Here is a 57,671-nt window from a genome sequence, read left to right as displayed (position 1 = left end):
TGCAGCGCCATCAGCATAACTGATATTTCCTTGAAACGAATCTGCAGCCAATCTACCAGCTTGAGGTTTGGCGATCGCCACATCTCCTACAACACTAAACTGCTCCAAGTTTACCGCTAAATCTCCAGATATCTCCCCAGATAAAGGTTTTAAAGCTAAATTATTTGCGGGTACAAAACCTTCCAAAAGAGCAACGGGAAAACTTTGGACATTGACGAGGAGATTGTCTCCCTCCGTTTTCCCAGTAGCCACAGCGTTATTCAGACGAACCAGAAATGACGTTGGGCGATAATTGGAATTCAAGTTAACCGCAATTCGGTCTTGCGTCCCCTTAAGTTGTAGTTCTCCACCTTGTCCTCCCCTAACATTGACTCTTCCAGTTAATAGGGGGTCAAACGCCACACGATTCACCTTCAAACCACGTAACCTAATATTTCCTCCAGCATTGGGAGTCTGTGGAGTTCCCCTCACCTGTCCTCGAAAATCCACTAACCCTGCTAGCGCCACATTACCGGGAAGTTGTACGGGAATTTGTCCTAAGTTATAACCCCGCGCCAGCACATCCAGATTAAACCCAGAGACTTGAGGCGTTCCGTTTTCCGGTAATTGGAGAGCAATTATACCAGCAGCACTCAATCCGGGAGCCGTTGCTCGTTCGATCGCAATTTGCTGTCCGTTCCATTGAACTTGCGCTACCAGTGGTTGTGCGAGAACTGCTAATTGAGAAAATCTTACTTGACCGGCGGCGCGAATATCTGCGAGTTGAAAAGACTGAGTTGTTCCTGCAACTCTTATATCGGAACCGAGCCGTCCTTTTAGCTGTTGGGAAAATTGATTGAGTTGAACTCGAGCAACATTTGCCAATGCTTCCCAACGTCCGTTGTTGAGGCTAATGTTTCTCACATTAACCGTACCTCCTGCAACATTGCGTAAAGTTGCTTGTCCTGTTGCTTGAATGGTTTCGGGTTTGAAAGATGCAGTTGTTCCCGCCAAGTTCAACTGAGTGCTTAAGATTCCCCGTCGAATTTGCGGCGGTACTTGGGCAAAACGGCTCAATTGAATTCTAGCTGCATTAACAAATGCTTGCCAGCGACCTCGTGCAAGCCGACCTCTAGCTCTAACTGTATTCCCTGCTATGTTAGCTACAGCATCTTGAAGGAGAATATTTTCTCCCTGTTGGGAGATGACAGCTTGTCCGTTTGTGGGATAGGTTGCTGTAGGCGCTTGGACTTGGGCGAGGGCTTGTAAGTTACCTAGAGTCCCGGTCACTTTAGCATCTGCGGAAACATTGCCAATGGTAATCGCTGGTGAAGAGTTATATGCTTTAGCAATGGCATCTCCTGGAAGATTGTTAGCTTCCACATTCAACAAGACTCTACCTTGGGGTGCTAGTTGAACTTGACCGTTTGCTGAGATTCGTCCTCCCACTTCTGGTGTTGCTAAAACTCTAGAAACATTGACTGATAGGGGTTGACCGAGAGTACCCGTCACTGTTGCATTTGCTGAAATACCACCAACAGCGACGGGAAGCGATACACCGTAACCTTGTGCGATCGCATTTCCTGGTAAACCTTGTGCTTGAATATTTAACGCGACGTTTCCTTGAGGAACGAGTTGAATTTGACCACCAGCATTAATTTTTCCACCTGCGGCTGGAGTCGCTTGAATATTTGATAAATTGACAGCCAGGGGAGGTTGTTTGTTTAAGGAACCCGTAACTTGAGCATTTCCTGAAACATTACCTATAGTAACGGGAGTTGTAAAGCCGTAAGCCTTTGCGAGTCCATCTGCTGAAATCCCTTGTGCTTGTAGGTCAACTTTGACATCACTCGCCTTTCCGAGTTTCACTTCACCTTTCCCAACAATTTCTCCCCCAGTAGCTGGAACTATTCGCAAGTTAGAAATGTTAAGTTGAGAAGCTGCGTCCGAGATGCTGAGTTGGAAGCCAGTTGCGATCGCATTAAACAGCACGCGATCGACCGTTACTGGTTTTATAGCACTTGCTGTTCCACTCAGAGTTGGTTGTTTGATAGGTCCAGTTAACTGAATATTAGCTTGAAAATCTCCAGTAACAGGAACTGGTAGACTCGTATTGAGAGTTTCTAAAGCATTTTTAGCACTAACTGACTTAACTTGTGCTGCAATATTAAATCCTTTTTGGAGATCGACGCTTCCATTTGCTACTAAAGGCGCTTTCCCATAGTTTGCTATCAGATTCTCCAAAGAAATTTGTTGTCCTTGGAATGTCAATCTTCCAGTCGCATTAGTAAACTTTTGAGGAACGTTTTGAATTTGGGACGTGACTTGATAGGCGTTAGCCGTTCCCGTGACAGCCAGTTCTGGACTGGACTTTTGTAGCTGAACTGTCAAATCGCCATCAACACGACCTGCTTGTAAAACAGTTGGTAACTCAATTAATCTGCTCAAGTCAGTTGCTTGAAAGTTTTGTGCTTTTACCTTCAGGTTCGTTTGTAGCGATTTTATTTGAGTTGTTCCATCGAGTTGAACCGTACCTCCCCTGGTTGGTTGAGCGCTCACTTCATAATTAACAAGTTGATTCTGAGATTGAATGCGAGCTATACCATTAACCCGGTCTAGCGTCACAGAACCTTTAGGTTTACCCGGTCTTGGTGTTGGATCTAAGACGACATCACCATCTTGAACCCGAAGCGATTCTAAGTCAGTTTGAATAAAACCCCTTCCTTCCCCGGCTTTTAGTTGAGTCGTTACCCAATTTGCCTGCTTATCCTGTTGGATGTAAACATCAGGTTGGATTAGAGTAACATTAAGGCTCAGCGTTCGAGTAAATAGCAGCCGTAGGGGAGAAAATTCCACTTCTACAGCTTTTGCAGCAACTCTATCGGGATCTGTCGCTGTTGCGGGTACTGATAGCGCACCAAATCTTAAACTAGTCAGTGAAAACCGCTCTACTTTCCCTATTTGTATGGGTCTTCCTAACAATTGTTCGAGATTAGTCTGAACTAGCGGTGCTAAATCTTTATAGACAAAATTCCTCGCCCACCAAGCACCTGCTGCAATTCCAATCAGCAAAACGACACCCAGTGCGAGACCAGTACGTCCTAACAAAAGGAGCCATAAACGAGGATTGCGAGGGCTAGAAGGCTCCTGTTCATTTTCTGAATTGGGAGGACGTGTCATAAGCCTTGACCAGAATCGCTTACTGAATTTATTGACTATTCTCTATAATTTCATACAAATACAAACTTTGGGCGAATCGTTTTGAAAATAGGGACTGGCGATTGAGGAATGAGAACTTGGAAACATCATCCTATCTTATAAAAAAACAAGAGAAAATATGACTATTGAAGTAGTTGATATCTGTCTTTGGGATTAAATCTTTTTATTTTTACAATAATTGGGCTACTCAAGCATTTGCACAATCCTTGATAAAAGCAACAATCTATTTCTCAACGCGATCGCGCACGCAATTTAGAGGTTGTTTGAAACGTAGTTGGCTGTAATTTTAAGCACTTATCGATCCCCCCTAGCCCCCCTTAAAAAGGGGGGAAATAGAAGCAAAGCTCCCCTTTTGAATCCCACACATCTCGTAAGACTATTACTCCCTTTCCGTGCTAAAATTCCCGCTCTTTGTAGGGTGGGCACTGCCCACTCTTTGTAGGTAGGGCTATGCCACACAATAGTAAATGATAGGCAGTAGGCAATCTACTTAATTACTGAAGATCCCAAAGAATCTTCAAACTTAATAAAATACCTCTTTTGATAGATGCTAATTTTATTAATATTTAATACGACTTCATGTGTTGCTTGTAATCGAGCATTTTAAGTAAAAGGGTGTGGAATAAAGGTATTAAAATTTATCCTTTTAAATAAAATACGGTAGGTGTGAGATGAAAAAACTTGGATTACCTATGTGGCTGCCTTACCCTAGTTCATGGTTAAACGCTTTGATAATATCAGTTTTTATGGCTGGGTTAGGGGCTTTTATTAGACGTAGCAGTTTGTTAGACCACTATCTAAGTAAGTGGTCTCAACAACCAGAACTGTCTTCTGTCATGTTGATATTGTTACTCATCTCTCCAATACCTACGATCGCCTTTTTCCATCACTTTTTTCTGAGCCGTTTTATTCCTGTTGTTCCAGGGGAAAGTGTGAAAACACCTCAAGGATTAGTCCCTGGGATTATTAGTTGGCGGGAGAGTTTGTATAGTTGGTTAGTGTTTGTTCTATCCACCCTAATAGCTACTTTAATTTGTATTCCCTTCCTGTCTCTATTTAAAGTTAACTCCGAAAATATCATCTCCACTTACAATCAACCTCATCGAACTTTACAAACTCTCTTTGCTATTGTCTGGATTATTAGTGCTGCTTTCCTTTATCAAGTTGAATATCTTTTTAAGGATCGCTTGCTTTTTATAGATGATTATATTGGTGAAGAAACTAGTGTAGACCAGGGGCAAATAATAGAAATTCAACCAGAAAACCAACAAAGTGAAATGATTCCTACTCAAATACCTGTCACTAAGGAATCGCCACAAACGAAAACTAGCCTAGCTGACTTAATTACCAAATATCGTAAACTCCTACAAAGATTTTTCATAATTGCGTTAATAGCTGTAGCAGGGTTATGGATGTATTTCTTTGCGAATTTGCCAAAAGTGAAAAAAACTGTATCAGCAAACTTATCTTATATTGAAAAACAACTAGCTACTCCCTCAGAAACTCCGGTTGCAGAAGACAGTACTTACCAAAGAGGTTTAAACAAAGCTAAGTCAGCAACCAAGCTAACAAAGTCAGCCCAAACTGAAACTGAATGGCGAGTGGTTTCTCGTCGTTGGGAAGAAGCTATTAAACTTATGGAAAGTGTACCAACTTCTAGCCCTAACTATGGATTGGCACAACAAAAGATTTTGCAGTACCAATTGCATCGGGAATTTGCTAGGCAAATGCTTTCCAGTGACCAGTGACCACCTGACCAGTGACCAGTGACCACCTGACCAGTGACCAGTCACCTTGGTCACTGTAATTTATAAAATTTCCAGAATCTATTTTTATGATGATTCGTCTCTCCTATTAAAGTTTATTTCAGTAAACTTTTTATTTGCTTTCCAACTTAGCAACAAGATTACACGTGAGTTACTACGATTTTAATAATCATTTCTGGTCTTCCCAGATGGTTTGCTGTCAATCAGAACAGGCAAAACCAAAGCAAAAAAATGCGAGGTCTAGCAGATTATTGGGGATACTGAGTTTGATGTGCGTTGCTGTTTGGACTCCTTTAATAGTCCAAATATTACTTCCAACTAACAGTCAAAATCGAGAAAATCTTTCTCTAAATAATCATGAATTTGGTAGCGATCGCGTTTTGCAGCGAGAACACTACTACTTTTTCTATCGGTCGGTACAAAATCAATAGTTGATAAAGCCACAATTCCGTTAAGATGCTATGGGGTGCAGTTACTAACCTATGCACACTTACATATCAAAAAATAGTTCTTCATGAATCAAGAAACACAGACGCCATCTCCAAAACTACAACGCGATCGCAACTCTCAACCAAAAATTCAAGTAGAACAGCACGTTAGACTTTTAGATGTTGATAAACCGCAAGGACGTGTTATTTGCGAGTGCTGGAATTGTAAACAGGGGCTACTGATTCAGCATGAAAGAGAACCACAACAGGACACTAAAGTGACTTGTCCGAATTGCGGTAGGATAGCTATAAAATTGCAAGTCGCAAAAGTTTTATCAGTTATTGCTATTCCTTCACCTTGGGAAACTTAGATTTTCAGTTTTTAAACCCGCGCCTTGCGGGTTTTGCTTGTACATCCGGCGAATAGAATTCACTTCTACACAAACAAAGTCCACCTGCGTGGACTAATCCACTTTTCCTTCAATCAATTGCTTGTTTCTAGTTGATAGATTTGACGCAACTCCTCAACTGTATTCGCCGTTTTGGCGTTGCTGATTAATACTATGAAAATCGCACGCACTCGTCACACTCGGCGCAGAAAAACCTTATCATCTTTGCGACGCCAGGTGCTTCAACGGGGGGAACCCCCGCAACGCACTGGCTCGTCTTCGCGTGAGTCTAAAAAATCATTCATATTTTATAGCAATTTTCACTTGAATGAAGTACAGATTTATCTACTACGGGCTGCTACAGGCTGCGGTTCCATAATTTTTTTATGTATTGCACCCAATTGAAAACCGCTATAATTCAGCAACGCCGCCGTTTTTATACCTTCTTTAATCGCTCTCAACTGTTCAATGCCATAAATCTGAGAAATTTCTGACCTGATTGCTAATACCAATTCTCTGGATCGGTATAACCAAAACGTATTATTCAAAATTTTTATATTGTTCTAAATCTGCTTGAGAAACTTCGTTTGCAAGGACTAATTTGTAATGTTTTTCTTGTACTACCTTTACTTCCCCTTCATTTAATGTCAATTCAAACAGTGCAATTAAATTGTTATTCATAAATTGAGCTGATATAGTCCGACAAACCAACTCCGGATATTTTGCCGTGCAATATGCTATGTCTTGTTTGGTTTGAACAATACTTATCTGGTCATTACCACTCTTGGCTTGAATAGGTATAATAAACTGAGAACCATTACGATTTAAACCAACATAAAGTTCATCAATTTCAATTTGACCAACTCCTTCAACAGTAGTTCTTAAATGATTTTGTAATGAATACGCAGTAATTCCTAAAAATATGTCTATCAACCTATTGTAACGTATTTTGGTTAATAGAGCCTGTTCATCCCCTGACGAATACCTTGCAATAATTTCTGGAGTTGAGTCTGGAATTTTAATTTGTAACAAGTTATTAGATGGAACAATTCTGTTAATACGTTCAAGACGAAACCTGTAAATTGCACGTCCTGCTAACTCTACGATCCACTGTAAACCTTGAGGCTCTGTATCTGTTATGTCTTTAGGCAATGGTTTCCTAAATCTAAAAGAATAAATAACATCACCCAAATTCTTTGGCTCTAATCCTAATCTATCACCAATTGCTTCTAACTCAGCACGGGTAAACTCGAATTCTGTTACTCCTAATTTATACTTTTGTTTAAAAATTTCATTAATAACAGTATTGTACTTTTTTTCTTTTCCTTCTTTAACCATAAAAAATCTTACTAAATTATTATTGTTTCTTTATCTTGGGTATTTGTTCTTCTTACTCTTGGTTCTATTATGCGTGCATCTACTCCAAAATCTTGAGCAGCTTGAGACATATCAAACATCAATAACTCCTGTTTTCCCAAATCATATATGACTTTAGGTTTAATTGAAGATATATTCAGAGCTTTGATTATTTCCAAAGCTACTGCTTTGGCTAATAATGGTGGAACAGAATTTCCTATTTGTCTAAATCCGTGCCATTTAGTAACGTGAAATCTAAACCAGTCTGGGTACGAATGCAAACGTGCTGCTTCACGTACAGTAATACATCTTGGAGTAAAAGGGTGAATTGGTCGAGCAGACGTAAAAGCTCCTCTATTACTGGGAGTACCTGCTCTGAGAGTATTACAAAGTCCTTCAGGATCGAGTTTATAAAAGCGACTTATTGGTTCAGTCTTACCGTGTTGAGTCGCTTCAAACCTGCATATAGATACTGAAGTATGCTCTGTTCTTAAACTTGAAGTTAGAATTCGAGAGTCATATTTTCGCTCATAAGAAAAGTCGTCGTCTACAGACAAAAGACCACGCAGCTTTCTACCATAATCGCTAGGTTTACCAAAATCTGCTAATACCCAGTCTCTTTCAATTAGTTCTACATAATGATTAACTTCTGGTAAGTCTTGTAGAGCGTCCAAAACTGTTGGACTGGGTGGAAGCTCACTGATAATCTTAGCTTTTTTTTGTTTTGCAGGCTTTACGATTTTCTGCGGATACATTGGTAACTCAAGATCGGAACGACAACCTAACAAAAATAATCTCTCGCGATTTTGCGGTACTCCATATTCAGCAGCATTTAATACTTGATAAGTTTTCTGTATTTTGTAACCTTTTTTTTCAAATTCACTGATAATTTCTGCAAGAAATTTTTGATGATTTCCTACAGTTATTCCTTTGACATTCTCAAAAACAAAATATTTTGGTTGTAATTCAAAAACCAATCGAATAAAGTGGAAAACAAGTGAATTTCTAGGATCGTCAATCATTCGTTTACCAATCATTGAAAATCCTTGACATGGAGGACCACCGAAAACAACATCAATTTCTCTATTTCCTATAGACGAATTGCTTCTAATATCTTCGCCTGTAGTTTTAATAATGTCTTGACACAGAATAGACCAGAATGGGAAATTAAATTTATGTATTGCACAATGAACTGGATCGATTTCAACAGAAGCAAGCACATCAAATCCTGCTTGCTCAAATCCAAGAGTCATGCCACCTGCGCCAGCAAATAAATCAACAGCGATAGGTCTTTCTTTCGTATTACTGTGAATCATGTTTGCTATTTTTAGACTTTGAAGCATTAGATTAATTTAAGACAACAGAAGCAATAATATATACAATTTCAATAATCAGCTTTACGCTTTTTTTGGTCTTGTATAACTAGGAATATAATACAAATATACCAGTTTTGAAATATTTAGAACAGACGTAAATATACTCTTTTTACTCCTTTCCCGCCAGAAGATAACCTAAACATATAGTGAATGTGTGGCATAGCCCTACCTACAAAGTCCGGTAATTTTAGAGCGGAAAGAGAGTAGGATAGTAGGTGAATCTACGCTGTCTAAAATAATTCAGAACAATATAGCGATCCTATCTGATTTATGAAAAATCTAAGCATTGTTGGGTGGGCATTGCCTATCAAAAGCTTTATCTAGTGGGTAATGCCCCACCTAAGGTGTATTTCAAAAATCAAATAGGAACCCTATATTACATTAAGTAAGCTCTAATATAATAATTCAGTTTTATTTTTTAAATCCTCTCTTGCTTCTCTTAGCGCTCTCAGAACCTTTGCGGTTCATTAAGATTTTCATGATTTGTATAAGATCGCTGTGTGAAAGTCAAATAGATATTTACTCCACACGAAATACACCTCAGTCTAGTTTACCGCAAAGCTTAAAATTTAATTTTAAAAATTTTGTAACATATGTAGAATTTCTTTAGCGGCGCGATCGCAAACGCCAACTTCACCTAAAGATTGCTGCATAACCTGATAATCGGCTTGCATTTGCTGCTGGCGTTCTGGATTGAGCAACAATTCCAAGGCAGCTTCCGTCAAATTTTCTGGAGTTGCGGTTTCTTGAATAAACTCAGGCACAATTGACCGCATAACTACCAAGTTTACAGGTGAGGCAAAGGGAAAAGAAATTTTGAAGATGTTTCGAGCTACCCAGTAAGTAAACGAATTGAGACGGTATATCACAACTTGCGGTATGTTTAATAAAGCCAGTTCCAAGTTGACAGTACCGCACTTAGTAATCGCCAAGTCAGCTGCTGCGAGTACTTGTTGTTGTTTACCAGATACCACAGTTGCTTGCAATCCATACTGTTGTACCGCTTTTTCAATAGGTTTACGGTATCTTTCCAAAGACAAGGGAATCCAAAAATGAACTTGTGGCAATTTGGATTGAATCTTCTGTGCTGCTTGAAACATCACTGGTAAGAGATATTTCAATTCTTGGTAGCGAGAAGCAGGAATAAGAGCAACATTCATACTGTCGTCTCCAACTCCTAACTCAGTTCGCGCTACTTCACGACTAGGAAAATTTTTAATTCTATCTATGAGAGGATGACCTACCCAAGTTACATTTGCTCCTTTGTCTTGGAAGTAAAGCGCTTCCTGTGGAAAAATTGCCAGCACCTTGTCACTGACACCAATAATTCTTTCCGTATCGCGAGGTGTAATTGAAGCTACCCAAACTTGTGGTGCAATGTAATAAACGATAGGGACGTGTGGCAAATGACGGCGAATGTAGCCACCAATGCCCAAATTGGGTCCCATATAATCGATAAGCACCACTAAATCGGGTGGATGTTGCTTGAGGTAAGCAATTGCCCGCCGTTGAATTTGAAGTGTTGGAAGAACAAAGCGCAACGATTCTACAAGACCAAAGGAACCAATGTGGGTGGTATTTCCCAGTAAAGTCGCTCCTGCAGATGCCATTTTTTCACCACCCAGTGCCACTATTTCCAGTGACAACCCTGTGGCTGTAGCTTGTTGTTGAATTGCTGAGATCAGTAGCGACCCTTGTAGGTCGCCAGATACTTCGCCAGTACTGATAAATATACGCATATGGGATTGGGGATTGGGGATTGGGGGGCTGGGGATTGGGGAACTCGGGGCCCCCTCCTTGTTGAGGGGCAATGGGGCTGGGGATTGGGGAACTCGGGGTTCCCTCTGGGGATAAGGGGCGATGGGGATTGGGGACTGGGAATTAAGGAAAGAATTTTCACTGTAATGTATTAGAGATTATTTAGTTATGATTAACTCTTACTGAGTTACAGATTTCCCTTCGCCCAATCCCCAATCCTCAATCCCTAATCGCCTATCCCCAATCCCTAGTCCCTAATCGCCAACATCTGCTTTCCCCTTACCTGGAACTAAGCCACGTCTTCCTGGCATTTGAGAAAGGAGGAGGAAGCGGCGCAAATGTTGTAGCTGTGGGGTTTCTCCAAGTTCTTCAAGCTGTTCTATGGCTTCTTTAAATGTCAACTCCGAACGGTAGAGAATGCGAAATGCTTTCTTAAGGATTTGGAATTCATTGAGATCCATTCCAGAGCGTTTCAGCCCTACAAGGTTGAGAGTGCGTATCCGCGCTGGATTTCCCTCCACTAACATATATGGAGGTACATCTCTATCAATACGTGCCATACCTCCAACCATTGCTAGACTTCCAATATGCACAAATTGATGAACTCCTAACACTCCACTGAGTCTCGCACGTGACTCTATATGAACGTGTCCTGCTAAGGCAACGGAGTTGGCAATTATTACAGAATCTTCAATAACACAGTTATGACCGACATGGACATAAGCCATGAGCAGGTTACCGTTACCAATGCGAGTTTCTTCGCCCGCACCAGTTGCTTTGTTAATTGTGACGTATTCTCTTATTGAGTTATCATTTCCTATTTTGACCCAGCTGTATTCGCCGGCATATTTTAAATCTTGAGGTTCCATGCCAATAACGGCACCCGGAAAAATTTGATTTCGCGCCCCAATTTCTAATGGTCCTTCTAATACGGCATGAGCGCCGATTACAGTTTCGGGACCAACTTTGACATGCCCTCCAATCACAGCATACGCACCGACTTGCACCGTGGGATGCAGTTCTGAATTAGGATGAATGACAGCAGTAGGATGAATTAGCGTTTTCAAGGGTGCTCTCCAGAAAAAGTCTTGAGTGCTGTGTCCAGACACGCATTAGCGCGTCTGCACGTAAGATTAGGTAGTTCGAGTGGTAGCTAAGGTGTGAGATTAGCTAGAGGAGAGTGTGAGGGCGTCAAAAGTTGAGTAGGATGCTGTTGTAGCTTATTTGTTTTATCGATATCCTTAATCTGGATTGAAGAAAGGCACGTCACGGTCGTACCTTCCCACAAAAACAAGCTTTTAGCTCGATAGGGAAAACATAAGTTCGCCTTCAGCAGCAAGCTGACCGTCAACTTCAGCACGCGCTTGCATCTTACCGAAACGACGCTGTTTTACCCACAACAGTTCCACTGTCATGACGAGTTGGTCTCCCGGTACAACTTGGCGGCGGAAGCGTACTTTATCTATGCCAGCAAATAAAAAAAGCCCACCTTCCATTTCTGGAAGCTGAGTGAGAACAACACCACCCACTTGTGCCATGGCTTCTACGATAAGCACTCCTGGCATAATGGGCTGTCCTGGGAAATGCCCTTGAAACTGGGGTTCGTTAAACGTGACGTTTTTTATCCCTATAGCTCTTTTTCCTGGAAGATAGTCGATAATTCGATCGACAAGGGCAAACGGATATCTGTGGGGTAGAAGTTTATGGATGTCTTCTACTGTAAAAATGACTTTGGAGTCAGTTTTATTTGCAGTGGAATCATCCGCTTGGTTATTAGATGCTGGTGTGGAAACATCAATGGTATTGGCTTGTTGGGTGACGGTTGTCATTGCTCCTGCTGTTGATTTTATATTTTGGTTATGTTAGTAGGTGCTAGATCTGACCCTCCCTTAAAAGATTTTGGATTGCTAATGGTTAGTGGTTAGTGGTTATTGGTTGTGAAACTACTAACTACTAACCCCAGCTCCAAAATTCTCTGTGCCAGTTGAATATGTAAATTATGGCTGGCTTTGTACGCTAAGACATGAGCACAAGGGAAGGTTCCTAGCAAACTCAAATCTCCTACTAAATCCAAGATTTTATGACGTACTGGCTCATTTGCAAATCTTAATGGCGGATTTACCCAACCTTCGGCTCCGCAAACGAGAGCATTATCTAAGCTTCCACCTTTTATTAAACCCGATTGTTGTAACTGTTCGATTTGATGTAGCAACCCAAAAGTTCGAGCTGGGGCAATTTCGGTTAAAAAACTTTCGGCAGAATTTGTGCGCTCTGCACCGGGCGCAGTAGCGAAGCGATCGCTCCCTAGCGACCAACTGTACCATTGATTCCCAATTGCTTTTACGTCAAAATCAATACCGTAACTAAACCGTGTTTCTACAGATGGTAAGGCGCAAACAAAAGCATCGCCCTGACGAACCCAAATTGGTTCCTCCAAAACGGGAAGAACTTTGTCCTCACCTGAAGGTTGTGACATTAAGCCAACAGATGCGATCGCAGTTGCCCACTCCTTTGCCGAACCATCCAAAAGTGGCACCTCCGAACCGTCAATTTCAATTCTGGCATTATCTACTCCCATAGTAGCAAGAGATGCTAGCAAATGTTCTACTGTACGTACATGAGCTTCACCCTTACCTAATTGCGTCGAGAGCACAGTTTGATTCACTACAGCGACTTGTGCTGGAATTATCGGAGTATCCGGCAAATCTACTCTCACAAAGTAGCGTCCGCTACCTGCTTCGGATGGTCGGATGCGAACATGGGTTGAGATACCGCTGTGCAGCCCTATTCCGGTTTGGTTAATTTCGCCTGCTAAAGTATGTTGCATTTTGTCATTTGTCATTAGTCATTGGTTATTCATCTTTCACAAACGACACTCGTACAAATGACAAACAACAAAGGACACTCGTACAAATGACCAATGACGCTTTAAAATCTTTCCCCAATACCAAAGTTGATCCGGCTATCTCCATCACTGTTAACACCATAGTCAATACGAATGGGTCCCAAAGGAGATTGCACTCGCACCCCGATACCATAGCCGATACCGCTACCATCTTTGTTTAACAACTCTGCCGATCTAGTACTAGTTCCCAAATCGCTACCAAAATCAAAAAATAAAGCTCCACTTACCACAGAGAACACGGGGAAGCGATATTCAGCTGATGCTTGGATGAAACTGCGTCCGCTACCCAAACCTCCTTCTTCATAACCACGTACAGAGTTACTACCACCAAGAGAAAAGGCTTCATAAGGCGGTAGATCGCCTAGTATTGTTCCTGCTTGAACGTTAAAAGCAAGAGTTTCGGGACCTTTCGTAAAGTTCGTAAACTCTACGGGTACGTATTTACTATAGCTACCGCGCAATCTTGTCAGGAAAATATTTCCCAATCCTATGGGTACAGATTGGTCAACACCAAAGCGTAGGAAAGAACCACTTGTGGGTTGTAAGGGATTATTTCTCAAGTCGCGTGCGACTCCTAATTGCAACAAAAGTAAATCGTCTTTCCCTTTTCCAGATTCGCTCAGGTCAACGAATTCATTGGTATTTTCAAGGCGTCCCAGTCTTATAGTATTTCCATCACCATCTTTGATGGTCACTCTCTGGTATTGCAAACCAGCTGAGGCTGTCCATTCCGATCTTTCAAATGGATTTCTAGATAAAGGACGGGTGAAGTTAATACCACCCCCAAAGCGTACAACGCGGGGGTTATCACCGTCTTCGTTAGGGTCATTGATGTTTCTAACAGTTTCAATATCGTTATCGTCTCCTTCAAAGATCAATGAAATCGATCTCCGCCGGAAAATATTGGCTGTGTAAGAAGTGCGGTAAGGGTCACCAGCGATCCAAGGATCTGTAAAGCGGAGGTCAAATAACAATTCTCTCTGTCCTACCTGAACCTCAGCACCCAGTTTTTGATTTCGTCCGTTTAAGTTTTGTTGCTGATAGCTTACAGTACCGAATAATCCACTAGCAGAACTGATACCAGCACCTGCTGCAATAGAACCGCTATTGCGTTCAACAACGTTCACCACTACATCCACTTTACTGGGGTCGGTACCGGGGTCTAGGGAAACATTTACATCTTCAAATAGTCCTAGCCCAAATACCCGTTGCAAGTCTCTTTGAACTGTGTTGCGGTTGAAAACAGTTCCGGGCTTTAACTGCAGTTCTCGCGTCACAATATATGGCTGTGTTCGCCCGCGAATTGGTTCTCCTTTATCGTTTGTCGTTTGACCTTCCTTATTGCGGAACTGAACTCGAATATCTTCTACCACACCCTCTGCAACTTGCAGGGTAACAACTCCGTTTTCAGAAACTTGAGGCGCACCAATAATGTTTGCTAGTGCATAACCTTGGTCTTGATAGCGTTTGGTTAGTTGTTTGATACCTTCCTGTAAATCGCGCAGGTTAAGAATTCTACCATATTGTTCTTTAAATATCGTATCTACAGTATTAGCTGGTAGTACGGAGGCAACATTTGTGCCGGGATTGGCTTGCAGTTGCACTTTAGTGAGGACGGGATTGGGTTGTACCACAAAACTTACCCGTACACCTAATGGGGTATCTTCTGGCACTGCTTGAACATTGGAGAAGAAACCCGTAGCAAAGACGGCGTTAATATCTTCTTGCAATTGTGTACGAGTTGTGGTTCTTCCTGGTTGGGTACGAATTGCTCTATAGATTTGGTCTTCCAACTCAGGCGCGATCGCTTGTCCTGCTTCAGAGCGAATCAACACTTCCGATACTAGCACTCGCGGTTCTGTTGGGGCTGGAGATTGTTCTGAAGGTGTTTGTTGTTGAGTTGGTGGAGGTGTTTGTTCAAATGTAGGTGGATTTGTATTACCCGGAGTTTGTTGTTGAGTTTCTGGGGCGGGCGTTTGTTGTTGAGTTTCTGGGATTGGTGTTTGTTGTTGAGTTTCTGGGGTTGGTGTTTGTTGTTGGGTTTCTGGGGTTGGTGTTTGTTGTTGAGTTTCTGGGGTTGGTGTTTGTTGTTGAGTTTCTGGGATTGGTATTTGTTGTTGAGTACCCGATGGCCGATCGTTAAAATTGGGGAGTTTTTGGTTATTTTGTACTGGTTCCTCAGTAGGCTGGTTTGTCTCCTGTGGTGTATTTGTACTAGGAGAGGATGGGGCTTGTTGCTGAGTACCAGTTGGTTGATTCTCAGAATTTGGAGTTTGTTGAAGGTTTTGTGCAGTTTTTGACGTTATGCCAGTTGGCACTATCACTTCTGGCTTTGTTACCGATCCAGACACAACTGCTGGGAAGACCCCAACAACGACTTGCTCTGGATCTGTTGTAGGTGCTGTAATCGCCGCTGTCTTTGGTTCTGTTTTTAAATCTTTAGCGGTTTGTGCATTCACACTCAGCGAACTGCCCAATGGGGCAGCGATCGCTACAACTGTAAATATAAAGGGGGATAAGCGCATTTTATTTAGATTCCTCTTCACGTCCACACACCATCACAAGGCAGTTATGCTTATATGCGACCAGTAAAAGTAAAAACTATATTTTTACTTTTGCCTTTCTAATTTATATGCCAAATTGCAACCTACTCCGCTTTCAGCACTCGTTGTAAAACCTCCTGATATGCATTCTCTATATTGCCCAAATCTTGACGAAAACGGTCTTTATCAAGAACTCGACCATTGGGATCGTCTCCGACGGAATTATCCCATAATCGACACGTGTCTGGGCTGATTTCATCTGCCAACAGCAACTGCTGTTTTGAGTTCAAACCAAACTCTAGTTTAAAATCTACTAAAGTAATGTCACATCTTCTAAAAAAGTTGATGAGAAAATTGTTGATTTGCAATGCTAGATGAGTAATACCATCTACTTGTTCCGGTGTGGCTAATTCTAACAGCAGTAGGCGATCGCGTGTTAGCAAAGGGTCTCCCAACGGATCGTTTTTGTAATAGAACTCTACCAACGGCTGTTTAAGTACGGTTCCTAACAGTAATCCTGTTTGTTGACAAAGACTTCCGGCTGCAATGTTCCTGACAACGACTTCGATAGGCAAAATCTTGACTGCCCTTACCCGCATCTGAGTCGGAGTTGGGTTGTCAATGTAGTGGGTTTTTATACCGTTTGCTTCCAGTTTTTGAAATATTTTGCTGGAAATGCTACAGTTGATTGCTCCCTTTCCTTGTATACTCCCACGTTTTTGAGCATTGAAAGCAGTCGCATCATCTTTAAAATCAGCTAGTAGAATATCAGGCTCATCTGTTGTATATAGGATTTTTGCTTTACCTTCGTATAATTTTGTTAGAGCAGACATGGCGTAAAGTATAGTGATAGGCGATGGGCAACTTTAATGCTTGTAGGCTAAACCATTTTATATCTAAAGAGAGTAAGTAGTCGGGAGTATCAGCCAGAATCAAATGTTGCACTCTTGTGCTTATCAAAAGTCTAGTGTTTGTTCATACTAAAACTTGTAATATCTTTTAATGGAGCAAAATGATAAAATATATAAACTAAGGTATATAAAGATACATTTTTGTAGGCATTTTCTAGTCAAGTTGAATAAGATCGTACATCAAGCATGAAGATGCAAACTATAGCTCAGACTCCACCGGATCGAGAGATACTCCCAATGGACTAGCTATATCCTCAAAGAAGTTGCAGATTTGACAAAGGTTGATAAAATTTGAATTTTAACAATGGAGAAAACAATGGTTAGCGACAAAGATAATTTTATTTATCCACGAGGGCGTTACTACGGTCAGGTAAAGCCAGAAAATTTGGTTTTTAACTCTAACCTACAAGAATTTGCTCAAAAAGTTAGTTATATTTGTAACTTAGAAACTGCAGGAAAAATACCTCCTGAAAATGCTTACGAGCAGGTTAAAGAACTTTGGCAAAGTTTGAAACGGTCAAAAAAAGAACTAGGGATAGGTGAAGAGCCTTTTAGTAACAGTGACCAGTAGTCAGTGACCAGTGACCAGTTATGTAGTTAGGTGGAAATAAGCTGAACTACACGACAAAATGTAAATCTGTTTAAACTCCTTACCAATGACGAATGACAAATGACAAATGACGATCCTCACTTGGAAGTCATTGTCCAAACACCATCCCATACATAACTGGGTGGATTGTTAAGATATTTACAAGCACGTTCTAGATGGATATTAACAGCTTGGTCTCTAGGTCGGATGTTTTGAGCAGATTTAAAAAAGTCAATTGCTTTTTGAAAATTGCGTTCTGTGTAAGCAGTACGTCCTTGATGGTAGAAGAATAAAAATTCTTGCGTATCAGCATCTAGAGTCAGACTACGATCGCCAATCAATTCATAAATCTTAACAGCTTGATGTTTTCCTTTGACTCTAATCCTATCCAATTCCCTCACCCAAATGCGATCGCTACACAATTGATAAGTAAATTCGCTTAAAACTATGTCGCAACCGTATTCCTTAGTCACTCCTTCAAGACGAGAACTCAAATTGACACTATCTCCAATTACGGTATAGTCCATTCGTTTTCGAGACCCAATGTTTCCTGAAACAACTTCGCCAGAACTGATTCCAATACCAATATGAATGAGGGGCTGAGCTTGGATGATACGTCGGCGGTTGAATTCAGCCAGTCTTTGCCGCATTTCCAACGCTGATTGTACAGCCCTCCATGCATGATTTTCTGTTAGTGGGAGGGGCGCACCAAACACTGCCATTAAAGCATCACCAATAAATTTATCTAATGTTCCTTCGTGATTAAAAACCGCTTCAACCATTGTTTCAAAGTACTGGTTTAAAAGGGATACGACTTCAGCTGCTCCTAAATTTTCTGTCAGCGTGGTGTAACCTCTAATATCAGAAAATAAAATGGTCGCCTCTTTCCGTTCCCCCACCATTAAAGCATCTTCCCCCACTGCCATCACCTGTTCTGCAACGCCCGGTGTCAGGTAACGGTACATCGTCGTTTTCATCCGTTTTTCCTGACTAATATCTTCTAGTACCACCAAACCCCCTCGAACTCCCCCTTCTGGATTGGTTAGGGGGTTGACTGTAAGATTGATACTTCGGTCAATTTTTTGAATTGATGACTCGTGAAGTAGGGATGAATGAGGTGTAAGAGGTTGGTTCCAGGGAATAAAAATTTGTGGGTTATGGCGATCGCGTATTGCTAAAATACAATCACCTGTTTCTTGTATGCACATAGTTGAATCTTCTTGTGCGGGTGCGGCGTATAAAGTATCCACAAATAACCCAACTGATAAACTTTGTTCTGGTACGTAATGTCTTGCGCCAAATTTCAGACTATCTTGCAGTCTAAATTGTAAATTATCAATAGGTACGACTTCCCAAACCAAACGACCTATCAAATGTTGTTCCCATTCATATTTAAGATTTTTCCCGTTCAGTTCCAACAAAGGACAGCCCAATAACTGTAGCGCAGCATCATTAATAGTGACAATTTTTCCTTCCATATCCGTAGAGATTACGGCATCAGAAAGGCTTTGCAAAATATCTTTTTGATACTGTTTTTCTAGCAATACATTTTCAAACAAGCGTGCATTTTCCAAAGCAATTCCTGCTTGAATATTAAAAGCTCGCATAAATTCTTCGTCAGAAGCAGTAAAGCTACCTTGCTGCTTATTAATTAATTGAGTCACACCAATGAGTTCGTTGGCAGAATTAAACACTGGCAAACATAAAATATTGCGAGTGACATAACCTGTTTTTCTGTCTGTACTTGGATCGAAACGAGGGTCTTTATAGGCATCGGGAATATTTAGCGCTTCTCCTGTAGATGCCACATAACCAGCAATACCCTTACTGGCAGATATGCGAATTTCGATTGTGGTTTTGCCATCAGCAGCAGCCACCTTAGTCCACAGTTCCCCCATTTCTTTACGATGTAAAAACAGCGTGCTGCGGTCTGCCTGCATTAAAATTCGGGCTTGTTCCATCACGATTTGTAAAGTCGCTTCCAAATCTAAACTTTGCCCTAGGGTTTGAGTTGCTCGTAAAAGGGCTGTTGCACCTCGTTGATTGCGGGCAGCGACATAAAAAGATTGACAGCTTTCTAAGATAATACCAATTGATGCAGCAAAATCTCGAAAGCGTTCTTCATCCTCTGTATCAAAAGGAATATCTCCTGCTTTGTTTGCCAGTTGTACAACCGCTACAATTTGATTTTTGCTGCTGAAGACAGGCATACATAAAATACTATGCATTTTGTAGCCCATTTGCTTTTCCAATTCTGGGCTAAAAAGGGGATGCGAATAAATTTCTACAATATTTAGACATTCCCCCGTACTAGCAACATGACCGGGGATTCCAACATTAATAGGCGTGCGAATTTCTAAAGGTTTGTTGATATTTTCTTGAGGCACTTTTGACCATAATTGCCCTTTGTCGCGATCGACAAGGAAAATTGTGGTATGCTGAGCTTGAAGAATTTGACCAATTTTCAGTGTAATTGCCTCTAGCACCTTTTCTAACATGGTTTCTAGAGCTTCGTTATTAATAAGTTCGATCGCTCTAAGAAACTGCTGAAATTCAGCTGTTATAAAATCTAGCAAGCAAACAAACTCGTTAACAGATAGGTCTTTGACACGGCGCAATAAGGCGTTTGTACGGTTAACTTGTGTGAGTTCTGTTAATGTAGCCAGGACGCTACCAGTATTGAGGAGTGTCATGGAATGGTTTGTTGATAGTAAGTTTGTAACTGACGTGTTGCAGCTGCCCAACCCCAACGTTCTGCCTCTTTGCGGGCATTTTGACGGATAGTCTCTCGTTCTTGTTTCTGTTCTAGAAGACGGATAGTGGCTGTAACAGCGCTTTGAACATCAGCTTCTGGTTCAAAAAGATAGCCGTTGACCCCATCTGTTACAATGTCTGGAATGCCACCCGAACGTGCAGCTACAACCGGACACCCTGCTGCCATAGCTTCGAGAAGGACTAATCCTAATGTTTCTGTACGGGAAGGAAAAATAAAGGCGTCAGCGCTTGCAAAAGCAGAAGCTAATTCTCTGCCAACAAGATAACCAACAAAATTTGTATTGGTTCCGGCGAAATATTTTTCTAATGTTTGACGATGAGGACCGTCTCCTACCAATGCTAACCGTGCTTCGGGTATAGCTTCTAGTATGGGTTTAATTCGCTCGATTTCCTTTTCAGCCGAAAGACGACCCACGTATAGTAATAATGGGCTTTCTGGATGATTTTGCGATAATCGCGATCGCATTTGTTGACATACGTTATCTGGATTAAATGATTCTGTATCCACTCCTCTTTGCCATAAATAAACCCTTTCGATCCCATGTGACGCTAATTCCTCCATCATTGCCGTAGAAGTACACAAATTCAAAGACGCTTGATTGTGAGCTGTTTTTAGCAATTCCCACAATAGCCCTTCTAACATTCCCAAACCGTAATGCTGAAGGTACTGTGGTAAGTGTGTATGGTAAGACGCAACCAGAGGAATGTTTAAGTATTTGCTATGGAATATACCAGCTAACCCCAAAACCGCCGGATTAACCACGTGAATTATGTCTGGCTTGAACTCCTCTAGAGTATGACCGATTGCTGGGCGAGGCAGTGCCATTTTTAACTCTGGGTAAAGTGGTAAGGGGAAACCTGAGACTCCATATACTCTAGCTCCTTTGTATTCGGTTATGCCACCATCAGGGGCAATAACTAGCACTTGGTTTCCATTACGCTGAAGATGATCGACGGTATGACGCAAGCGGGTTACGATGCCGTCTACCTTAGGCAGAAAGGTTTCAGTGAATAGAGCGATTCGCATATAAGATTATCTCAGTACTGTCTGGAAAATAGGGCATGGGGCATGGGAAATGAATTATTTGTTGTGAGGTTTTTCCGTGAATAACTGTCAACAAAACCCATGTCTAAAAGGATGAAGTATAAAAAATGAACGATAAAAGATGAAAAAGAACACAATTTGATTTTACGTACCAATTGTGTTACGAATAAACGCATAGCAATCTTAAATCATTTGTAAAAAATTTTAAGTACTGCTACAAACATTTATTTTCTCTGTTTTTCAATCGCTATAAACGTCAAATTTTATACTTCATTTTTGAGACTACATCCTTTCAGATTGCTCTAACTTCTTCGCCAAGAGACTTTAGGCAAAATTTGGTATTTATTAACTCGATTTTGGTACTTAATGGAGAAATTCAACAGAGAATCGAGTAAAGAGTCAGAAAGATAATGAGGTTGCAACCCAAGATCCAACAGTTTGGTGTTTTTAGCGTTGAAGTAATGCTCTTCTTTCTCGACTCTGGGATTTTCTAAGTTGTTAATTTCTACACTCAGTCCGAGTGCGTTACCAGCTTTCTTCACCATCATTGCTAAATCGCCAACGCTGAATAGTTCGGTGAACTGGTTGAAGACGCGGAATTCTCCTGGTTGTGCTGGATTGGCTACGGCAATTTCGATACACCGCACTGTATCTCGAATATCCAAGAATCCTCTGGTTTGACCGCCTTTGCCGTAAACTGTCAGGGGATGCCCGATGGCTGCTTGGATACAGAAGCGATTCAGCGCCGTCCCAAATACACCATCGTAATCCAAACGGTTAATCAACAGTTCATCCATGCCTGTTTCTTCTGTCAAAACCCCATAAACAACACCCTGATTTAGGTCTGTAGCTCTCAGTCCCCAAACCCGACACGCAAAATGGATGTTGTGGCTGTCGTGAACTTTACTCAAATGATACATTGAACCGGGTTGTTTGGGGTAGGGTAGAGTATCCTTTCTCCCGTTATGCTCGATTGTGATGAACCCTTCTTCGATATCGATGTTGGGTGTTCCATATTCTCCCATTGTCCCTAATTTGACTAAGTGACAGTCTGGGAAGTCTTCCCGCATCGCATACAACAAGTTTAAAGTCCCAACTACGTTATTGACTTGGGTAAAAACAGCGTGTTCGCGGTCAATCATTGAATAAGGCGCGGATCTTTGTTCGCCAAAATGCACGATCGCTTCTGGCTGAAATTTGTGCAACGCTTTACTCAAAAACTCGTAGTTAGTGATATCGCCAATAATCAGGTCAATAGATTTCCCTGTCAAATCGTGCCAGCGTTGAATTCGATGTTGAATTGGTGCGATTGGAGTTAGAGTTTCTACTCCCAGCTCGTTATCCCAATGCCGTCGCACTAAACTATCTAAAATACCAACTTCATAACCTCGATTTGAAAGGTAAAGTGCGGTTGCCCAACCGCAATAACCATCGCCACCAATAACCAGGACTTTCATTTTTACCAAGTTTTTACTCGCTGATAGCTAAATCTATCAGGTTTGTGACACCTGTAATCATGAAAGATTGGGGATTGGGGATTGGGGATTGGGGATTGGGTTGGGGAACTCGGGGTCCCCTCTGGGGATAAGGGGCAATGGCGATTGGGGAACTCGGGGTCCCCTCTGGGGATAAGGGGCAATGGCGATTGGGGAACTCGGGGTTCCCTCTGGGGATAAGGGGCAATGGCGATTGGGGATTGGGTATGGAGAATTGAATAGCTTTTCCCAATTCCTAGTCCCTAGTCTCCAGTCCCCAGTCCCCAGTCCCTAGTCCCCAGTCCCCAAATTAAGAAATATTACAAAAATGCCGTCAAAACGTCTTGGTGGGTTGACAAGCAGAAAGTCAGCCGATATCGTGAAATACATACCCGGGTAAGACCTCAAAACAGTAATATGCAAACTAAGCAAAAGGTTACTTTGTATTTGTCGCCGGAACTTCATAGGAAACTAAAAATTCGTTCGGCAGTTGACTCGGAACCGATGTCAGAGCTAGCAGAACGCGCACTGGGTTTCTATCTGGCACATTCAGAATTGGTGGAAGAAGCTTCCTATGGAAGGTCTCATAGAGTTTATTCCTGCCCAAGTTGTGAAAGTTCGTTAGTCATCCGTGACGGTGAACTGGCAGCCCTTGGTAAGCAGCCAGGAATAATTGGAGAACGTATTTCCATTGAAGAAATGGATGAAACGAATCAGAAAGGTGAGGAAGAATTGGTTCCTTGCTAGGTGGGAATTGTGAGTAGTAGAGATATTGTTCATAATTCTCTCCCCCTCAATTTTAAGTTGGCGATGTCTGTACTGTCTGTAAAGGTCTCAAGTAGGTCGAAGTATGAAAGAAGAGCTCAATATACTCATTCAAGCTCAATACCCTCTAATCTACCTTGTGACCTCCGAGGAAGAGCGGGCTGAGCAAGGAATTTCTAATATCGCTCAATCATCGAAGCCACAGCGAAAAGTTTATGTTTGGACAGTGACTCACGGCATCGTAGAGTACGGTCAGCCTAGAAATGTCACTCAGCACAATACAGTTTCTCCGGAAGCTGCAATTGAATGGATTATTCGGCAGAAAGAACCAAGTATATTTATTCTTAAAGATTTACACCCCTTTATAGATGCACCTGCGACGACAAGATCGCTAAGAGATGCGATCGCGAGTTTTAAAGGTACGCACAAAAATATTATTTTAATGTCTCCGATGCAGCAAGTTCCTATTGAGTTGGAGAAGGAAGTTGTTGTTCTTGACTTCCCGCTACCAGATATGGGAGACTTGAATAAGGTATTGACTCACCATATAGAACTGAATCGCGGGCGAAGGTTAACAACTGAAGCGAGAGAAAAACTTCTCAGAGCAGCTTTAGGGTTGACAAAAGATGAAGCAGAAAAAGTTTATCGTAAAGCCCAGGTAACCTCAGGGCGTTTGACGGAGGAAGAAGTCGATATAGTTTTATCTGAGAAAAAGCAACTCATTCGCCGAAATGGTATACTTGAGTACATAGAAGAAGATGAAACTATAGATGGTGTCGGAGGTTTGGAAGAACTGAAAAAATGGCTCAAGCAACGTTCAAACGCTTTTACAGAAAGAGCGCGAGAGTATGGGTTACCTCAACCTAAAGGAATGTTAATTTTGGGGGTTCCCGGTTGCGGTAAATCGTTGATAGCCAAAACAACCTCTCGACTTTGGGGTTTACCATTGTTACGGTTGGATATGGGACGTGTCTATGATGGTTCCATGGTAGGACGTTCGGAAGCCAACTTACGTAATGCCCTAAAAACAGCAGAGTCTATTTCCCCAGTCATCTTGTTTATTGATGAATTAGACAAATCCTTTGCCGGAAGTGCGGGGTCTTCTGATTCTGATGGTGGAACTTCTAGCCGGATATTTGGATCTTTCCTCACTTGGATGCAAGAGAAAAAGTCACCAGTGTTTGTAATGGCGACAGCTAACAGAGTTGAGCGCTTACCTGGAGAATTTTTGAGGAAGGGTCGCTTTGATGAAATTTTCTTTGTTGATTTGCCCACAAGTGAAGAGCGTCAGGATATATTTCAGATTCACTTGAATAAGCGCCGCAATGACATCTCCAGGTTTGACCTAGAACAACTTGCCAAGATGTCAGATGGCTTCTCTGGGGCAGAAATTGAACAGGCGATCGTAGCGGCAATGTACGAAGCTTTTGCCCAAGATCGCGAGTTCACTCAACTAGATATTATTGCAGCACTGAAGGCAACACTGCCGCTGTCTCGAACGATGCAAGAACAGGTAACAGCCCTAAGAGATTGGGCTAGACAGCGAGCAAGACCTGCTGCAGCCTCCGTAGCTGAATACCAGCGCATGGAGTTCTAAAAGCTTTCTCCTGCTACCACAGGGGGGAAAGGCTAGCACCAAAAGCTAGCAGTTTAAAAAAAAGGCAGTGCCTCAATAGGAGTTATCACCCCGTTACAGCTACTGCCAATCGCGTTCTGCCAAACGCGACTTTGCAAAAACAAACCGTTGTCTTTTCTCTACTTTCTCATTGGAGGAAACCCAAATGTCTCACTTTAGCACTCTGCGTACCAAAATCACTGATGCTGAAATCCTCAAGGCTTCCCTGCGCGACCTCGGCATCTCCGTGAAGACTGAAGCAGATGTTCGTGGTTACAACGGTCAGCGTGTTCGTGCTGACTTAGTTGCTGTTCTCGAAGGCGAATATGACCTCGGTTGGTCTCGTAACAGCGACGGCTCCTTTGATTTGATTGCAGACCTGTGGGGCGTTGCTAAGAAGCATAACCAAACCGAACTTATCAACTCTATCAACCAGAAGTATGCTGTTAACAAGACTCTGGCTGAAGTGAAGCAGCGCGGCTTGCAAAATGCCAACGTTAAGTTGGTATTGCAATAACCATTACTCTGCGCGTTTCCAAAGCTGCACGGGTTAACCAAGTCCCTTAAAAGGTTAGCCCGCTTTTTTTACCGGGCTGGAAGCGATAAATTCCAGTCCGCTAATTTTTTTCTGGGGCTTGTGACCTTAGATCGCCCTCTCTGAAATTAAACATAACAGAAATTTGGATCTTTTCACAAACTTTATAAATCAAGTTTTTATTTTTTTTAAGTTTTGTATCTATATTATACAGTGACCAGTGACCAGTGACCAGTGACCAGTGAGCAAATTAACCGTTTTCATGAGAAGCTGTTTGATTATTTGCTCTGAAGCATAAAAATGTCTGTAGTTTCTTGTGCCACTATTACTGTCCCCGCAACGACTGCTAATTTGGGACCGGGGTTTGATTGCATTGGTGCTGCTTTGACTCTGTACAACGAGTTTAAGTTTATTCGCCACTCTCAAGGGCGATGGGTCATAACTGTGACGGGTGCTGAAGCCGAACGGGTTGTGACTGATGAAAGTAATTTACTGTACCAAGCTTTTGTAAAATTTTACGAATCTATAGAGCAATCGCCACCCTTTGTGCAGATCGATATTTCCCTTGGCGTGCCATTAGCGAGAGGTTTGGGAAGTTCGGCAACAGCTATAGTTGGTGGGTTGATTGGTGCCAATGTATTGGCTGGTGAACCTCTGAGTCAGTCACAATTGCTGGAGTTGGCTATTACGTTGGAAGGACATCCGGATAATGTTGTGCCTGCGTTTTTAGGGGGATGTCGTTTGGCAGCAACGGGGGTAGAGAATGAATTGCTGAAAGAAAAAGAAAGTTTGTGGGAGATTTGTGAGATTCCCTGGAGTCAGGAGATTGTTCCTGTGGTAGCAATTCCAGATTTTGAGCTTTCAACGAAGGAAGCCCGACAGGTTTTGCCATCTGAGGTTAGTCGTGGAGATGCTATTTTTAATACGGCGCATCTCGGCTTGTTATTGCGGGGCTTGGAAACTGGGAGGGGTGATTGGTTGAGGGCTGGTTTGCAGGATAGGTTACACCAGCCTTATCGCAAGGGGTTAATTCGAGGTTATGATGCAGTGAATTCTGCTGCTACTGGGGCTGGTGCTTACGGGATGGTAATTAGTGGTGCGGGACCGACGCTTTTGGCTTTGACGGATAGGGTTCGTGCTGATGCTGTGGCTAAGGCTATGGCAGATGCTTGGTTAAAGGAGGGGGTGAAGGCGGAAGTGCGATCGCTTTGTCTTGACACTCAAGGAGCTAGATTAGTCATTGAGTAGGTTGGAGATTTTACTTTGTTTCTCAACTTCTTTGAGGATACTCACTCATCTCGTTCCCAGATGGAGCCTAAAGTGAGGAACTTGCTCGAAAAATATGCGTCTTCTGGACAAAAACCGGGTTGTTTGAACCACAGTATACAGTTTTGTTTCGTTTATCTGTTCCAGAAGAACATTTGCTTGATTTTTTGTCAACTGTATTACAAATCCATAAAAAAGTTCTCTTATGTACCTTTTTGCATAAGTAGATAAAACTTGGATAGCAAAACCTCTATCTCAAAACATATATATTATTAAATTTTGTAACGGTGGCAAGAGCTGCCGTTTTTTGTTGACGTAGTAAAACTTTACATTTAGAATGAACTTGATGAAAAAATAAGTATTTATTCCTATAAAATTTAAAGATTTTGTTTTGAATGGAAGAATAAGGTTTACAAAAGTAACGATTGCTTAATATAATGTAATTAAAAGCAAAAATAAAAACCGATTGTCAGTGATGAATGCTTTCGAGTTCCCTTGGCTAACAGCCATAATTACCTTGCCATTGGTGGCTACCGCAGCCATCCCCTTCATTCCAGATAAAGAGGGCAAAACAGTCCGTTGGTACGGTCTAGGAGTGGCACTTGCAGATTTTGCGTTGATGATTTATGCCTTTTGGCAGGATTACGATTTTCAAAGCTCAGCATTCCAGTTGGTTGAGAAGTATGCCTGGGTGCCTCAGTTGGGAATGAACTGGTCTGTAGCAGTCGATGGTTTGTCAATGCCTTTGTTACTGCTGACAGGTTTAATTAATACTCTTGCAATATTCGCGGCTTGGAAGGTAACCAAAAAGCCGCGATTATTTTATGCGTTGATGCTGGTCATGTACAGCGCTCAGATAGGGGTGTTTGTTGCCCAGGATCTGCTGTTGTTCTTCCTAATGTGGGAAATCGAGTTGGTACCAGTTTACCTGCTGATTTCTATTTGGGGAGGAGAAAAGCGCCGTTACGCAGCGACCAAATTTATTCTTTACACTGCTGCTGCATCTATCTTTATCCTGGTAGCAGGTTTTGCAATGGCATTCTCTGGAGACACTGTCACCTTCGACATGGCAACTCTGGGAATGAAAGAATATTCAAAAACATTAGAGTTACTCGTCTACGCTTGCTTCCTAATTGCCTTTGGCGTCAAACTGCCAATTTTCCCCCTACATACCTGGCTTCCCGATGCTCATGGTGAAGCATCTGCACCTGGTTCAATGATTCTTGCTGGTGTGTTGTTAAAGATGGGTGGATATGCCCTCATCCGTATCAACATGGAAATGTTGAGCAACGCTCATGTAGTGTTTGCCCCAGTCCTAGCGATTTTGGGTGTAGTGAACATCATCTACGGTGCTTGTTGTGCTTTTGCTCAGAACAACCTCAAGCGTCGCTTGGCTTACTCTTCAATTGCTCATATGGGATTCGTTCTGATTGGTATTGCCTCTTATTCAGAAATGGGTATCAGTGGTGCAATGCTGCAGATGGTTTCTCACGGTTTGATTGCTGCTAGCTTGTTCTTCCTCTCCGGTGTGACTTACGAGCGGACTCACACATTGATGATGGATAAGATGGGTGGTATGGCAAAAGTTATGCCTAAAACCTTTGCTCTTTTCACAGCAGGCGCGATGGCTTCTCTAGCGCTACCTGGAATGAGCGGTTTCGTAGGTGAGTTGATGGTTTTCCTAGGACTTGCTACAAGCGATGTTTACAGTTCCAGCTTTAAAGTAGTTGTTGTACTTCTCTCGGCTGTTGGTATTATCTTGACTCCGATTTACTTATTGTCCATGTTACGCGCAGTGTTCTACGGCAAGCAAAGTCAAGAATTGGTTCTGGATGCTGTGGTACAAGATGTTAAACCTCGCGAACTGTTGATCGCTGCTTGCTTGTTAATTCCCATCATCGGTATTGGCTTGTATCCTAAGTTAGCAACACAAGCTTATGATGTGAAAACAGTGGCAGTCGCAATGCATGCCCGTCAAGTTCTACCTGTTGTTGCCGAACAACAACCAACAAGCTTATATTCTCAAATTTTTACTGCCCCAACAGTGGCTGATTCCGAAGTTTCAGGTTTGGTTAATATTGCTGAGTAATTATTTGTTCCCAGAGGCTGGTGCTATTAATTCATAAGAGAAAAATAAGGTGGGGGTGATGAGTGCAAGTTGTGCGATACGGCAGTATAGCCGTTAAGCCGAAGGCTTATCGCTCCCACTACTATTATTTATAGGTATTTTATCTTGTGGGACGGGCATCCTTGCCCGTTCTTTATTAATGGTGGTTACGTTTTTTTAGCCCAAGCGATGTTCGTAATCGCGGCTATACAAACGAAGTCCGCTGGCGCGGACTAAGTTTTCAGGGGGAGAAATGTTCAAAGTCCCCCAATTTATCGGGGGATTTAGGGGGATCTCAATGTGTTGCTTGAATAAAGAGAATTGGTATGAGCCATCTTTATCTATTAAAGTGATTATTCTATGGCAAGGGATAAGCACAATATGGTTGAAAATTTGCGACCCCAACAAAATAGATCGCGAACTGCTTTATCACTCTTTTCTGGTGCTGGTGGCTTAGATTTAGGTCTCATGCAAGCAGGTTTTGATATCCTTGCTTGCATTGAGATCGATCCACATTGCTGTCATACTTCACGTGCAAGTGCAAACCGCGATGGGCGAAGCACTCGTGTGATTGAAGACGATATCCGTAATGTCGAGCCAACGCAATTGATGGGGGAACTACTTCTATTACCGGGTAAACTTGATTTATTATGTGGTGGTAGCCCCTGTCAGTCATTTTCACAAATCGGCAAACGTGGTTGTTTGGAAGACGAGAGGGGAACATTACTGTTTGAGTTTGTGCGTTTTGCACAAGTGTTGCAACCCAAGGTAATTTTAATCGAGCAAGTCAAAGGGCTTCTGAATGCACCAGATAGGAACGGTAAAATTGGTGGCGTCTACGAATTGCTTCAAATGCAGCTCCAAGAACTTGGTTACGAGCTGAAGATGAAGGTTATTCGAGCCGTAGAATATGGTGTAGCGCAGATGCGTGAAAGGGTATTTATAGTTGCCAAAGGATGGAGGCTTTGAGTTTCCTCCTCCCACACATAGCGATCCCTCAAAACCTACTCTCTCTATTTCTCCATTGCTACCTTATGTTAGTGTTGGAGAGGTGCTAAGGGGGCTTGGTGAACCAATACCGTGTAGAGATGACCAACTGAATGATAACCATGTTGATATTACACCGATTGGCGATCGCAAGCGCATTCACGGTGTCCCCGAAGGTTCACATCTAGCAAAGGAACTACACCTTCCTGTTGAGCAAAGGTGCAAATTGACTAAGAAAGACACCACAAAATTCCGCCGTTTGTCTAGGACGGAACCTTCCATCACTTTACGATGTGGAGAGATATTTTTTCATCCAACTGAAGACCGCTATTTGACTCCTCGCGAGTATATGCGTATTCATGGGTATCGCGATCGTTACCTTTTAAAAGAACCAATTCGCGGTCGTTCTGGTAGAGTGCGTTACTTGGATCAACATCGCCAAGTTGCTAACTCGGTTCCGCCACCCGTTGCTTGTGCAATAGGTAGAGCAATTCAGCAAGCATTGGATAACTACTTCGTAACATTGAATTAACGACGCGATTGCGAACACATACCATAACTAACAATCCACATCACGAACATTCATTTGGTGGTAATGCACTATGAAGTTTCTGAAGATGGAAAGCGAAAGATGGCTTTCAAAACAACTATAGACGGTGAAGCAGGTATAGATTTTGAAGGTAATAACACCTTCACTGATATACTACTACCCAAAGCTGCTCCAAACAAGATTGAACTGTTAAAAGCGATTTTACGCCGAAAATTAGATGCGATTGTCCATTTGTAAATTATTGACCAATTAATTGAATCAATGCTCACACCCTTAATAGCAAATTCTCCAGATACGTCTTTGTTTACTTGGCAATTTCCCAAAATGTATATGTTGAGTTACTAAGAGTTAATTCTGGAAATTGTTATGTTGTTGTAATTCTTTTAATTAACTCATTTACTTGGTTGCTTAAAATCGCACTTTTCTTTGTCGTTAATACTTTATCAAATACTCCAAGTTCTTTATAAATTTTTATTTTCTCCTGCCAGTTTTTGTTATATTGGTCATTATCTAAAAGTCCTAAATGTTCCCAATACCAAACCTTGCCATTATGTCTTATTGTAAAATCAGGCTTCTTCCATTGATTTCGACCGTAAAAAAGTTCTTCTTCATATTGAAAGTCAATATTTGAACCTTTACTTGTTTATTTTGTAATGTTTTTCTGATAATTGGAATTTGATTTTTTAAAACTGTATTTTTAAAGGAATTTACATCATATTTGTATTCTTCGAGTGATTCTAAGTCAAGGATGTCTTGATAAAATTTGCGTTCTTTTTCATAGTCCTTAATTAATTCTTTCAAAAGCCTTTATAGAATTTTTTTTGTGTCTTTCGGCTTGCTTTTTGGCTTGGAGGTAGAACCAAATTTTACAGCAAGCTTTTCAATTTCACTTTCTGGTATTGAGTGTCCACCTTCCGTATCAACATATTGTTGGAAGTAAGTCGGAAGAACCTGTTTCATTTCATCCCATACCTTTTCAATATGGTCTTGCTCGTAACATATTTCTTCAATATCGTTGGGATAATACATATTCTGAATTTTGCCTATAAACCCGTATTCTCAGTTTTCCCACAAACTGAGTAAAGATAACACTTCCTGTAAAGGTTACGTCAGCGAGCTTATCCCTGTTTTGTTACTCTCGTAGTAGTATAATAGCGTACAAAGGCTATAACGCAGACACAGAGCATGGTAGAGCCTCGTTCACACTCACCAATAGCCAAATTTGTGGACGAATATTGTCAGTGGTGTAAACTACCTGTTTTCAGATTTAAGGAGCTTCGAGGCTTTGAAGTATCTTCATGTGAGATGCATCTTTGATATAAAGTGATATTAGGTTAAGGAATAAACTTACTTTCAGCTGTTGCTGATTCCAACCAAGCAGCTTTAGCAATCATGACTTCATGTAAAGCTTCTTCTTGTGTAGCACCCCAAGCAGAACAAAATTTTAGATCGGGGATATCAGCAATGTAGCCTTCATCTTCTTCACTGTAGAAAATGTTAATGTGGTAGTCTTTCATGTTTCATTTTTATAGCCAATTTTCTAAATTTAACCCTTCAACCATCATCAAATCGGAATCATTGGAAACTAAAACTAAACCACGTGTAATTGTAGTTGCAGCTATTAAGACATCAGCATCTTGTATTGGTCTACCTTTAATTTTTAAATCGGCATGAATTTTACAGGCTTGTTCGATAATCACTATATCATCTAAAAATAAAAATTCATAATCGGTACAAAACTGATGAAAATCAGCTAATTGTCTAGTAGCATTTATAGATAATAAACCTCTTTTAACTTCATAATATGTGATACAACTTAGGAAAACTTGATTGCCACTTCGAGTCACCTGTTTTAACTTATTGTCTGCAGTGGCAGATTGCCGATCGCTACATTAATGAGGCCTTGCAAGCTAATGAACCTTGCTTGATTAACAATATTGTTTTGTGTGAAGTGGTTTGGGTTTTGCGAACCAGTTATAAACTAAGTCGAGAAAAACTCATTGACACGCTGGAGAAGATTTTAAGAGCTAATATTTTTGTGTTTGAGAATCGAGAAGCTATAGAATGGGCGCTCGGGCAAATGAAATCTGGTAAGGCAGATTTTTCCGACTACCTAATTACCCGACTCAACCAACTAGCACCGATGCCAGGAAACCGCATCTTTTGATACTAAATTGAGTCAGTTAGAAGGAATCAAATTGCTCTGAAGTAAGCCATCAAATACGGCTCTTATCAATTTCAGTACGGGAGAACAGTCGCCCCACTGTTTCTACCTATTGAAAATAAAATACGATCGCAAACCAAAAAGTCTATCCTCTCAGATTTTGATTCAGAGAAGCTTAGCATGCTCTGAGTGTGTTTGTGTGAATGGTTTGTATACAATCGATTATACCCTTTCATGCAGCAGTATTAAACTACTGCTTACGAATTTTCCATTTTGTACCTGTATGGTCTCCTGTGTTAGGAGCTAAATTAACAGTGCCGTCCTGTGTTACACCATTTAACCATTTTGATTGTCCCTGATTATCTAAGGCAACTATTCCATTACCTATTATATTGACTACCCATTTTGTGCCTGTATAACCTTCTTTGTTAGGAGCTAAACTAACAGAGTTGTTGTGCATTACACCATCTAACCATTTTGAACCATTAATTTTTCCCTGATTTTCTAAGGCAACTACTCCATCATTAATGACGTGTACCTTCCATTTAGTGTGAGTATCAATATTAGAAGCTAAGCTTACATTATTATTTTTTATGGTAGAATCTAAAAATTTATAATCAGTTTTCTCTTCTCCTAAAGATTGTAATGAAATAACATTACCTTCTTGTAGAAGTGAAGAAGTTTTGGTAATCGAATCACGAATTGAATTTAATGGTAATACTTCTTGTTCTAAGAAATTAGCATACCACTTCTGCTCATAATTTGTAGGTTTTCGTCCAAGTACTTCTTGATAAATACTGATGATTTGCTGATTTACATCTTTGCTGTTAGCGGTTGAACTAAGGTTTGGGGTTTGACTTTCAGGTTGCTCGGAAGTATGCGAATTATTAAACGAGTTGCTATTCTGATTGTACAAGCTAAACCCTGCTAATCCAATTAGAAACACTACACTACCTATAACTAATTTGTTTTTAGCAAATTGAATAAAGGGATTAACGTTGGCTCTAGAATCAGGAATAGACGAGAGAAGAACTGGCTGTTTATTATTAGTGTCATTCTGACTTAACTTTTGCTCGCAATTGAGTTTAGCTGCAATTTCAGCTAAAAGATTCGCATATTTTCCGTTGTGAAAAACCGGAAATAGTTCCTTACAACAAAGCTTGCAAAGAGCTTCTTGTTCGCCTATTTCATTTAAATACTTAATGAGGAGTAGAAAAAAGTCCGAATCCGAAGAATCTCTAATAAATGAAAGTCGCTTGGGGTCGATTCCAATGCTAATACATAGTGCTTCTCGTGTTCTTGATTGTTGGCTACGAAGTAAAAGATTTATTAATGTGTCTATATCAGTTTCCTCTAAAAAGAATTGAGTTGACATACTTTTTACTCCTCCCACTAGTTACAATTGAGTTTTGATTTAACATTTTTTAAATCAGTCGAGTACTTCCCTCTTTTAAAAACAACTTCAAGTTCGGAGCAGATTTTACAAAGTGCTTGTTTGTCACCTATACTATGCAAATAGCTAATTAGTTCTAAGGCAAAGTCTGTATCGGTAGATTGCCTTAAAAATCCAAGTTGATTGTGTTCAATTCCAATTTTTATACAAAGAGCTTTTCGTGCCGAATATTCTGCACGTCCACTACGTATTAAGAGTTCTGTAAGTACTTCTCTGTCAGAGTCGTTTAGTTCTCGATCTAATTCAGACCCTAGTTCATTGAGAACTGGAGGTTGGTCTTTAGATCCATTCAAAGGCTTCTTCTTTAGAGTTGGGGTTAGTTGCTCTGGAATACCTGCTAACCTAATTGCAGCACAACCAAAATTGTAGGCAAATTCAACAGGCTTTCCTGCTCCTATAGCATCATAAAAGCCCACAGCGAATTCAATTCCAGCTTTATCTCCGATCTCCCTGCTCATACCAATTACATAGTTAATGTGAGTTGCGATCGCGTTTGCCTGTACCTCTGAGTAACAGCCATTAAGAACAACACACTCAATCTGAGAAGCAAATAGCCCAAACAATCCCGCTAGAGCTTCTCCATCAACTAGCTTTGCGGAACCTGTTTCGTCTTCAAATACCAGACCTTCATCTCCCGTCCCATGCCCAGAAAAATGAATAATAGAAGGATTAAGATCCAGCATGGCTCGCTGAATATCTCTCGGTTGCACTGCCCACTTCTGCTCTAAGACAAACCGATCGCGATGCAACGCTCGCTTAAGTCCAGCAGCGATTTCACGCACCTCCTCATCCAAACGCAACTGTGTTGTGCCTTTAGGATTTGCTGCTAAAATCAAGATTTTTTGCTGCATAAATTAATTAGCTCCAGTTATCTTAAATTGAAAAGTTTTTCTTACATAATTAACTTTGTTACTAGCGAGGTTATTCAACAGGATTTGGGTGGTAACTTCTTACCTATTTCACTATCAGTTTGTGAAATTTCGTTTGCCCTAAGCCATTGCTGGATTAATGATAAGGACGACCTGATTCATCTTTTTCCCCTGCATAACGCAGGTAGCATGAAACTGCTTTTTCAAATCATCAGAAATGTTAATGAGCATTTCTTTAAGTTGTTTTCGCATTCATGAAATTCACTCAGACATGGATAAAGCTACAAAAGTAAAAACAGCATTTTCGAAAAAATGCCATTAACTCTTATAATACACATCCTATCAGCTTTATGTAGCAAGGCTTTCAGAAAGTGAAAAAAATGTGCTTCTTTCATTTGTTACTTGCGGCGGAAATCGCCCCTAGTTGGAGCTTCATATCTTGCACCTATACCCTATTCGTGTAAACCTACACAAACAAAACCGTGATTAGTAGACTAATAATCCTTATTTTTCGTTTTTTTGATAAAAATATATGTTTATTAAAAACGGAAAATTCCAGTATTAACACGTAAGTGAAAGATATGAGATTAATGTAAGCGCTCCCACATTTAAAACGAGCCATTAGTTGTAATGTGGAGTGAAAAGTATTAATTTCTCGCGCTTGCGATCGGCGTCAGCAACCTTGGGTGTTTTACCAACAATGGGTCAATTGTTGGTATTTGAGTTCAAACTGGATAAATCAGTAACTCTGTACTAAATGCAGGTCAACATTAAGCTCGATAGAATCAGGAGCGAAAAAATGATTTTATAATTGGAGATTATCTATGAAAGCGAGAAGCGAGGTGACACTCAAATGAGTGCGGCTTACTACCAACAGCAAAAGCAGCACCAAACAAAAAAGTCGTTGAGCTAACTGACTAGAATGGTATAGTTCTGGAAGAAGTCGGGGATCTTGCAGTCCTTCACACATTAATGAAAGTCGCTTTCTTTTGGTTCCAAACTATACCAACCATACCAATGACGAACGGCAAGCCAAATTGCTGAAAGAAAGCCCGCAAGGCTGAGGGTTAAACCGCTATAGGGTACTAACAGCCCAAAGATGGGAAATACAGCACCGGAAATTGTGCAGATAATGGCGGCTAGAGAAGCATTACGGTTTGACCCCAAACCCCAAGTTAAAAATAGCAAGATGAGGGAAATGAAAGTCCAAGCTACTGGGGGACTCATGAGGCGGCTGAGATAGGTCAAAGTTAGCAAACAAGCAAAGAAGATTCCACCTGCAATTGCGACGTTTCTTAAACTTATTGGTAGCGATAAATAGAGCAATAATATCCACCAGAGAAATATTGCTGGTGCTAATAAAAGCAAGCGGGGAAGGACTCCAGTATCTCGAATGGGATTGGTGTTGGTAAAAACTCCAAACGGGTTTTTGACAGAAACGTTATCGTCAAAAATCCATGTAAATTTGGTGCTTCGTCCATCTGTTTCCATCTCGCTTGGTATAATACCACTGGCAAAATCGGCTCCGGCAAAGTTTGCGATCGCATTCAAGCGAAAGTTAGAAAGTAACTGTCCGTTAGAGTTATAAACCCAACGCGGTCCTCCTTGAGCTTTGTAAGTGACTCTCAAACTTGTTTCTTGACCGGGCTGTAGTTGAATCGGAAAGTTATAGTCGTCCGTATTAGTTTGTTGTAAGCGGGTTCCATCACGTTCGACTTTGTAGCTTTGCAATAGGGAATAACCAATAGGCGGTTGTGCTTCAAAGAAAAAACTATTGATATCTTTAAGTGGGTTAACTATTTTGTAATCAGCAACATAATCTACTTTATATATTGCACGGCGAGCTTGAACATCTGCGCTTTGCTCGATCTTGACTTGAATTTGCGAACCACTTAAGGTCAGGAAACGGTTGACTTTTTGCTTATCGTTGACTCTAACTATTTTGCCATTAACTTGAGTGTTGTATGTATATGGTTCTTCGGTGACATAACGCACTTGGGGTACCATTTGTTCTAGTCTTTCACCTGCAACGCTTTCGGCTACTTGGGCGACTTTTGCCTGTTCCCAATGATGGTATCGGTTGCTTAAAGTGGAACAGAGAAAAAATCCTCCTACAAGTAGTATTAATACTAGGGTTATGTGTTGCAATCCTCTCAGTAGTTGGGAGTAGCTAACTGCCCATTCTCCGATTAAAAGGGCTTGTTGCTCTTGGTTCCGACGTAGGGCAAAACTTAGTAGGGCAATTGCAATTCCTAGAGCTATGACTAGGAATAGTAGTAACAGTGAGGCTTTGAGTAGATGAGTCCCGAATTGAATAAGTTCGGTAGGGTGCGTTAAGTCTGGCAATCCTGGGATGCCTTTGGCGGATTCAAACATGGGCGAGTGTTTAAGTAGAGTATAGAAGGAGACTTGATATGTGTCTCTAAAGTTTCTCGCTTTTTTAATTGAACCGCAGATGAACGCAGACGAACGCAGATGGAAATTAATTACTGGTCACTGGTCACTGATTACTGGTCACTGGTCAGGTGATTGAGTTGGTCTCAAACCATAGAGGATGAAGCCACAGGCTAACAGGATAAAGGGACTTATTGCTTTAGTGGATATTTCGACAACGGTTTCTATCCAAATAGGACCTTGAGGAAGTCCTTGTGCAGTGATTACCAAAATCTTTGTTAAGCCAAATACTGCACCTAGAAACTCACCACTGACACCTGTATAAGCACTAATAACTAGTAGCCAAAAAGTCATTATACCCATCCAGTGCGGTATCTTAAGGTATGGGAAAGTAAGACCTGTAACGCTTAAAAACATTCCTTGTGCGATCGCAAGTGTATGAGTTGCAAGCCCTGCACGTGGATTGGCGTATAGAGGTATAAATAGACCTATGATAAATCCCAGTGTACTGATAAAGAAGCCATGCCAAAGAAGGTTACGCCTGTAAATTTCGCTTTGACTCTTACTAATAACAGATGATGACACCTGTAAAGAGTTTGTGTGAGGCGTTTTCTCAAAGGTACTCATTCTCACTCCTCCCCTGAAAGACTTCTTTGAGATATATTGGAGACGCTCTCTAGCTTACATTGTGACTAATTAAATAGGCTTTGATGTAATTATGTCTTTTGATTGTCTGATTTGAACCGACCAGCAACAAACTCTCGCTTTTGCGTATGCTTAGTTTTGCGTCCAGTCACTCGTTCCCGCCACATCCGAAAACTGGATGCTTTCATTTCTCGACGCATCAGAGCAATGACTTCTTTCTCTTGCAAACCAAATTGTTCTTCTATTGCGTCAAATGGTGTTCTGTCTTCCCACGCCATTTCTATAATGCGATCGATTGTGTCGGAATTGAGTTCGGGTAATTTCATGGCTTTGAAGAGGAACTTAGAAAGAATAACTAATGGCTACTGCTCCAGAAATTAATTATGCATTACCTGAAAGTCTTGGTAGGGGCGCTCTTACATTGCGCCCCTACATCTTTTTCGGAGAGGTCTACTGCATAAAGCTTTTGGTGGGCATTGCCCACCCTACTGCGTATCAATCTTAGTGAAGAAGCCCGTAATAATAAGCGGTTGCAAATAGGAGAACGACTAACACTCCTATGGAAAAGTTGAGGGAAAGCTGTATGGGAATACTTTTTTCGGGGTCGTTTTGTCCGTGGTCTTGGACAGTAGATATACTGGCAGGTTTTGGATCGTAATAGGGTGGTGTTGGACGATCTGGAGTAGGATGAGTTTGACGGTCTTGAGTTTCCATAGCAATCTTCGTAGATGTTTAATCACCTAATTTACTTGTGCTGCCGTAAACTTCATCTAGCGAAAGAATTATGCCCATGTGTACTTTTACTCAGCGCAAACAACCTAATCCAGATACAGTAGTGAGTCTAACTCTGGCTTTAACTGCAGAGGAACGGACTCGCACCCGTCATCGTTTTGAAACGGAAGATGGACAAACAATCTTTGTTCGTTTACCTAGAGGGATGGTGTTGCAAGACGGGGATATTTTGTTAGATGAAACGACTGGGGATTTGGTGAGAATTGCTGCTAAACCAGAACCTGTTTTTACTGTTACTGCCCAAACACTGTTAGATTTACTCAAGGCTGCTTACCATTTGGGAAATCGTCATGTACCTGTAGAGATAGCAACAACTTATTTACGGTTGTCTCCCGATCCCGTTTTACGCACAATGCTCGAACAACTTGGGCTAGAAGTCAAAGAAGAAGTCACACCATTTCAACCTGAATCTGGTGCTTATGGACACCATCATGTTCACTGAGAATCATCTTTTGTGTCTTTTACAACTGGCTAGCCCTGCTTTGCCTGTTGGTGCTTACAGCTATTCTGAAGGATTGGAAACGTTGGTAGAAAATAGCACTATTAAGGATAGCGTCACTTTACAACATTGGGTGGAGGCAGAACTGCGTTATGGGGCAATTCGGTTAGACGGTGCTGTTATGGTGCGAGCTTACAAATGTATGAAAATAGGCGATCTAAAGGAGCTATCCTACTGGAATAGCTGGTTATCTGCTGCTCGTGAAACTGAGGAGTTACGCGCTTCTAGCTGGCAAATGGGGCGATCGCTCGTTCGACTTCTGATAGAATTGATACCACAACTTGTGCCTATTACAGATGCTGTTGGTAATCCTTGCAATTACGCTGTGGCTTTTGGGATTGCTGCTGCGTATTGGAATATTGAAGTACAAGCCGCACTGTTGGCATATTTACACAGTTGGGCAAGCAATTTGATAACTGCTGGGGTGAAACTCATTCCTTTAGGACAAACTGCAGGACAGCAAGTCTTGCTCTCCTTACAAGAATTACTTGTTGTTGCCACAGGGGAGATTATGGAGTTAGAAGATGATAATCTTAGCTGTTGTAGTTGGGGCTTGTCTTTAGCAAGTATGGCTCATGAAACTCAGTATACAAGGTTGTTTAGGAGTTAGTAGTTAGTCCTTGGTGTCAACTGAAAGCCAATGTCCAAATGTCAAGATATCTGGTTACAGTGCGTCGATGTTGCTGAGGTACTGCGAGTGACTTGCCCCACAGACCTTCGTGTTAATTACCTGGTAGTTCATTTTAACAGTAGACTATTGCTTGGTAATTTCTACTCCTGTCACATTACTACGGAATCGCACCATATCCGTGCTAGCACCAAAATGTACGGCAATTTCAGCCAGAGTCATTTGACGTTGAACAGCCCAAAGTAATCCGCGCCGGGGAATTTGAAGACATCCACCCAAGTAAGTTGCCTCGTCTTCGTCACTTTGACGCCGTTGGGGAAGTCCAGTCTTCAGATCGAAACGGACAATTTGATGTTTTAACAGCACGTGTGCAAACTCGTGCATCAGGTTTGACTCACGCCTTGTAAGTGCATGGCGCGGGTTGTGTATAATCCAAAGGGGGTCTTGGCAAATCACTGCTGCTGACCATGCGTCACTATCCAGTAGTACCGCTACTTGCTCTTGGTCTGCTTTGGGAATCTTCTCAGGTGTAAAAACTGTTGCTCTTAATTCTTTTGCCAGAACGTCTGCGGGTAGTGATTCAAATGCCTGCAATCCCAGCAAACTGCGCCGCTCGGTCGCAATTCCCTCACACTTTCGCATAAACGCAGACGATAACCTTTGAGTTATTGACACGATTTCTACGACTCCTGCTTTGGGTTAGTATTACCTTGGGAAAGGTCGTGATATGCTGCCTTAACCAGAGCTGCTAGTGCATTGGCGATCGCTGGGTCTAGATTCTTATCAGCTCTCAGTTGTATTGCAATAGCGTCAGGAGTCTTCAAAACAGAAGGATTCCCAGCTTCTTCTGTACTCTTGATAAGTTCGGCTGGTGGCACTTCTAGCCAGTCACATAGCAATAAAAAGGTTTCCATATCCGGCATTTTACTGTTTTCTACTCGCGAAAGTGTGGATGGACTAATATTTCCAATTTCCTTGGCAGTTTCGCGCAATCCTCTGATGCCGCGCTTAGTGCGAACCATCGTTGCCAATTGGTTCATATCCAAGTAGCTTCCCACAATCGTTCCTCATTTATCAAGACTGGCGCGTTTACTCCAATCAGAAGACTTGTTTCATCTCTGAAACAATTGTGTTGTTCTTGACACGTAGTTGGAGATAAGGTATGGTTGTGTCAAATTCATTGAACAATTGTATCACAAATAAAACAGCGCTCGACTGAAAGTTGGCTTCGCTTCAGCACCGCTTTGTTTATCAATGAGGGCATTATGGCAAAAGACAGCAACAATTTTGACTATCTTGTTGTGGGTTTGGCAGAATTTTTCCGTCAAAACCATAACTACCCCTATCCTGACTTGTTACAGCACGCCTGTAACAAATTGGCATTGAAGATGACAGCTACGCCTTACCCTCGTACCCTTGAAGGTCTTTTTTCTCTTCTAGGAAAACCTTTGCTAACATGGTATCCATTGGAAATTCCCAAGGAATTTGACCCAGATTTCGGCTTGATATACGATAGAGCACTGAGCGAGGAAGCAAGCCAGTATCTCTATGAACAGTTGTTGGAACGAGCACAATTACCTGAGTTTGCTTCTACTATAGTTAAGCAAATTGCATTGGAAAACTTCCAGTTTCAGAGACTATTGGAACGGCTTCAAGAAGTTAATGACGAGGATGCTAAACGTTCCCAGCAGGAGTATGTTCTACTGCGTCGATTTCTAATAGAGAATAAGTTCACAACTCACGAGCAACTGAGCAAAGTATTTTCTAAGACACGTTACATCTCTACTGAAGAAGTTGGGGAACTATACGAAGACTGTAAGCCTCATGAACCTTACTGGTGTTGTGACTACTGCGGAGCTTTAGTGGAGAAGTACGGAAAGTTACGCGGTATTAAGCCAAGTATCTGCAATGACCATCGCAAACAGCTACCTCATGTTCATCGCATTTCTTGGCAACCAGGTCTACGCCAGATCGAGAGGGGAATTCATTGGCGTGTTTCCTTACCCGGTATCCCAGAAATCTGTTTGTTCCAGAAGTTGGAGAAGTTGCATCAGGAATACCCAGAATATCTTTGTGATGTTCAGTTATGGCCTGGTATCGATCGTTATGACTTAAAACTACATTTTGGGGATGAGTCTGTGTGGGGTGTGGATATTAAGGATTACCGAAATCCATACGACTTGGCACCGAAGCTTACCCAAATCTATAGTGAAGGCAACTTACGCCATGATAAAAGTTTTTATGTCATCCCTAACCACCATTTACGTCGGCGTGAAGATTATATAAAAATCCTGCGCGAAGAGTCCCTACACCTACCTGAAAGTACTAGTCTTCTGAGTGACGTTGCTTTTGAGGAGAGAGTTGTTGCTCAAATAATACAACTTAGTCAAGGAAAATAGCATTATGAGCCAATTAACATTATTTGAGCCACCTAATCTTTATAAGAAGCGCTTAGAAGAATTGAGAGAAAACTCAGATCTTAGGCGCACTGAAGCAGAACTACTACTTCAAGTGGAGCTTGGCTTTGCTTTAATGGAGCGGTTAGGACTTGATGATGAGCCAATAACAGTAGTCTGGGCAATGCTAAGTGGAATGCCCCTGCGATACCCGCGTTTGCAAAACTTAGATGATATGGAGCGTCGGGCAATTGCTAATGCTCGTCAGATTATCCCGCTTTCTGCACGCTTTTCTTGGGTGGGAGCATTAGATTCTTACTTTCGCTACATTCCACAGCATTGGCGCAACTACGACTTAAAGACTGAAAACTTTGATTCTCAGATTATCCATGCTGCTAAGCAACTCCGGCATCAAGTTCATCAAGACCTATACGAGAGATGTTTGAGTGCCGAGTTGGAATTTCGGGAACGATCGCTCAAGCGAGTAGAAGCAGGAATTGCTTACCAATTTCAGGCTAGGACGGAAAAACATACCGTTACAATGCAAGTACAGTTTACTCAGTTCGACTTAAACACCTCACGCCAACAGTCTCTACCCTGGTTTACCACACGCCCCTCTCGTGCCTCATTTTCACTGCAATTTGAGGATTTAGAGTCAGATGCAAGATATCTGGATGAGCGCGAGCAGCTCTTAGCAAGACGATATAACTGGAATCAAACAGCCTTGGGAAATTGGGTAAACCGCTTTCACAAAATCAATTTTCACAAGGTTCAGGAAGATATCTCTTTGGGTCAGCCAAATATGCAGACGTTGGAGCTAGATGGCTTTGTACATATTGCAGGAATGGTGGCTTCTGGCAAGTCCTCGTTGTCTTTGTTGCTTACCACCAATGTTTTGCAAAATCGTCCAGATTGTCGCCTGACAATTGTTGTCAGCGATGTGCAATCGGCAATTCGTTTGGCGAACCAAATTAACTGGTGGTTTCGTGACGATCCAGAAAACGAAGAACCAGTCGCTGTCCCTTTACTGGGTCGCAGTAAGCGTAGTCAACATCTCCGTAGCTTTTATGCCACAAGGGATTATCAAGAACACTTGCAACGCGGACAGCCACACTGGGGCGATCGTTGGTTGGGAACTGCTTGCCCTCTGCAAGGTCGGCTTCACTCCAGCGATGTCATTGACCGTTTAGAGGGTAAGCCACTTAAGCCAGGAACCGAGCCATGTCACTCCTTAAAAAAGGCATCTGATGACGAACACAATACAGTCGGGGGCAAACAACAAACTAATCGTCCACATCTGTGTCCTTTCTTTACTAACTGCCCATCGCAACAGGTGTACCGCGATATGCCGCTTGCCCGTGTTTGGGTCACAACTCCAGGCGCAATGTCAATGGCAGGTTTACCCCGCCACCTTGAGTTACGACCAATTAAGATAGGCGAACTTGTTTACGAGCAGTCGGATATCGTTATTTTTGATGAAGTAGACACGGTTATTAAGTGGTTTGACGATGTATACGCTGAGGAAGTTTTACTTACAAATGGTGGTGTATTTGATGAGATCGGTGTGAAAACTGAGGATTACATGCGATTCAATCGGAATCCACCACCGCTAACACAGCGATGGACAGGTGCGGAACGTGATGCCCAAAAAGCAATTACTGCTACCCTGACACTATTAGATAAGCGTTCCGGGCATGAGTTTCTACGTCAATGGATAGAACGCGGCTACTTTACGCCCAACTCCCTCTTGTTCAAATTTGCTCGCCGTCTTACTGGGCTCGAAGAGTTTGAGCCCCCAGATATTCCAGAGGAACAACTGAAGGCAAACACTCAACGAGTGCAGCAGATTGTGCAGTATTTCGATGCATTGCTTGATGAAGATCCTTTAATTAGACAACCCCGATCTAATCCCAAAGTTGACAGACTTACACTTCTCATTCAACAAATTAACAGTATTGGCGAAAGCGCAACCGATCGCAATATCCATCTTGCTTGCAAAGCTTGGATAGTTGACTTTTTTCCAGATACAGAAAGACAGTTAGCCGAACTGCGAGCAGAACTAGAGAAACGTCAAAATAATTCACAACAGCCAGCCAAGAAAAAACGACGAAATCCTTTAAAAGAAAACGAATTAGATCCAGTTGACACTCTCGAAACTCTAGCTTATCGTCTACAATTCGCTCTCACAATTGCTTTGTTAGACCGACACACACGAATTGTTTTTTATGAGTGGCATAACAGACCATCCAAACTTGAGGAAGAGCCACCACATCGCCGAATGCCAACGGCAATGTTAAATATATTACCACTTCCTCCTACAGGGCGGCAGTTTGGCACTTATTATTCTCGAAAAGATGACAGTTTCAACCAATCTGAAAATAGCAGCGAAAATGCTCTATCTTTGTTTGCCTACACAAACATTGGTCGTTACTATGTTTTGAATTTCCATCGCTTGCTGACAGACTTGGATGGTCAGCGTGGACCTAATGTACTAGCATTATCAGGAACTTCGTATTTGCCACATTCAACCCGCTTTCATGTAGGCAATCCGCAAGGTATTTTAATGCCAGAGTCAAAAGCAAGTGAGGCAATTGCCTCTAGCAACTTCAAATTTCTACCTCAGCAGAAACGAAACGACAAAGCCATACGCATTTCTGGGCAACCAGAGCGTCAAAAAATGGGATTGATTAAGGAGATGGCGCAAGCACTAGTTGCTAACAATGGCACGGGATGCTTAGGACAAGAACTAGACAAACTAAGACGCTTAAGCGAGAGTGACCCTAATTCTTGGGATGATAGAGGACGCCTACTGTTACTTGTCAATTCCTACCCTCAAGCACGTTGGACAGCAAACGAAATCAAGGCTTGCTGGTCGAGTATGAATGAATACGTATACTACCTTACACCAGATACCACAGAAATGGAGGACGGCTTTGACATTCAACTGGTAGGAGAGTTTGGTGCGCTTAAACGTGCTGACATTGAAACCTTTGCCTTGACAGGGGGTAAAATCCTTGTTGCACCAATGAATGCTATCGGACGTGGGTTCAACATACTAAATAAAAATGGCAAAGCAGCTTTCGGATCGGTGTACTTTCTCACCCGTCCATACCCGCACCCACATGATACGCAAGCAATTGCACAAGAGATAAATCGTCGTACTCTAGATTGGTTAGAGGATGAAAATTTTATTGCTTGGCAAGAAGACGGAGTTTTACAGCGTGCCGAAGCTGTACGTCAACTTGCTGCACGCTATTGGAGATCGGTAGAACATCGTTCCTACTACAAAACATTGCGTAAGAATGAAGAGTTACGTGCTTTTCCGCGTCACGACCTTGCTGCCACGACTGCTGGGTTAATCATTCAGGCAGTGGGTCGTCTTTTACGTGGAGGTGTTCCGTTCCACGCCTACTTTGTTGATGCAGCATGGGCACCAAACAACGCCAAACAAGAGCAAGCTGACACACCACGTACAAGTTTGTTGGCGGCAATCATTGACTTACTTTGTGATTACGTTGATAAAAATCCAATCTGTAAAGCCCTATACCAACCTTTAGTTGATGCTTTAGTAGATATTGACAACTTTACTTGGGAAATAGACGCAAGAGATAAGGAAAGCATATGACAAATAAAACGACATTACCAACGGTTACACTACCTGCTCGCATGAGCTTAATAGCAGATGAATTTGCGAATTTGGATATTTCCGTGCTTCCATTCCCTTTTGCTAAAGAGGTAGCAAAATTTCGCTATGAAATGGAGCGAGTACTATCCCATACCAAAAAAACTCCAATCACGCCACCGTACCGTCAGTTGAATAATGCCTTGCTTGCCTGTGCGCCTACCTTAACACACGGCTTTGAGTATTTTGAGGTAGAAAACTCTATTCCTGTGTTTCAAGCACTAGCTGTGGGAACGCCAGAAAATCCACTATTAACGCCTGCTCCCGATCGGATACAACAGTTAGTACAAATTTGGGCCCAGAAGTGGACACAGCAATATCATAACAAAGGCAAAAAAGATGAAATAGATAGCGTCTGCGATCGCTTTTTAGAAACAGTAGAAGTCATGCCGACAAACTGGGAGTGGAAACGCATTAAGCCAGAAACACTGGTTCGCGATCTCAATGCAGAAAAGGGGCTTGGTTTTCAAGCAATTCCGAGTCTTCTGGCAACCCGACTTCATGGGCAGAAGTGCATCATTCGGTCTGGAGGAAGGGAACAGGAAATCCAATGGCGTAAAGTACAAGGTAGCGGTTCGGGTAGAGTTGGTCTATTTTTAGTTAGCAAACCATTTAAGGCAATATATTCTGATGATAATGGCAATGAAAAGGAAGGATATTTTGCCTACCGACTAGATTTTAAGGTTGAAACACAAGCTGGACGATTTAACAAAAACAGGAATTTAGAACCGTGGATTTTCTTGCATCTAAGTTGCCAGCGATACGCTCATGAACCCTTAAGCAAAGCTAACTACAATCGCGATATTTCTGTTCTTATGGGCATGAACAAGGAACGTCTGTCTGGATATGAGGTTGATTCAACGCTGGTGCGTCTGGTAGTTGAGAATAATAGTAGAGAACAAGACTTTTCTTGGAAGTTTCTATTGCCCGATCTGTTAGCAGCATTCAAAGCACGTCCATTAGAAAAGTCAGAAAATATTCTCCAGAACCCCACAGCATTCGGTAACTTAAATAACGTAAACACTTGGGGTGAGCAAGATGAATACTATGTAATTCATACTGAGGGCTATAAATACAAGCATGAGAAACACTCAAGAGGGCATAGTATTAAAGTTGGATTCTGTTTTATGGAACGTGGTGATATCATTGCAAGGGTATTAGAACTTTTCAACAATGTTTTGATATCAGATGCTCCTATGGAATGCGATATTCCTACTCCATCTGGTAAGGGAGCGCCGTTGGCAATGCAGGATTACAGTTTTATTTCTAAATCTCCATATTTCACACTTAAACAACGCGAACGGCTAGGCATAGAAGCAATACAAAGGTGTGTTGAAGAACATCGCCAAGACCGGAAACAAACTATTGCTGACGCCCTTAAGCGATCGCTACAGGGAAAGCCAATGCATTTGTGGGTTTTATGGAGAGAACGAGATACTTATGATACTATTTACCGACAATTACGTGATACCTTTCTCCTTAATGAAAAGGAGAATTTTCCACAGCATATCCAAGTTTCACAACTCTGGATTAACAATTCAGATCTTCTAGAACTACTTGATAATGCGGGGCTTACTCCCAAAGATGGTAAAAATTTTGAGAAGCAAATGCGGAAGCAGCATGAAGCGAAGCGGGATTTATGGCGTCAGTTTCTACAGCAACATATTACTTCTCTTAGTCATCATGAAACAGTTCCCAATTGCTTTGCCATTATTGAAATTGGTCAGACCAAAAAGAAGGGATATCTCCCTCAACAAAACATCAAAGGAGCAGTCCGGGAAGCTTGCGTTTTGGAGAAGATTAACTCGCAAATGATACAGACGGTTAAACCAAAAACAACCGAGAAAGAAGACGACCAAGAAAACACAGAGCCTACTTACAGCAAACAGACAAAAGGGCGCGTTATGAACGCTGTGCTGGACGCAACATTACGTCAAGGAGGAGCGCTCTATGGACTACCATCTGAAGTGTATGCATCAGCCAAGATACCAGAAATTATTGCCCAACAATTAGACGTTATTGCTTTTTGTCGTCGAAAAATTAATCGCTATCAGGGTGACATCCACTATGCTCTTGCCGTTCGTTTACGTGCAACAGGTGAGGTGGAGACGCTACTTCCTGGTGCGAGCGATTGGACTTCTTATACACAAGCAGGAATTGCTGTTGGAAAGTTATTTTCCGATGCACGCCGCGATCGCATTGAAGAAAACAAAAAGCGCGTTCAAAGTAGAATCCGGTTAAAAGGCATAGAGTTAGTGCAGTTTGTAGCAGACGTACTCACACAACATTTAGAAAGACCCACAATTGTGCTGATTGAAGCTGAAGGATGGCGTAACGAACGCGGCGAAGATAATGATAGCAAAAACTGGTTTCAACTGAAGAATGAGTATCTACTGGCACAGCGGGATGTTTTGAACTTCTATCATGTTCCCGGTCATAATTGCGAGTATACACGCGATAATAACCAATTAATTAACTTGTTGTCAGTGGTTCGTCTAAGAACTAGGAATGAGACGCCGCAGTATATCACTAATAGAAAAACTTGGAATGAAGATGTTATATCTCGAGATTTTAAGCATTTAAGTGGTTTCTTAGACAAGACTGTACCAGAACTACTGCATTACTTCTCCGTGGGAGGGTTACCCAACACACAAAAAGGTCAGGACAGTAAAACCGCACGGGAACTTTATATGCTCGATTCTCAAGACGATGAGTACGGTGCAAATATTGCCTTCAAACATCAGCAAATGATGGAAATTGTACCATTCTTTGTCCGCTCAGATTTTCAGGCAGAAGAATATCTAAAAGCATTGTGCCGAGTGCCACACTATATGCGGATTTCACCAGCATGGTCAATGGGGAATACTCTTTACCCTTACCCAATGCATTTAGGCAACCAACTAATAGACGATTGTTTGTGCATTCTTGGTCTAGACAATTAACATTACCTTGGGGTCTAGCTTAAGTACATATCTCAAACCACTCAAGCTTTATTTGAAAGGAAATTGAGTCAATACCTCCTAAGTAGTGGTTAATGGTTAATTGTTAGTGGTATTTTTAAACAATTAACTACTAACCACTAACCACTAACAAATAACAATGAACGCTTTTCGAGTTGGTGTTGCGGGACCTGTGGGGTCGGGAAAAACAGCTTTAGTTGATGCTTTGTGTAAGGCAATGCGCGCTCGCTATCAAATTGCGGTGGTGACTAATGACATCTATACTCAAGAAGATGCTCAATTTTTGGTTCGTTCTCAAGCTTTGGCAAGCGATCGCATTTTAGGTGTAGAAACGGGAGGTTGTCCTCACACCGCGATTAGGGAAGATGCTTCCATGAATTTGGCAGCGATCGAACAGTTGGAGATACAGTTTTCCAATTTAGATTTGGTGTTTTTGGAAAGTGGCGGCGACAACTTGGCAGCAACATTCAGTCCAGAATTAGTAGATTTAACAATTTATGTTATAGATGTTGCGGCTGGGGATAAAATTCCCCGTAAAGGTGGTCCTGGAATTACTAAATCCGATTTGTTAGTCATAAATAAAATTGATTTAGCTCCCTATGTCGGCGCAGATTTGAGCGTAATGGAAAGGGATGCTAAAAAAATGCGTGGCGATAAGCCGTTTATTTTTACGAATTTGAAAACAAAGGAAGGGCTTGTTGATATCATTCAATTTATAACTGTAAATATATGTTAAGAAAGGAATATTGAATTATGTATCTTTTGCTGCATCTATAATACTCTGTGTCGATCTGTAGATGTAGGTATAGCGTGAAAATAGTGAAAATACCAACATTAAAAATTTTGTATAAAATAAGCTTTTAAGAAAACTTTATTTTTCTTTTTGATTTCTTTATACTATTTTTGAAAAAAAATTTCTAATGTACTTAAATAACTAATTCATCTACTGACTGCTAATTTGAGAATCAGTCAGATATTATTCCCTTCTCACCAGAAGATTACCTATGGAAATAGGAAGGCATTGACCACCCTATAAGTTGAGTGGAATTTTCGAGCGGAAAGGGAGTAAAAGAATTCTCATATTTTCTAGGACTTGAAATGCAAGTATCGTTATCAGGTAAAACTACCGAAAGGCTACATCTTTATTACTTAGATGGCTTGCGCGGACTAGCAGCTTTATACGTTATGCTGTTTCATATACATCGATACATGGGAGATGAACTTCCAGTCTTTTTACTACTAGTAGGAAAAGTTTTGCGATATGGTCATTTTGCTGTTGTCGTTTTCATTGTTCTTTCCGGTTACGTTTTAATGCTACCCGTAGTTCGTTCGCAAAGTGGTTGTTTATCAGGAGGCTGGCTGAAATATTTTAAAAAGCGCTCGCAAAGAATTTTACCGCCCTACTATATAGCCCTTGTATTTAGCTTAATATTAGGAGTTTTAATAGTACAGTTAAATAAGTTTTCCATTTTTTCATGGCATGAATCTCCTGATTATGGAGAGTTTCATCCAATGTTTTCTTTCAAGGATGTCTTCACTCATCTCCTACTCATTCACAATTTCAGTCGCTCTACACTTGGTTCTATTAATTCACCAATGTGGAGTGTTGCTGTTGAGTGGCAGATCTATTTTTTGTTTCCTCTATTATTGATACCTGTTTGGAGGCGTTTCAATTTATTCTTAACAGTTCTCGTTGCTTACTTAATTGGTCTAGCACCGTTCTACTTTGTGAAAGGATTTGATGCAGCCCACTCCTGGTTTTTAGGCTTATTTGCTCTAGGAATGGTAGCCTCAGATATTGGATTTTCTCATAAACCTAAGTTAATCAAATTAAGAAAATCTTTACGTTGGGATTGGTTGGCGATCGTGTTCGCTGTGTTTGCCTTTATAACAGAGTGGCAAAAACTAGGGTTGGATGAATGGATTAGTGATAGCTTTTGTGCGTTAGCAACTGCTTGTTTGTTGATTTATTGCACCAATTGCATTATGTTAGGAAAAAATCAACCCTTCGTTTTACGACTTTTTGAAACTCGTTGGCTAGTTGTACTAGGAGGTTTTTCCTACAGTCTCTACCTCACTCATGGCGCGATCGTAACAGTAGTAGGGAATTTTTTACTCAACCTTCGATTATCACCAGTTACCTTTCTAACTACATTTTATTTAGTAGCTGTACCACTATCAGTACTAATAGCTTACTTGTTTTACTTAGCATTTGAACGACCATTTATGTCTAATTTTTTAAAGAAAAATGTTAGTACTTAGTAGTTAGTATTTCTGAACGGGTTAACAATGGCAATTTTTGAAGTTATAGAAAAGGAAGGCTTGCGCTTAGTCAAGGCAATTTTACAAAACGAAACAGTACGAACGGAATCTGGTGCTTTGTACTATATGCGTGGCAACATTACCATGCAATCTAAAACACCTTCAGCAGGTGGTTTTTTGAAATCTTTAGCAACTGGTGAAAATATTTTTCGCCCGACTTATACAGGTACTGGAGAATTATATTTGGAGCCTTCTTTATCTGGATTCCATATTATGGAATTGAACGGTACAGAGTGGATTCTAGATAGCGGAGCGTATTGGGCAAGTGATGGTAATGTAGAAGTCGGGGTTGAGCGCAATAAACTCCTATCTGGGTTGATTGGCGGTGAAGGCTTGTTTCAAACAAAAGTCAAAGGTAGGGGTCAAGTGGTTATGATGGCACAGGGACCTGTGGAGGTGGTTCAATTGCAAAATGACCGTTTGGTGGTTGATGGTAATTTTGCGATCGCTCGTACCAATACACTAAATTACCGCGTTGAGAAAGCAACCAAATCCATTTTAGGTTCGATGACTTCTGGTGAGTTTTTGGTAAGTACTTTTGAAGGAACAGGCACTATTTTACTTGCTCCTGTACCTTACTGGCAAGTGAAGTTGCTTCGTGAAATTACAGCAGCAATGCCTAAAACTTCAGGTTGATAATAAGTCACAACAAAGGTGGGAAGGCAGAAGATAATAAAGTATAAAATAAAATACGTAGGGTGGGCAATACCCACCATTTGCTATTGTGTGGCATAGCCCTACCTACAAGGAGCGATAATTTTAGAGCCTAAAGGGAGTAATGTTTTATGGCAAACGCCAAATCTTAATTGTTTTATCTGTACTTCCACTGACTAAAGTTTTACCATCAGGGCTAATCGCTAAAGTCAAAACCAAATCTTCATGACCTTTGAGTGTATTTTCAAGCTCGCCTGTTTTTAAATCCCAAATTTTGATTGTATCGTCATAACTACCGCTAAAGAGAGTCTTCCCATTCGGGCTAATCGCTACGGATGTCACACCATATTTGTGCCAATTTAGAGTATTCTTTAACTTACCTGTTTGCCAATCCCAAACTTTAATACTTTTGTCTGCACTTCCACTCACCAACGTTTTTCCATCTAGACTGAATACAAGGGAATAAATCAAATTAGTATGCCCGGTAAAGACTGCTTTTAACGATGGTGGTTTTAAATTCCAAATATTGATGGTGTTGTCGTAACTTCCACTCGCTAAAGTTTGCCCGTCTGGACTAAATGCAACTCGCCATACAGATTTATCGTGTTCGCCTAGAGTATTGATTAACTTCCCTGTTTCTAAATCCCAAATTTTGATAGTTTTATCTGCACTTGCACTGGCTAAAGTCTTTCCGTTTGGTGCGATCGCCACAAAATTTACACTGTCCTTATGCCCGGTGAGCGTGCTTTTTAACCCCGGTGTTTGCAAATCCCAAACTTTGATAGTACCATCTTTACTTCCACTAACTAAAGTTTTGCTATCTGGTGCGATCGCAACAGAAGAAACTCCATCTGCATGACCATTTAAAGAAGTTTTTATCCCACCCGTTCGCAAATTCCAAATTTTGATACTTCTATCGCCACTTCCACTCACCAAAGTTTGCCCATCAGGACTAATAGCAACGGAACTTACCCAATCATTATGCCCAATCAAACTATTAGCAAGTGACAATTTTTCATAGGCAAGAGTAGTGCTTGGAAGATGAGTTGTTATTTGCCACATTCCGTATCCTCCAAAACCCATCAACAGAATTGCACTACTCACTATTAAGGGATGTTGGAATTTATTTTTCTGTCTAAATTTATCTACAACTGAAGGTAGCGAGGGTTCTAAGCATTTTTCCTTATCTGATTTATGCGTAGCAAGCGGAATGCTGTTGCTTGCTTCTGTTGGTAGGATTTCAATTGGAACGAGTGAAGGCTGAGAATGATAAGTTGCTGTTGGAGGAGAAGGTTCAGTTGGTATGGGTGAAGGTTGAGAGTAATAAGTTGCCGTAGGTGGTGGGGCTTCAGAAATAGGAATTTGATAATCCAACTTTAAATCTTGCAAAGCCGCCTCTGCTGACTGATAGCGTTGCTCATGGTTTGGTTGCAACAGAGTATCTAAAATATGCGCTAATTCCTGACTTATAGGTTGACGCAAGTATTGTCGCCAACTCGTGACCCACCCAAAACCCTGTTGCTTCCACAATTCCCAAGGGGCTATCCCTGTCAGTAAGTGAAAGCATGTTGCCCCCAAACTAAATAAATCGCTTGCCGGATATGCTTCCCCATCTTGCATTTGTTCGAGTGGGGCATAACCAAAGGAACCAATCGTTGTTCCTGGTTGAGTCATCACTTTCTCAGTTAACTGCTTGGAAGCACCAAAATCAATCAGGAATATATACCCTTGTCCTCCTCTAATCAACGAGGGAGATTTGCGACGCAAAATGTTTTGGAGTTTGATATCTCTGTGAATAACTTTATATTCATGAACCACAGTAAGGATGTTGAGAACATTTAATAATAATTCTCGTAATTTTTCCTCGCCATACGTTCCTTCCTGTTTCAACTCATCCAATAAATTCTCACCATCAATAAATTGCTGCACCAGATACAAACGTTTATCTTCTTCAAAATATGCAAACAACGTAGGAATTTGTGGATGTTCCCCTAATTGTTGCAGTCGCATTGCTTCTTGTTCAAAAAGTTCTGTTGCCTTCTGAATAGCACCCGTTCCCTGTGCTTGAGGCGCAAATTGCTTGATAACACATTTTTCGTTGAGTTTATCAGTGTCAAGTGCCAAGTAAGTTTTCCCAAAGCCGCCGCCGCCCAACGACTGAATTGGGCGATAGCGATTTCTCAACACTCTTAAGGGAGTTCCGCACTTGGGGCAAAATTGTGTACTGTCAGAACAGAGTGGATTATGACACGAGGAATTAAGGCAACATATCATGGGATATGCATCTGTCTAAGGATAGGTTAATTATTACTCAACACTAGAAAATTGTCTTCTAATAGTGTAAAATTTTACTTTTATTCAGGGTAACAGAGAAATACACGTAGGGTGGGCAATGCCCACCACAAAATCTTTTGGTTGGCATTGCCCTACCTACAGTGTTTTGCGTAAAAATAGGAAAAAAGCAGCCAAAAAAGTTGGAAAAACGATGAGCTTGAAATTATCGTAGCCTCCAATGGATTTTGGAGATTTTTAGATGAAACCGAATTTTCATGAAATGAGTAGAGCCGAACTCAAAGCTTATGTGCTTGCACATCGAGATGATGATGAGGCAATCCGTATCCTATTTAGTCGCCGCAATCCTTCTGACTCAAAAGCAACGTGGTATCCTCCGTTATGTACTCCAGAAGGTGTCCCAATAGAGGAAAATCTTCGGATAGCTGAAGAAGTGATGAAGAAGAGAGCAGAATTAGACTACGAGCAGCGAAGACAAAAAGAGATACAAGAAGAGCAAGCATTGAAGGCACGGCTTCGTCAGGAAATTGAGACGGAACTAGAAGAAAAAATTTGTCAGGAAATAGAGAAAGAAATAGAAGAAAAGATTCGTCGAAAAATAGAGAGAGAAAAAGACCAAGGTCATTAAAGTGAATGATGGGCAATGGGCAGAGGAATTCAAGGAGTTTTGACAATGCTCTATGCCCCATGCCCCATGCCCCATGCCCTACTTAACAGCGCGAGTAAAAGCAAGATGAGGTTGTGCCTTTTCCATTTTTGGCATCAACCAAGCTAGTCCTTCACTAGTACCAATCCATAATTTATTACCGATATCAGGAGCAATGCTGAGGACGCGGCTAGAGGGAAGACCGGGAATTTCGTCTAAAAGTCCTCCAGTGTATGGGTTTAATCGTAGCAAACCGTTATCAGTACCAACCCAAACACTTCCATCTTTAGCAAAACGCACGGCGGTTACGTTACGTCCGCGTAAGCGAGCGACTGACCTCAAAACCATACCAGTCTTTGGGTTGATAACTAACAAGTTGTTTGGCATTCCAGCCCAAATTAATCCTTCTGGGCTAATGGCTAAAGCTTGTACAGTTGTGCCTGGTAAATTATTAATCCGCTTCATGATGTAAGCATTGGCAGTATTAACACGTACCACACCATCAAGAGTACCAACCCAAAGTTGACCTTCGGCATCTAAAGTCATGGCATTACCACTGACGCCAGGTAGGTTCTTTAAAGTGGTCATGATTAAGCCTCGGTCGGGACTGACTAGGGCTAAGCCAGTATCTGTTCCAGTCCACAAGTAGCCGCGTTTATCAACTAATAAAGATAACACCCGTTTGGACGGCAAAAATAAATTCTGTGCTGTAATTTCACCACTGCGAATGTCAACTCTCTGCAAACCCTCGTAGGTTCCTACCCACAAACGCCCTACTTTATCTTGAGCGATCGCACCAATTGTTACATTGGGCAAACTGACCCGAGTTAAAATATTGCCAGTGTTCGGGTCAATACGCGACAATCCTCGCCAAGAACCAACCCAGAGGTTACCCGTAACATCTTGTTGTAAAGCGTTGATACGATAGTCAGTGTCTTGCAAACGTTCTTGCAGTTGCCGTTCATCAGGTAATGGATCTTGTCGGGGTGGTGGTGCAGAAGGTGGGTAAGCTGGAGTTAATTCAGATGGATCTACATTTAGAATTTTTTGAGCTAAGAGATTTTGACTATCAGTTTTATGGGCAGTTGCAGGAATTGCCATAGCTACATGAGTTAGATTTGGCAATACTACAAACCCTAAAAGGATAGAACTGATCGATAAACGAGTACGCTTGCAAAGAAACACCACGGTTACACTTCCTTTAAAACAGTTTCCTCAAGGGAATGGGAAAAAGACATATGCACCCCTATTCCCCACTCCCTTTCTTTGAATAAGCTTTGGGTTAAACTCAGTATTCCCACAGGTGGTATTTTTTTAACAGTGAGCAGTAACCAGTGACCAGTGACCAGTGACCAGTGACCAGTGACCAATGACTTACCAATCTTCTCGACTGATGCCGTAAATTACTGCTTCACTTCCAAAGATTTCTGTTGTGCCTTCCAATTTTTCCCCTAACTTTTCGGCAACCCGTATAGAAGCTATGTTTTGCGGACGAATCAAACTTATGACATGAGATTGCTGTAGCACGTTGAAAGCATAATCCATTGCTGCTGTTGCACCTTCTGTAGCAAAACCACATCCCCAATACTGTCTTCGCAAAGTCCAACCAATCTCAAATCCCGGCCAACCTTCTGGTTTCCAGCAACCAATCCGTCCAATCATTTCACCACTTTGACGTTCTTCAACAGCCCACATTCCATACTGACGGAGTTGCCAGTGACCGAGCATTGTTGCCATACTGCGCCACGACTCCCATCGAGATAATGGTTTCCCAGCCCCGATGTAACGCATAACTTCTGGGTCACCGCACATCTCGGCATAAGCATCAAGATCTTCTTCTCGAAATTCCCGTAAGAGAAGACGTTGGGTTTCAATTTGCGGAATGTACATTTTACACTAAGTTGTTTAACAGTGACCAGTGACCAGTAACCAGTGACCAGTGACCAAGAACAAATAACCTCTAATTCTCAATTCCTAGTCCCCATTGCCCCTCAACAAGGAGGGAGCCCCGAGTTCCCCAATCCCTAGTCCCCAATTCCCAGATGCCTTTTACAATCATTGGATGTACTTTGTAAAGTATTCTTTACAAAATGTTGAAATAAATATTTAATAACAAATTTAAATGAAAAAGTTAAAAATATTCAAAGAATAACTTATTGATTTCTTGATATATTGTGAGACAAGTTACAAATCACGTGACGTGCAAGGTTACTCTTTCACTAACCACAGCTTGGGCTTTCTGTCAATAAGTTGCAGGAAAAGAGAGACTCTCTGCAAGAGGTGACTCCTGACACATAGTTTTTCCTAATTTATCCTTGACGAGCAAGGAAAATTAGGAGTGAGAGGAAGTTGCACGTGACGTGATTTGTGGGTATAAAAAGAGTGACTTCTTGGAAGGGAAAGGTATGTCTTACGCTCAAACGAAGACTCAGTCGAAATCAGGCTATCAAGCTGGGGTAAAAGATTACAGATTAACATATTACACCCCTGATTACACTCCAAAAGATACAGACATTTTGGCGGCGTTCCGCGTTACACCCCAGCCTGGAGTTCCATTTGAAGAGGCAGGCGCTGCTGTTGCTGCTGAGTCTTCCACTGGTACCTGGACAACTGTATGGACAGATTTGTTAACCGACCTGGATCGTTACAAGGGTCGTTGTTACGATATCGAACCAGTTCGTGGTGAAGACAATCAATTTATTGCCTACATTGCTTATCCTCTGGATTTGTTTGAAGAAGGTTCTGTAACCAATATGTTTACCTCGATTGTAGGTAACGTATTTGGTTTCAAAGCTCTCAAAGCACTTCGTCTAGAAGATTTACGAATTCCAGTTGCTTACCTGAAGACATTCCAAGGACCTCCTCACGGTATTCAAGTAGAGCGCGACAAGCTGAACAAGTACGGTCGTCCTCTGTTGGGTTGTACGATTAAACCC

50 protein-coding genes and 2 pseudogenes (1 of these 52 running past the window's edge) are annotated in these 57,671 nt (G+C 41.6%); 24 read left to right on the top strand and 28 right to left on the bottom strand.

Annotated features, from left to right (window positions below):
• A protein-coding gene (locus ACKTT2_RS22670) for a translocation/assembly module TamB domain-containing protein (RefSeq protein ID WP_407890699.1) crosses the window boundary here: on the bottom strand, positions 1 to 3,159 show its 5' portion. Its footprint begins 2,397 nt before the window's first position; the window shows 3,159 of its 5,556 coding nt (coding positions 1-3,159); it begins with the start codon at positions 3,157 to 3,159; the stop codon falls past the left edge of the window.
• Positions 3,160 to 3,869: 710 nt separating this feature from the next.
• Here ACKTT2_RS22670 and ACKTT2_RS22665 point away from each other — a divergent pair.
• From ACKTT2_RS22665 to ACKTT2_RS22655, 3 genes are all read left to right on the top strand, one after another.
• Entirely contained in the window at positions 3,870 to 4,946 is a 1,077-nt protein-coding gene (locus ACKTT2_RS22665) for a hypothetical protein (protein ID WP_407890698.1), read from the top strand.
• Positions 4,947 to 5,110: 164 nt separating this feature from the next.
• Positions 5,111 to 5,395 (top strand): hypothetical protein, encoded by a 285-nt coding sequence (locus ACKTT2_RS22660; RefSeq protein WP_407890697.1) that lies wholly within the window; start codon positions 5,111 to 5,113, stop codon positions 5,393 to 5,395.
• 83 nt (positions 5,396 to 5,478) lie between these two features.
• Positions 5,479 to 5,763: a hypothetical protein gene (locus ACKTT2_RS22655; protein WP_407890696.1), complete on the top strand. Its 285-nt coding sequence runs from the start codon at positions 5,479 to 5,481 to the stop codon at positions 5,761 to 5,763.
• 359 nt (positions 5,764 to 6,122) lie between these two features.
• Here the strand turns inward: ACKTT2_RS22655 and ACKTT2_RS22650 are convergent, their stop codons facing one another.
• The 9 genes from ACKTT2_RS22650 to purC all read right to left on the bottom strand — a co-directional run bounded on the left by ACKTT2_RS22650 (position 6,123) and on the right by purC (position 16,552).
• Positions 6,123 to 6,329: a hypothetical protein gene (locus ACKTT2_RS22650; protein WP_407890695.1), complete on the bottom strand. Its 207-nt coding sequence runs from the start codon at positions 6,327 to 6,329 to the stop codon at positions 6,123 to 6,125.
• Complete coding sequence (locus ACKTT2_RS22645; RefSeq protein ID WP_407890694.1) at positions 6,322 to 7,119, bottom strand: hypothetical protein; 798 nt, start codon at positions 7,117 to 7,119, stop codon at positions 6,322 to 6,324. The genes ACKTT2_RS22650 and ACKTT2_RS22645 overlap by 8 nt, the downstream gene beginning before the upstream one ends.
• Positions 7,120 to 7,130: 11 nt before the next feature.
• The gene (locus ACKTT2_RS22640) at positions 7,131 to 8,480 is read right to left on the bottom strand and encodes a DNA cytosine methyltransferase (RefSeq protein WP_407890693.1); all 1,350 of its coding nucleotides are present in this window, start codon (positions 8,478 to 8,480) and stop codon (positions 7,131 to 7,133) included.
• Between the two features lie 608 nt (positions 8,481 to 9,088).
• Entirely contained in the window at positions 9,089 to 10,252 is a 1,164-nt protein-coding gene (gene lpxB, locus ACKTT2_RS22635; RefSeq protein ID WP_407890692.1) for a lipid-A-disaccharide synthase, read from the bottom strand.
• A 273-nt stretch (positions 10,253 to 10,525) separates the two neighbouring features.
• On the bottom strand, positions 10,526 to 11,338 hold the full coding sequence (lpxA, locus tag ACKTT2_RS22630) for an acyl-ACP--UDP-N-acetylglucosamine O-acyltransferase (RefSeq protein ID WP_407890691.1): 813 nt from the start codon (positions 11,336 to 11,338) through the stop codon (positions 10,526 to 10,528).
• Positions 11,339 to 11,569: 231 nt separating this feature from the next.
• On the bottom strand, positions 11,570 to 12,100 hold the full coding sequence (fabZ, locus tag ACKTT2_RS22625; RefSeq protein WP_407890690.1) for a 3-hydroxyacyl-ACP dehydratase FabZ: 531 nt from the start codon (positions 12,098 to 12,100) through the stop codon (positions 11,570 to 11,572).
• 92 nt (positions 12,101 to 12,192) lie between these two features.
• Positions 12,193 to 13,098, bottom strand: coding sequence for a UDP-3-O-acyl-N-acetylglucosamine deacetylase (gene lpxC, locus ACKTT2_RS22620; protein ID WP_407890716.1), 906 nt, complete (start codon positions 13,096 to 13,098; stop codon positions 12,193 to 12,195).
• A gap of 101 nt (positions 13,099 to 13,199) precedes the next feature.
• Complete coding sequence (locus tag ACKTT2_RS22615; RefSeq protein WP_407890689.1) at positions 13,200 to 15,701, bottom strand: BamA/TamA family outer membrane protein; 2,502 nt, start codon at positions 15,699 to 15,701, stop codon at positions 13,200 to 13,202.
• A gap of 122 nt (positions 15,702 to 15,823) precedes the next feature.
• Positions 15,824 to 16,552 carry a phosphoribosylaminoimidazolesuccinocarboxamide synthase gene (gene purC, locus ACKTT2_RS22610; protein ID WP_407890688.1) on the bottom strand — a complete coding sequence of 243 codons (729 nt, stop codon included), beginning with the start codon at positions 16,550 to 16,552 and terminating at the stop codon, positions 15,824 to 15,826.
• A 394-nt stretch (positions 16,553 to 16,946) separates the two neighbouring features.
• Here purC and ACKTT2_RS22605 point away from each other — a divergent pair, with 394 nt between their 5' ends.
• Positions 16,947 to 17,201 carry a DUF7219 family protein gene (locus ACKTT2_RS22605; RefSeq protein WP_407890687.1) on the top strand — a complete coding sequence of 85 codons (255 nt, stop codon included), beginning with the start codon at positions 16,947 to 16,949 and terminating at the stop codon, positions 17,199 to 17,201.
• A gap of 116 nt (positions 17,202 to 17,317) precedes the next feature.
• Here ACKTT2_RS22605 and ACKTT2_RS22600 read toward each other — a convergent pair whose 3' ends face one another.
• The 3 genes from ACKTT2_RS22600 to ACKTT2_RS22590 form a co-directional block, all read right to left on the bottom strand.
• Positions 17,318 to 19,912 (bottom strand): GAF domain-containing protein, encoded by a 2,595-nt coding sequence (locus tag ACKTT2_RS22600; RefSeq protein WP_407890686.1) that lies wholly within the window; start codon positions 19,910 to 19,912, stop codon positions 17,318 to 17,320.
• Positions 19,909 to 21,021, bottom strand: coding sequence for a glycosyltransferase family 4 protein (locus tag ACKTT2_RS22595; protein ID WP_407890685.1), 1,113 nt, complete (start codon positions 21,019 to 21,021; stop codon positions 19,909 to 19,911). Before ACKTT2_RS22595 ends, ACKTT2_RS22600 begins: the two co-directional genes overlap by 4 nt.
• A gap of 320 nt (positions 21,022 to 21,341) precedes the next feature.
• The gene (locus ACKTT2_RS22590) at positions 21,342 to 22,496 is read right to left on the bottom strand and encodes an NAD-dependent epimerase/dehydratase family protein (protein ID WP_407890684.1); all 1,155 of its coding nucleotides are present in this window, start codon (positions 22,494 to 22,496) and stop codon (positions 21,342 to 21,344) included.
• A 435-nt stretch (positions 22,497 to 22,931) separates the two neighbouring features.
• On the opposite strand from ACKTT2_RS22590, the gene ACKTT2_RS22585 reads away from it, so the two are divergent.
• The 8 genes from ACKTT2_RS22585 (at position 22,932) to ACKTT2_RS22550 (ending at position 30,576) form a co-directional block, all read left to right on the top strand.
• The gene (locus ACKTT2_RS22585; protein WP_407890683.1) at positions 22,932 to 23,261 is read left to right on the top strand and encodes a slr0373 family blue light stress response protein; all 330 of its coding nucleotides are present in this window, start codon (positions 22,932 to 22,934) and stop codon (positions 23,259 to 23,261) included.
• 103 nt (positions 23,262 to 23,364) lie between these two features.
• A complete protein-coding gene (gene ycf46 / locus ACKTT2_RS22580; RefSeq protein WP_407890682.1) occupies positions 23,365 to 24,876 on the top strand; it encodes a stress-responsive protein Ycf46 in 1,512 nt (503 codons plus the stop codon).
• Positions 24,877 to 25,060: 184 nt separating this feature from the next.
• Complete coding sequence (locus ACKTT2_RS22575; protein WP_038088622.1) at positions 25,061 to 25,411, top strand: DUF1257 domain-containing protein; 351 nt, start codon at positions 25,061 to 25,063, stop codon at positions 25,409 to 25,411.
• Between the two features lie 318 nt (positions 25,412 to 25,729).
• The gene (gene thrB, locus ACKTT2_RS22570) at positions 25,730 to 26,677 is read left to right on the top strand and encodes a homoserine kinase (protein ID WP_407890681.1); all 948 of its coding nucleotides are present in this window, start codon (positions 25,730 to 25,732) and stop codon (positions 26,675 to 26,677) included.
• A 493-nt stretch (positions 26,678 to 27,170) separates the two neighbouring features.
• Complete coding sequence (locus ACKTT2_RS22565; protein ID WP_407890715.1) at positions 27,171 to 28,784, top strand: NAD(P)H-quinone oxidoreductase subunit 4; 1,614 nt, start codon at positions 27,171 to 27,173, stop codon at positions 28,782 to 28,784.
• Positions 28,785 to 29,183: 399 nt separating this feature from the next.
• The gene (locus ACKTT2_RS22560; protein WP_407890680.1) at positions 29,184 to 29,771 is read left to right on the top strand and encodes a DNA cytosine methyltransferase; all 588 of its coding nucleotides are present in this window, start codon (positions 29,184 to 29,186) and stop codon (positions 29,769 to 29,771) included.
• Entirely contained in the window at positions 29,749 to 30,321 is a 573-nt protein-coding gene (locus ACKTT2_RS22555; RefSeq protein ID WP_407890679.1) for a DNA cytosine methyltransferase, read from the top strand. The genes ACKTT2_RS22560 and ACKTT2_RS22555 overlap by 23 nt, the downstream gene beginning before the upstream one ends.
• A 99-nt stretch (positions 30,322 to 30,420) precedes the next feature.
• Positions 30,421 to 30,576, top strand: a complete 156-nt coding sequence (locus ACKTT2_RS22550; RefSeq protein ID WP_407890678.1) for a hypothetical protein — start codon at positions 30,421 to 30,423, stop codon at positions 30,574 to 30,576.
• Between the two features lie 570 nt (positions 30,577 to 31,146).
• Here the strand turns inward: ACKTT2_RS22550 and ACKTT2_RS22545 are convergent.
• Positions 31,147 to 31,368 (bottom strand): hypothetical protein, encoded by a 222-nt coding sequence (locus ACKTT2_RS22545; RefSeq protein ID WP_407890677.1) that lies wholly within the window; start codon positions 31,366 to 31,368, stop codon positions 31,147 to 31,149.
• A gap of 156 nt (positions 31,369 to 31,524) precedes the next feature.
• On the opposite strand from ACKTT2_RS22545, the pseudogene ACKTT2_RS22540 reads away from it, so the two are divergent.
• A pseudogene (locus tag ACKTT2_RS22540) lies at positions 31,525 to 31,663 on the top strand (IS701 family transposase); the annotation flags it as partial.
• Between the two features lie 10 nt (positions 31,664 to 31,673).
• Here ACKTT2_RS22540 and ACKTT2_RS22535 read toward each other — a convergent pair.
• Positions 31,674 to 31,856 (bottom strand): type II toxin-antitoxin system HicB family antitoxin, encoded by a 183-nt coding sequence (locus tag ACKTT2_RS22535; protein ID WP_407890676.1) that lies wholly within the window; start codon positions 31,854 to 31,856, stop codon positions 31,674 to 31,676.
• A 9-nt stretch (positions 31,857 to 31,865) separates the two neighbouring features.
• On the bottom strand, positions 31,866 to 32,186 hold the full coding sequence (locus tag ACKTT2_RS22530; protein WP_407890675.1) for a PIN domain-containing protein: 321 nt from the start codon (positions 32,184 to 32,186) through the stop codon (positions 31,866 to 31,868).
• A gap of 56 nt (positions 32,187 to 32,242) precedes the next feature.
• On the opposite strand from ACKTT2_RS22530, the gene ACKTT2_RS22525 reads away from it, so the two are divergent.
• Positions 32,243 to 32,506 (top strand): type II toxin-antitoxin system VapC family toxin, encoded by a 264-nt coding sequence (locus tag ACKTT2_RS22525; protein ID WP_407890674.1) that lies wholly within the window; start codon positions 32,243 to 32,245, stop codon positions 32,504 to 32,506.
• Positions 32,507 to 32,753: 247 nt separating this feature from the next.
• Here ACKTT2_RS22525 and ACKTT2_RS22520 read toward each other — a convergent pair whose 3' ends face one another.
• The 7 genes from ACKTT2_RS22520 to ACKTT2_RS22490 form a co-directional block, all read right to left on the bottom strand.
• The gene (locus ACKTT2_RS22520; RefSeq protein ID WP_407890673.1) at positions 32,754 to 33,878 is read right to left on the bottom strand and encodes a hypothetical protein; all 1,125 of its coding nucleotides are present in this window, start codon (positions 33,876 to 33,878) and stop codon (positions 32,754 to 32,756) included.
• Between the two features lie 17 nt (positions 33,879 to 33,895).
• Entirely contained in the window at positions 33,896 to 34,807 is a 912-nt protein-coding gene (locus ACKTT2_RS22515; RefSeq protein WP_407890672.1) for a CHAT domain-containing protein, read from the bottom strand.
• Positions 34,808 to 34,945: 138 nt separating this feature from the next.
• Positions 34,946 to 35,077 carry a hypothetical protein gene (locus ACKTT2_RS22510; RefSeq protein WP_407890671.1) on the bottom strand — a complete coding sequence of 44 codons (132 nt, stop codon included), beginning with the start codon at positions 35,075 to 35,077 and terminating at the stop codon, positions 34,946 to 34,948.
• Between the two features lie 717 nt (positions 35,078 to 35,794).
• The gene (locus ACKTT2_RS22505; protein WP_407890670.1) at positions 35,795 to 37,201 is read right to left on the bottom strand and encodes a hypothetical protein; all 1,407 of its coding nucleotides are present in this window, start codon (positions 37,199 to 37,201) and stop codon (positions 35,795 to 35,797) included.
• 138 nt (positions 37,202 to 37,339) lie between these two features.
• Positions 37,340 to 37,846, bottom strand: a complete 507-nt coding sequence (locus ACKTT2_RS22500; protein WP_407890669.1) for a styrene oxide isomerase — start codon at positions 37,844 to 37,846, stop codon at positions 37,340 to 37,342.
• Between the two features lie 89 nt (positions 37,847 to 37,935).
• Positions 37,936 to 38,190 (bottom strand): TIGR03643 family protein, encoded by a 255-nt coding sequence (locus ACKTT2_RS22495; protein WP_407890668.1) that lies wholly within the window; start codon positions 38,188 to 38,190, stop codon positions 37,936 to 37,938.
• Between the two features lie 175 nt (positions 38,191 to 38,365).
• Positions 38,366 to 38,578: a hypothetical protein gene (locus ACKTT2_RS22490; protein ID WP_407890667.1), complete on the bottom strand. Its 213-nt coding sequence runs from the start codon at positions 38,576 to 38,578 to the stop codon at positions 38,366 to 38,368.
• Between the two features lie 76 nt (positions 38,579 to 38,654).
• Here ACKTT2_RS22490 and ureE point away from each other — a divergent pair, with 76 nt between their 5' ends.
• Both ureE and ACKTT2_RS22480 read left to right on the top strand, forming a co-directional pair.
• A complete protein-coding gene (gene ureE, locus ACKTT2_RS22485) occupies positions 38,655 to 39,098 on the top strand; it encodes an urease accessory protein UreE (protein ID WP_407890714.1) in 444 nt (147 codons plus the stop codon).
• Positions 39,076 to 39,765 (top strand): urease accessory protein UreF, encoded by a 690-nt coding sequence (locus ACKTT2_RS22480; RefSeq protein ID WP_407890666.1) that lies wholly within the window; start codon positions 39,076 to 39,078, stop codon positions 39,763 to 39,765. The genes ureE and ACKTT2_RS22480 overlap by 23 nt, the downstream gene beginning before the upstream one ends.
• A 144-nt stretch (positions 39,766 to 39,909) precedes the next feature.
• Here ACKTT2_RS22480 and ACKTT2_RS22475 read toward each other — a convergent pair whose 3' ends face one another.
• Together ACKTT2_RS22475 and ACKTT2_RS22470 are read right to left on the bottom strand one after the other, a co-directional pair.
• Positions 39,910 to 40,458: an ImmA/IrrE family metallo-endopeptidase gene (locus ACKTT2_RS22475; protein WP_407890665.1), complete on the bottom strand. Its 549-nt coding sequence runs from the start codon at positions 40,456 to 40,458 to the stop codon at positions 39,910 to 39,912.
• A gap of 5 nt (positions 40,459 to 40,463) precedes the next feature.
• Complete coding sequence (locus tag ACKTT2_RS22470; RefSeq protein WP_407890664.1) at positions 40,464 to 40,841, bottom strand: helix-turn-helix domain-containing protein; 378 nt, start codon at positions 40,839 to 40,841, stop codon at positions 40,464 to 40,466.
• A gap of 207 nt (positions 40,842 to 41,048) precedes the next feature.
• On the opposite strand from ACKTT2_RS22470, the gene ACKTT2_RS22465 reads away from it, so the two are divergent.
• From ACKTT2_RS22465 to ACKTT2_RS22440, 6 genes are all read left to right on the top strand, one after another.
• Entirely contained in the window at positions 41,049 to 42,182 is a 1,134-nt protein-coding gene (locus ACKTT2_RS22465) for a restriction endonuclease-related protein (protein WP_407890663.1), read from the top strand.
• A 4-nt stretch (positions 42,183 to 42,186) separates the two neighbouring features.
• A complete protein-coding gene (locus ACKTT2_RS22460) occupies positions 42,187 to 45,804 on the top strand; it encodes a pPIWI_RE_Z domain-containing protein (protein ID WP_407890662.1) in 3,618 nt (1,205 codons plus the stop codon).
• Positions 45,801 to 48,803: an RNaseH domain-containing protein gene (locus ACKTT2_RS22455; protein WP_407890661.1), complete on the top strand. Its 3,003-nt coding sequence runs from the start codon at positions 45,801 to 45,803 to the stop codon at positions 48,801 to 48,803. Before ACKTT2_RS22460 ends, ACKTT2_RS22455 begins: the two co-directional genes overlap by 4 nt.
• Positions 48,804 to 48,960: 157 nt before the next feature.
• Positions 48,961 to 49,557 (top strand): urease accessory protein UreG, encoded by a 597-nt coding sequence (ureG, locus tag ACKTT2_RS22450; RefSeq protein ID WP_407890660.1) that lies wholly within the window; start codon positions 48,961 to 48,963, stop codon positions 49,555 to 49,557.
• 362 nt (positions 49,558 to 49,919) lie between these two features.
• A complete protein-coding gene (locus ACKTT2_RS22445) occupies positions 49,920 to 51,083 on the top strand; it encodes an acyltransferase family protein (RefSeq protein WP_407890659.1) in 1,164 nt (387 codons plus the stop codon).
• Positions 51,084 to 51,110: 27 nt separating this feature from the next.
• The gene (locus tag ACKTT2_RS22440; RefSeq protein ID WP_407890658.1) at positions 51,111 to 51,779 is read left to right on the top strand and encodes an AIM24 family protein; all 669 of its coding nucleotides are present in this window, start codon (positions 51,111 to 51,113) and stop codon (positions 51,777 to 51,779) included.
• Between the two features lie 147 nt (positions 51,780 to 51,926).
• Here the strand turns inward: ACKTT2_RS22440 and ACKTT2_RS22435 are convergent, their stop codons facing one another.
• A complete protein-coding gene (locus ACKTT2_RS22435) occupies positions 51,927 to 54,071 on the bottom strand; it encodes a protein kinase domain-containing protein (RefSeq protein WP_500691394.1) in 2,145 nt (714 codons plus the stop codon).
• 259 nt (positions 54,072 to 54,330) lie between these two features.
• Here ACKTT2_RS22435 and ACKTT2_RS22430 point away from each other — a divergent pair, with 259 nt between their 5' ends.
• Entirely contained in the window at positions 54,331 to 54,717 is a 387-nt protein-coding gene (locus tag ACKTT2_RS22430) for a DUF6887 family protein (protein ID WP_407890656.1), read from the top strand.
• 78 nt (positions 54,718 to 54,795) lie between these two features.
• Here the strand turns inward: ACKTT2_RS22430 and ACKTT2_RS22425 are convergent, their stop codons facing one another.
• Both ACKTT2_RS22425 and ACKTT2_RS22420 read right to left on the bottom strand, forming a co-directional pair.
• On the bottom strand, positions 54,796 to 55,923 hold the full coding sequence (locus ACKTT2_RS22425) for a ligand-binding sensor domain-containing protein (RefSeq protein WP_407890655.1): 1,128 nt from the start codon (positions 55,921 to 55,923) through the stop codon (positions 54,796 to 54,798).
• A gap of 186 nt (positions 55,924 to 56,109) precedes the next feature.
• Complete coding sequence (locus ACKTT2_RS22420) at positions 56,110 to 56,625, bottom strand: GNAT family N-acetyltransferase (RefSeq protein ID WP_407890654.1); 516 nt, start codon at positions 56,623 to 56,625, stop codon at positions 56,110 to 56,112.
• A 515-nt stretch (positions 56,626 to 57,140) separates the two neighbouring features.
• Between ACKTT2_RS22420 and rbcL the strand changes: the two are divergent.
• Positions 57,141 to 57,671 (top strand): annotated as a pseudogene (gene rbcL / locus ACKTT2_RS22415) (ribulose-1,5-bisphosphate carboxylase/oxygenase large subunit); the annotation flags it as partial.

Origin of the sequence: Scytonema hankhaensis NUACC26 (genome assembly GCF_045865695.1) — a bacterium.
GTDB lineage: Bacteria > Cyanobacteriota > Cyanobacteriia > Cyanobacteriales > Nostocaceae > Scytonema.
The sequence above is the reverse complement of the archived record's forward strand: the minus strand, read 5'-3'. Positions and strand labels throughout refer to the sequence as shown.

Bases quoted from the DNA above. Each gene is read 5' to 3' on its own strand.
- ACKTT2_RS22665 (WP_407890698.1), top strand. From the start codon at position 3,870: ATGAAAAAACTTGGATTACCTATGTGGCTGCCTTACCCTAGTTCATGG.
- ACKTT2_RS22655 (WP_407890696.1), top strand. From the start codon at position 5,479: ATGAATCAAGAAACACAGACGCCATCTCCAAAACTACAACGCGATCGC.
- ACKTT2_RS22645 (WP_407890694.1), bottom strand. From the start codon at position 7,119: ATGGTTAAAGAAGGAAAAGAAAAAAAGTACAATACTGTTATTAATGAA.
- ACKTT2_RS22640 (WP_407890693.1), bottom strand. From the start codon at position 8,480: ATGCTTCAAAGTCTAAAAATAGCAAACATGATTCACAGTAATACGAAA.
- lpxB (WP_407890692.1), bottom strand. From the start codon at position 10,252: ATGCGTATATTTATCAGTACTGGCGAAGTATCTGGCGACCTACAAGGG.
- fabZ (WP_407890690.1), bottom strand. From the start codon at position 12,100: ATGACAACCGTCACCCAACAAGCCAATACCATTGATGTTTCCACACCA.
- lpxC (WP_407890716.1), bottom strand. From the start codon at position 13,098: ATGCAACATACTTTAGCAGGCGAAATTAACCAAACCGGAATAGGGCTG.
- ACKTT2_RS22615 (WP_407890689.1), bottom strand. From the start codon at position 15,701: ATGCGCTTATCCCCCTTTATATTTACAGTTGTAGCGATCGCTGCCCCA.
- purC (WP_407890688.1), bottom strand. From the start codon at position 16,552: ATGTCTGCTCTAACAAAATTATACGAAGGTAAAGCAAAAATCCTATAT.
- ACKTT2_RS22605 (WP_407890687.1), top strand. From the start codon at position 16,947: ATGGTTAGCGACAAAGATAATTTTATTTATCCACGAGGGCGTTACTAC.
- ACKTT2_RS22600 (WP_407890686.1), bottom strand. From the start codon at position 19,912: ATGACACTCCTCAATACTGGTAGCGTCCTGGCTACATTAACAGAACTC.
- ACKTT2_RS22595 (WP_407890685.1), bottom strand. From the start codon at position 21,021: ATGCGAATCGCTCTATTCACTGAAACCTTTCTGCCTAAGGTAGACGGC.
- ACKTT2_RS22590 (WP_407890684.1), bottom strand. From the start codon at position 22,496: ATGAAAGTCCTGGTTATTGGTGGCGATGGTTATTGCGGTTGGGCAACC.
- ACKTT2_RS22585 (WP_407890683.1), top strand. From the start codon at position 22,932: ATGCAAACTAAGCAAAAGGTTACTTTGTATTTGTCGCCGGAACTTCAT.
- ycf46 (WP_407890682.1), top strand. From the start codon at position 23,365: ATGAAAGAAGAGCTCAATATACTCATTCAAGCTCAATACCCTCTAATC.
- ACKTT2_RS22575 (WP_038088622.1), top strand. From the start codon at position 25,061: ATGTCTCACTTTAGCACTCTGCGTACCAAAATCACTGATGCTGAAATC.
- thrB (WP_407890681.1), top strand. From the start codon at position 25,730: ATGTCTGTAGTTTCTTGTGCCACTATTACTGTCCCCGCAACGACTGCT.
- ACKTT2_RS22565 (WP_407890715.1), top strand. From the start codon at position 27,171: ATGAATGCTTTCGAGTTCCCTTGGCTAACAGCCATAATTACCTTGCCA.
- ACKTT2_RS22560 (WP_407890680.1), top strand. From the start codon at position 29,184: ATGGTTGAAAATTTGCGACCCCAACAAAATAGATCGCGAACTGCTTTA.
- ACKTT2_RS22550 (WP_407890678.1), top strand. From the start codon at position 30,421: ATGGCTTTCAAAACAACTATAGACGGTGAAGCAGGTATAGATTTTGAA.
- ACKTT2_RS22545 (WP_407890677.1), bottom strand. From the start codon at position 31,368: ATGTATTATCCCAACGATATTGAAGAAATATGTTACGAGCAAGACCAT.
- ACKTT2_RS22535 (WP_407890676.1), bottom strand. From the start codon at position 31,856: ATGAAAGACTACCACATTAACATTTTCTACAGTGAAGAAGATGAAGGC.
- ACKTT2_RS22520 (WP_407890673.1), bottom strand. From the start codon at position 33,878: ATGTCAACTCAATTCTTTTTAGAGGAAACTGATATAGACACATTAATA.
- ACKTT2_RS22515 (WP_407890672.1), bottom strand. From the start codon at position 34,807: ATGCAGCAAAAAATCTTGATTTTAGCAGCAAATCCTAAAGGCACAACA.
- ACKTT2_RS22510 (WP_407890671.1), bottom strand. From the start codon at position 35,077: ATGCGAAAACAACTTAAAGAAATGCTCATTAACATTTCTGATGATTTG.
- ACKTT2_RS22505 (WP_407890670.1), bottom strand. From the start codon at position 37,201: ATGTTTGAATCCGCCAAAGGCATCCCAGGATTGCCAGACTTAACGCAC.
- ACKTT2_RS22500 (WP_407890669.1), bottom strand. From the start codon at position 37,846: ATGAGTACCTTTGAGAAAACGCCTCACACAAACTCTTTACAGGTGTCA.
- ACKTT2_RS22495 (WP_407890668.1), bottom strand. From the start codon at position 38,190: ATGAAATTACCCGAACTCAATTCCGACACAATCGATCGCATTATAGAA.
- ACKTT2_RS22490 (WP_407890667.1), bottom strand. From the start codon at position 38,578: ATGGAAACTCAAGACCGTCAAACTCATCCTACTCCAGATCGTCCAACA.
- ureE (WP_407890714.1), top strand. From the start codon at position 38,655: ATGTGTACTTTTACTCAGCGCAAACAACCTAATCCAGATACAGTAGTG.
- ACKTT2_RS22480 (WP_407890666.1), top strand. From the start codon at position 39,076: ATGGACACCATCATGTTCACTGAGAATCATCTTTTGTGTCTTTTACAA.
- ACKTT2_RS22465 (WP_407890663.1), top strand. From the start codon at position 41,049: ATGGCAAAAGACAGCAACAATTTTGACTATCTTGTTGTGGGTTTGGCA.
- ACKTT2_RS22460 (WP_407890662.1), top strand. From the start codon at position 42,187: ATGAGCCAATTAACATTATTTGAGCCACCTAATCTTTATAAGAAGCGC.
- ACKTT2_RS22455 (WP_407890661.1), top strand. From the start codon at position 45,801: ATGACAAATAAAACGACATTACCAACGGTTACACTACCTGCTCGCATG.
- ureG (WP_407890660.1), top strand. From the start codon at position 48,961: ATGAACGCTTTTCGAGTTGGTGTTGCGGGACCTGTGGGGTCGGGAAAA.
- ACKTT2_RS22445 (WP_407890659.1), top strand. From the start codon at position 49,920: ATGCAAGTATCGTTATCAGGTAAAACTACCGAAAGGCTACATCTTTAT.
- ACKTT2_RS22440 (WP_407890658.1), top strand. From the start codon at position 51,111: ATGGCAATTTTTGAAGTTATAGAAAAGGAAGGCTTGCGCTTAGTCAAG.
- ACKTT2_RS22435 (WP_500691394.1), bottom strand. From the start codon at position 54,071: ATGATATGTTGCCTTAATTCCTCGTGTCATAATCCACTCTGTTCTGAC.
- ACKTT2_RS22430 (WP_407890656.1), top strand. From the start codon at position 54,331: ATGAAACCGAATTTTCATGAAATGAGTAGAGCCGAACTCAAAGCTTAT.
- ACKTT2_RS22420 (WP_407890654.1), bottom strand. From the start codon at position 56,625: ATGTACATTCCGCAAATTGAAACCCAACGTCTTCTCTTACGGGAATTT.